Consider the following 55,011-nt stretch of genomic DNA (forward strand, 5'->3'; position numbering starts at 1 on the left):
TGCTCGACCTCGGCATCGAAGACCGACAGATGCACTGCAGCGGCGATGCGGTGAGCCAGTTCGCTCTCCGGCTGCAGCAGATCGCCGATATTGCCGCTCAGGCGGTCGGTCCAGACGACTTGATTGGATCGCTGGGAGCCGTGGGTGCGCGCCTACACAGCGGTCGGGGAGATGCTGCAGGGCATCACCCCCGCCCGCTGCACCGGCGCTTCCGCCCTATACCGGTGCGTATGCCCCCGTTGACTGGGGTGACAATAGGGTGTGGCTGATTGCGGTCGAGCCCACCATCGCGGGAGCCGGCATGGTGCCCGAGCATGGGAATTGGAAGATCAAGGTGGAGGGCATCGAGTTGGGGAGCGAGGTTCATGCCTATGTGGCACGTACCGATCCGAACATGAACATGCGCACGGGTGCGAAGCGTTCGTACTTCATCGACGCCGGATGGGAGGCGGGCCGCGCGGCCGAGGCCGGCTGCACGTATGCCGGTGGGGAATTTGACAAGACCGGCTCGCTTGTTTCTCGCCTGGGCACCCTCAACGGGATCGGTACGGACAGCGTCGCTGGTGTGCAGGTGGCCGGCGGCTACATTCTGTCGGCGCCGAAACGCAAGTCGCCTTATTCGTCGGCGGGCCCCGCACGAACCGGGCCGCTCCCACGGCGAGTTGGTCCCGACTATGCGCTGTTCTGCGACGAGTCAGATGCTCTGCAGGGTGTACGTGCCGGGGGCAATCGAAGCGGCGTGGTGTTTCGGCTCATCGGTACCAGTGCCGCCGCGCCGCAGCTGGCGCGATTGGTTGCGGATCGGCGACCGTTGACGGTGCACGATGCTCCAGCCAGCCCTCCGGACGAGAAGCGAGGTGATGGCGATCTCTATCCGCCGTGATGTGGGCGAAGAGCGCGCCAGCTGGAAGGGCATCCGGTCGGGGCAAGCTTCCGGCCGCCGCCGGCCTCGATGCAGAAGATCGCAGACACGCTCGCAAAGGAGAAGGCGCAGCTCTGGATCAACCACGACAACCGCCCAGCGCGACAGCCAGAGGATGGCGCCGGAGTTTTACCGACTGACCTTTCCCTGAGGCCGCTGCCACAAGGGTGGCAACAGCATCATGCTAGGGCCCGCGAAAGCTCCGTGACAGGAGAAGGTCGTGGGCGAGTGGGGCGGAGTTACGATCGCGCTTGTCTCGAGCAGCTTCGGCGGGACTGCCGCGGCCGTCACCCGCTACCTCGTCGGCGGCGCCGATCCCGTCCTGCTCGCGGCCCTCCGTTGGGGGATCGGTTTTCTCTGCCTGTTGCCTTGCGCGTTTCTGCTCCGCGTGTCGGCGGCGCTGGCGGCTGGCCTCGCGCAAAGCCCACCGGGCGCATGGCGCGGCGAGTGATCATGACCGGTGCGGTGTTCTGCATGGCGTTCTACAACGTGCTGTCGCGACCGCTGATGCAGCGCTCGAGCGCGCTCGGTTTTCTCACCGTCGGCATGGGCGCGGGCGCCGTCGTACTGGTGCTGGCGGGGTTGGCGAAAGGCAGCTTTGCAGCGCTCGAGCACTTCACGGCGGCGCAATGGATTGCCGGCGTGCTGGTCAATCCGGCCGCCGGCCGGCGCGGATCAGGAACAGCGCGGCCAGCGCCGAGAGGCTGAGCGCGGATGAGACGATCAGCACCTTGGCGCCCATGAGGTCGATGAGCAGGCCAAAGGCGAGCGGCGCCACCGCCTGCGCCATCCGTGCCGGCGCGCCGATGATGCCGAGGCGATAGCCGAAATCCTTCGGGCCGAAGATCGACAGCGGCAGGGTGCCGCGGGCGATCGTCAGGATGCCGTTGCCGGAGCCGTGGAACAACGCGAACGCGCTCGCCGCAGCGCCGCCAAAGATTGCGACGGTCACGGCGCCGAGCGGGTGGGTGAGGCTGGCGAGCCGCGTCGACCACAGCGGATGGAAGCGGCTGAGGAAGCCGGCCTCCAGCATGCGGGCACCAACTTGCGCCGGCCCGATCAATGCGCCGGCCGCGATCGCCTCGACTGGCGTTGCCCCCATCGTTTCCAGGATGCGCGGGAAATGCGCGGCCATCGCGCCGGTGACAGTCCAGACCGCCGCGAAGATGAAGGCCAGCAACATCATGGTGCGGTCGAGCGGCACATGCGGCTTCGCGGCCGCGGCTGCCGCCTGCTTGGCGCCCTTGATGACCGGCAGCATGAAGAAATTGAGCGGCAGGCCGATCAGGATATTGGCGGCGGCCCAGGCAAAACAGGTTTCGCGCCAGCCGATATGCGACAGGCCCCAGGCGGTGAGCGGCCAGCCGACGGTGGAGGCGAAGCCCGCCATCAGCGTGATGCCGGTGATCGGCCTGCGCGCCTCGGTGCCGTAGATGCGCCCCAAAGCGGCGAAGGCGGCATCGTAGAGCCCCATTGCCATGCCGATGCCGAGCACCAGCCAGGCGATCGCCATCACCATCACCGACTGCGAGATGCCAAGCAGCACGAGGCCGGCGGCAATGGTCACGTTGGACGCCGACAGCACCTGACGGCCGCCGACGAGATCGATCTGCCGTCCAATGCGCGGGCCCAGCATTGCGGAGATCACCAGCGCGGCCGAAAACGCACCGAAGATCCAGTTGGAGGAGACACCGAGCTCGCGTCCCATTGGGTCGGCGAGCAGCGCCGGCAGATAATAACTGGAGGCCCAGGCGAGGGTCTGCGTGGTGCCGAGCGCCAGGATGATCGGAAGCTGGCGCTGGGTCATGTCCCCGTATTTCTGATCGGCCGTGTCATCGGCGCATTTGCAGCTCGCGGCGAGAGCGCGTCAACCGCGTCTGCGGCATATTCGACCTGCTGCCGGCGGGGAGCCTTTGGGTTGTATGCAGATACCCCGCTTCCGCTCGTCACGAATGCACGCCATAATGGCGCATGCAATTGACCTCGCGCCTTACGCTGATGAACTGGCTGACCGGCCAGGGGCTCACGGGCCTGCCTGAAATTGAACTGCTCCGCGGCTTCTGCGAGCGTTGCTGCGCCGAGGGGCTGGAACTGTCGCGTGGCCTCGTCGTCATCGACACGCTGCATCCGATCTATGAAGGCCGCGGCTTCCGCTGGAGCGATCGTCCCAGCAACGAGAGCGATGCCTTCGAATACGGCTCGACCGCCGACGGCGACGCCGCCAAGAGCTGGCGCCGCTCGGTGTTCTTCCACATGCTCGAGAATGGCCACGACGAGATGGTGATCGATCTCGCCGATGCGCCGTCGATGGATTTCTCGCAGATCGGCGAGCTCGCCGAGAAGGGCCACAAGCACTATCTCGCATTCGTCCACCGCTTCGGCGAGAACGGGGCGCTCGGCCTGATGGATTGCCTCTATTCCTGCTGGACCACCCGCCGCGCGAGCGGGTTCTCCGGACTGGAGCTGGAAGCGCTGCGCGATCTGGTTCCGGTGTTGGGGCTCGCGATCAAGTCGGCGCAGCAGGTCGACATCGCGCGCACGCTCGGCCGGGTCTATCTCGGCCGCGACGCCTCCGAGCAGGTGCTGCGCGGGCGCATCTCGCGCGGCGTCACCGAGCGCATCAATGCCGTGCTTTGGTATTCGGACCTGCGCGGCTCGACCGGCATCAGCGAGAGCATCGGTCCCGACGAGATCATCCCGTTCCTCAACGACTATGCGCAGGCCGTGATCGATCCGATCCACGAAGCCGGCGGCGACGTACTGAAGCTGATCGGCGACGGCGTGCTCGCGATGTTCTGGGGCGAGGACATGGCGGATGCGCGGCGGGCCGCGCTCCGCGCCGAGCACCTGTTCCGCAAGAATGTCGCTGCGCTGAACGAACGGCGGGCGGCGGAGGGCCGTCCGACCACGTCAGCCTATATCGGCCTGCATGTCGGCGAGGTCTTCTACGGCAATATCGGCAGCGAGGACCGGCTTGATTTCACCGTGGTCGGCCCGACCGTCAACGAGGTCAGCCGCATCGCCTCGATGAGCCGCTCGGTGGATCGCGAGCTCTTGGCCTCGTCCGAATTCTACAAGGGCCTAGATGCCGCCGGCCGCCGCTACCTCGTCTCCACCGGCCGCTACGCGCTGCGCGGCATCGGCCGCGCGCAGGATCTCTACACGCTCGATCCGGAAGTCGACGCGAGCGAGCCGGTCAGGGGCAGCTACGAGCGCTATCTGGCGGGTTAGTCTCCGCGGCCTCAACAGGCGCCGTCATTGCGAGCGCAGCGAAGCAATCCAGAGTCCCTCAACGGAGGGACCCTGGATTGCGTCGTCGCTACGCTCCTCGCAATGCACTTGTGGTCAGCACCGCGCCGCCACCTCATCTCCCACCATGTCCGGCTGCCGGTCCAGTCCCACTGCCGGTGACAGCAGGATCACCAGCGCCTGCACGCCGAATATCGCCGCGGCGAGATAGAGGCATGCCTCCGCGCTCCAGAGGCCGCCGACGAGCGCGCCCAGCACTGAACCGAGCGGGCGGGCGCCGTAGCTCATGATGTTGATGGCGGAGACGCGCCCGAGCAGTCTCGGCGGCGTCACGGACTGACGCAGCGTCGTGGTCGAGATCACCCACAGGATCGGGCCGACGCCGAGCAGGAAGAAGCTCAAGCCCGCGAGCCAGGGCGAGGGGACCAGCACCGTCAGCGCCATCACCAAGGCGGCGACGAAGCCCGTGACCGGGCCGAGCCCCACCACGGTGCCAAAGGCGATGCGCTTCATCACGCGCGTGGCGAGGAGCGCGCCGATCACCATGCCGACGCCGTACATCGTCAGCACCGTGCCGACACCGGCGGCGCTCAGACCGAGATGGCGCACGGCGTAGGGCACGAACACCGCGATCTGCAGGAACCAACCGGTGTTGAAGATGAACTGGGTGATGAAGACCGGCCGCAGCAGCGGATGGTGAAACACGAAGGCCGCGCCCTCGCGGATCTCTTGGAGCGGATGCCGCCGGGGCGCCGGCGCACGTGCGGGCTCGTAGATGCCGGAGAGCAGCACGACCGCGATGGCCGAGAGCGCCGCGGCAAAGCCGAACGCCGGGCTCGCGCCCCACCACCCAACCAGCGCACCGCCGAGTGCAGGCCCGCTGGCGAAGGCGATGGTGCGCGCCAGCTCGATGCGCGCATTCGCCGCCGGCAACAAGTTGGAGCTCACCAGCGAGGGCACCAGCGCCGGTGCTGCCACGCTGTAAACGACGGTGCCGCACACGGCGGCGAAGCCGAGCAGGGCCAGCAGCGGCAGGTTGAGGGCTCCCAGCGCGAGCAGCAGCACGACGGCCGCGAGCGCCACCGCCCGCAGCGCCTCGGCGCTCGCCATCAGCCTGCGGCGGGAAATTCGGTCTGCAAGCACGCCGGCGGGGATGGCGAACAGGACGAAGGGCAGGGTGAGCGCGGTCTGCAGCAGGCCGGTCTGGCCTTCGGCCACCCCCAGCGTCAGCACGGCGACGATGGGCGCTGCCGCGAGCGCGATCTGCTCGGCCGACTGCGCTGCGAGATTGGACCAGGCGAGGCGGTTGAAAGTGTCAGGAAGGCGAGGCGGCGTTGACATGGCGCATATCCCGTAGAGGCGAATTTGCGCCAATGTTGGCCCCCGATGACCACCAAACCCACCCGCTTCCCGACAAGAGGCGATTTCCGCGATCGGCGGCGGGAATGCCCGCCGCTAGATGCAGTTGCAAATGAGTTGCAATAAGAATGAACTTGGGTATTCTGCCGATATGGATGCCCGATCACCCCACATAACTCCCGACCTCGCCGGCTGGCGCGCTGATGCGCCCACCACCAAAAGCCTCGCTGAGGTTAATTCCACCGTTGCCATTCCCGCCGCGGGCCGCTGGTGGCGCCGGCTGCTGGCCTTCGTCGGGCCGGGCTACCTCGTCTCGGTCGGCTATATGGACCCCGGCAATTGGGCGACCGATCTCGCCGGCGGGTCGAAGTTCGGCTACACGCTGCTCTCCGTCATCCTGATCTCGAACTTGATGGCGATCCTGCTCCAGTCGCTGGCGGCTCGGCTCGGCATCGTCACCGACCGCGATCTCGCGCAGGCCTGCCGCGCCTCCTATCCCCGGGTGGTGAACTTCCTGCTCTGGCTCGCCTGCGAGGCGGCCATCATCGCCTGCGATCTCGCCGAGGTGATCGGCACGGCGATCGCGCTGAAGCTGCTGTTCGGCATTCCCCTGATTGGCGGCGCATTGATTGCAGCCCTCGACGCCTTCCTGCTGCTGCTGCTGATGAACCGGGGCTTCCGCTTCCTGGAGGCTTTCGTCATCGCGCTGCTGGTGGTGATCGCCGTTTGCTTCGCGGTGCAGATCGCGGCGGCGGCTCCGCCGGTGGCAGAGGTCTTGCGGGGCTTCGTGCCCAAGAGCGAGATCTTCACCAATTCCGACATGCTCTACATCGCGATCGGCATCATCGGCGCCACCGTGATGCCGCACAATCTCTACCTGCACTCCTCGATCGTGCAGACGCGCGCTTATGAACGCAACGACACCGGCCGGCGCGAAGCGATCAAATGGGCGACGACGGACTCGACCATCGCGCTGATGCTGGCGCTGTTCATCAACGCCGCGATCCTCGTCGTCGCTGCTGCGACCTTCCACAAGAGCGGCCATTCCGACGTGGCCGGGATTGAGCAGGCGTTCGAGCTGCTGTCGCCGCTGCTCGGCCTCGGCATCGCCTCGACGCTGTTCGCGGTGGCGCTGCTCGCCTCGGGCCTCAACTCGACGGTCACTGCGACGCTCGCCGGCCAGATCGTGATGGAGGGCTTTCTCGATCTGCGCCTGCCCAGCTGGGCGCGCCGCCTCTTGACCCGCGGCATCGCCATCATTCCCGTGATCATCGTCACCGCGATCTACGGCGAGCGCGGCACTGCGGATTTGCTGGTGTTCAGCCAGGTCGTGCTGTCGATGCAGCTGCCTTTCGCGGTGATTCCGCTGGTCCGCTTCGTCTCCGACCGCCGCAAGATGGGCAAGTTCGCGATCCCGATGTCGGTTGCCGCGGTCGCCTGGATCGTCGCGGGCATCATCGTGATTTTGAATCTGAAGCTGCTGGCAGATACGTTTTTTGGGTGAGTAGCGAATGGCGAGTAGCGAGTGGGGGGTGTCATCCTATTCGCTACTCGCCATTCACTAATCCTGCGGCTCGGACGCCGTGTCGCCCTGCGCGTCAATGCGCAGCCAGCCTGAGGGGGCGAGGCGCTGCTGCGGCAGGAAGCGGGCCTTGTAGTCCATCTTCTTGGAGCCTTCGATCCAGTAGCCGAGATAGACGTAAGGCAGCCCTTGCCGTCGCGCACGGGCGATATGGTCGAGGATCATGAAGGTGCCCATCGAGCGGCTGACCTGGCCAGGCTCGAAGAACGAATAGACCATCGACAGGCCGTCGCTGAGAACGTCGGTGAGCGCCACTGCGATCAGCTCCTCGCCGCGGCCGGTGATGCCGCTGTCGGGGCCGCGCTTGCGGTATTCGATGATGCGGGTCTCGACGTGGCTGTCCTCGACCATCATGGCGTAGTCGAGCACGGTCATGTCGGCCATCCCGCCGTGGCGGTGGCGGGCGTCGAGATAGGCGCGGAACACCGAATATTGCTCGGAGGTCGGCACCGCGCTGCGCTGCTCGCCGATGATGTCGGCGTTGCGGGCCATCACCTTGCGGAAGTTGCGCGAGGGGCGGAACTCGTTGGCGATGACCCGGACCGAGACGCAGGCCCGGCACTGGTCGCAGGCGGGACGGTAGGCGATCGACTGGCTGCGGCGGAAACCGCCATGGGTGAGCAGGTCGTTGAGGTCACCGGCGCGGTCCCCGACCAGATGCGTGAACACCTTGCGCTCATGTCGGCCCGGCAAATACGGGCAGGGTGAGGGCGCCGTGAGGTAAAACTGGGGGGTGTCGCGCGAGTGCTGGGTCAAGGGACGTCGTGGGCCTCCGAAACAGGCATTAGCATCGCGCTCCAAAAGCCCCCGGTCAATCGATTAGCTCACCACGTCCGCGCCGCCTGCGGAGTGGGTATGCGAACCGAATTGTTGATCACGACCGTTCCCAGCACGAAATCGTGCAGCAGGCGACGGCGGCCGTTGAACAGGCCGACCAGCACCACGAACGGCGACAGGAACGAGACCGTCACCCAGAACAGCACGGCATGGGTGGCGCCGAGCACGAAGTAGCCGGGCGCGCCGTACCAGGTGCGCAGCTCCAGGTCCATCAGGCGCATGCCGACCGTGGCGGAGGACGCACCGCCGATGCTGGCGCCGTAATAGACGATAGCCCAGATCACGGAGGCCGGCCAGGCGATCCAGAACAGCGCCCAGCCGATGCCGAGGGTGACCACGCCGAACAAGGCGATGAAGATGTAGCCGAGGATCACCGGCACCGAGATCACGACCATATCGATCAGGAAGGCGAACACCCGCCGCGTCGCGACGCCCCGGAACAGTTCCGGATGCAGGTCAGGGTCGTAGGCATGCGGTCGCATGGCGCCGTCATTGCGCCAGCCGCCTGAATTGCCCGAGTTGTACGACATGGTCCGTTCTCCCAGCGAAGCTCCCCTCGCAGGACATGGGAACAGGCCATGCCCGTGCCAAGGGCGCGCGGGCGGCAGCAAGCCGAAATATTCCGGCGATTCGGGGGCGGTGATCGGGCGGTCCTGTAGGGTGGGCAAAGGCGCGCTTGCGCCGTGCCCACCATTGCCCGCCGACTTACACGATGGATGAATCGGTGGGCCCGCTTCGCTTGGCCCACCCTACGACAGCTTACGTCTGGCCCCGCAGCTTCTCCGCCGCCTTCGGCGCAAAATAGCTCAGCACACCGTCGGCGCCGGCGCGTTTGAAGGCGAGCAGGCTTTCCATCATGGCACGGTCGCCGTCGAGCCAGCCGTTGTTCGCGGCTGCGGCGATCATCGCGTATTCGCCGGAGACCTGATAGGCGAAGGTCGGCATCGCAAACGTGTCCTTCACGCGGCGGACCACGTCGAGATAGGGCATGCCGGGCTTCACCATCACCATGTCGGCGCCCTCGGCGATGTCGAGCTCGACCTCCCGCAGCGCTTCATCGGTGTTGGCGCTATCCATCTGATAGGTGCGCTTGTCGCCGGTGAGCGTCTTGGCCGAGCCGATGGCGTCGCGGAACGGGCCATAGAAGGCGGAGGCGTATTTCGCGGCATAGGCCATGATCTGCACGTCGAGCAGGCCGGCGCGGTCCAGCCCCTCGCGGATCGCGGCGACGCGGCCGTCCATCATGTCGGAGGGCGCGATGATGTCGCAGCCGGCTTCGGCCTGCACCAAGGCCTGACGCACCAGCACGGCGACCGTCTCGTCATTCAGGATCTTGCCGTCGGAGATCAGGCCGTCATGGCCGTGGCTGGTGAAGGGATCGAGCGCGACGTCGCAGAGGATACCGATCTCCGGAAACTCCTTCTTGATCGCGCGCACGGCCTGGCAGACCAGGTTGTTCGGGTTGGTGGCTTCCGAGCCTTCCTCGTCGCGCAGGGACGGATCGGTGTAGGGAAACAGCGCGATGCAGGGGATGGTCAGCTTCATCGCGCGCTCGGCCTCGCGCACGGCCTGGTCGACGCTGAGGCGGTCGACGCCGGGCATCGAGGCGACCTGCTCGCGCTTGTTGGTGCCGTCGATCAGGAACAGCGGCCAGATCAGGTCGTCGGTGGTGAGGACGTTCTCGCGCACCATGCGCCGGGCCCACTCGGCCTTGCGGTTGCGGCGCGGACGGACGGTCAGATCGAGGGCATGCGGCACTGCCGTGCTGTCCCGGCGCGAAACGTCGCGCAATTCGATCGGACGTCCGTATTTGATCGCCATCACTCTTCCTCCGGCTGGAATTATTCTTATACCAGCTCGCATGGTTCCCGTCACCGCGGCTTGACCTGCCGCAAGGCAGATCTGAACCTGACTTGGGCAGCCGATTGATTTTGCGGGCCGAAGCAGCCAGAAGGGGCCATGTCCGAGATCTCCACCCGCGATGCGGCCCCAGGCGGCGCCAATGCCAGGGACGCTGCCCGTGACACTGCCCGAGAGAGCGCGCTCTCAGTGGCGGCGATCTCCTCGGAGCGCTCGGAGTCCGACGACAATGTCTGGACCCGACGGCTGGTGCTGTTCCTGCGGGTGATGGCGCTGCTCTCGATCCTGAAAGGCCTCTATCACTGGGCGCAGGTCACGGGCTTCGTCGGCGGCGAGGACGAGGCGTTCGAGAACCAGTCGATGGCCTGGCAGGCCGCGACGGTCTACTTCGCGGTGATCGAGCTCGTCGCCGCCGTCGGCCTCTGGCTGGCGACGCCCTGGGGCGCGGTGGTGTGGCTGACGACCGTGGTGTCGATGGCCGTGATCGAGCTGATGTTCCCGGGAATCTACGGCGGCAGCCTCGTCGTGGTCGGCGTCGAGGTCTTCATGCTTGCCGCTTATCTTGCGCTCGCCTGGATGGCCGCGCGCGAGCGGCCGCCGTAGCGCGCAGAGATTCACGCTCACGCTCTCGTGCCCCGGACGCAGCACGCCGAAGTTTGCGGCGTGATGCGTTGCAGAGCCGGGGCCCATCTTTCCGATATCTCGCTTTTGGCTTCTGGGATCCCGGGTCTGCGCGCCGCTTGCTGCGCTTGTCCGGGACAGGAGAATGTTGCGTTTGGTTGACCGCTGGTTGCCTAAAATTCGCGGTAAGTTTTCGTTGACCAGCCGGTTCCGCCACAGCTCTTACGCGTGCGTTTCGAAACGGGGCGGGGCTGTTCTGGAATGCGACAACAGCGGCGGACGGAGGGTGAACAGGACCTTGCGAAGGTCAACAGAGGCTTTCAAAAAGTACTTGTGGCACAGGCTTAATGCGCAATTCACTGTCTTAAATTCATGATCTCTTTATTCTCTTATTTAAGCCGATCTTCAAACGCCCCTCTTAAGTTGCACCTATCAGACGGGACACAAGTTTCGTCGAATAAGTGTCGATAAAAACGACAACAGGGGAAGTGTCATGATGAAAGCCGTCGCAACTGCGGCAGATACCGCAGAGCGCGTCTCCGGCCAGCAGGGTTCGGTGCAGTCGCTCTATCTGGAAGCTTTGACTCTGGTGGAGCGGCTGCATCGCCGGCTCCTCGACGTAATCAAGGACGAATTCGATCGCCGCGGCCGTGCGGACATCAACTCGGTCCAGGCGCTCTTGCTCTATAACATCGGCGACAAGGAGCTGACCGCGGGCGAATTGCGCACGCGCGGTTACTATCTCGGCTCCAACGTCTCCTACAATCTGAAGAAGCTCGTCGAGCTCGGCTTCCTCGATCATCAGCGCTCGCGCGTCGATCGCCGCTCGGTGCGCATCCGCCTGACCCCGCAGGGCCAGGAAGTCCGCCGCATCGTCGATGCGCTCTACCAGAAGCACGTCAAGACGGTGGAGCAGGTCGGCGGCATCTCCGGCGACGAGTTTGCGACCCTCAACAAGTCGCTGCACCGCCTGGAGCGGTTCTGGACCGACCAGATCCTCTATCGCCTCTGAGTTCTAAAGGGATCTGGGCGAAGCCGGCCCGCAACAAGACCGGCAGCCCTCCCGAACGTGCCTGACTTCCCCAAGCGCGCTGGTCCGGAGTTGCCCCGGACCGGTGCGTTGATATTTTTTTTGCACCTGCGAAAAAATCCCCCCGGCAGCCAGGAACCAGTTCCGGGCTCGGCGCTTATCTTCTTCGGATCGGAGAAACGGCGATGCTGGTCGAGCGCGGGCTTCGGGTGATGAACGTGGAGCTCGTCAGCGAGGCCTACGCCATCGCCGCGAACTACCTTCGCCGCTCCGGCGCAATCCCGGACACTCTCGTTACCGACGACCGCCTGCTTCACCTGATCGTCAAGCTGCTCCAGCAGGGCGAATTCAACAAGATCAGGCTGGCCAACAGGGCGATCGCCCGGTTCCAGGCGCAGACCGAGGCCAGAGCGGTTGCCTGATCAAAACCCCCAAGATCCCGACCAACCAGAGGATGCCATGGAAGCTGCCATCGACCGCATCATGCAGACCTACGACCTGCTCGCCAATCGCACCGCGGCGGCCAGCGCCGAGGCGCGTGAAAAGGTCACGAACTACCTCAACATCCTGATGGAAGCCGGCGAGACCGACACCCATAGGTTAACGGTCTGCGGCCTGACCTATCTGCGCCAGCTCGACGGCAGCGTCGACCCCGTGAAGGCGGGGTATACCGGGCTGTAAAACGACGCCGGCTGCCCCGGCGGCAGCTGGCAAGAAATAAGGCCCAAAGCGGCCCCACCGCGATATTGATGGGGAGCGGATCTCGCAAGACCGCTCCCGGGCTGAAAACTCCCAATCCCACCATATCTTGCATAAATATCTGGCCCGACCCGCAAATGCTTGGCCGCGGTCGGCCGATGTGGTAGATCGCGCGTGCTTCCGACCGCCACACCAGACCCGCCCGTAGCCCGCCAAAAGGCTGCGGCGGTGGAGATATTCGCAAGATGACCGCACCCAAGTCCGCCTCCGCGCCCGATTCGTTTTTCACCGCCTCGCTCGAGCAGGCCGATCCGGAAATCGCTGCCGCCATCAAGGGTGAGCTCGGTCGGCAGCGCCACGAGGTCGAGCTGATCGCCTCCGAGAACATCGTCAGCCGGGCCGTGCTGGAAGCGCAGGGTTCGGTCATGACCAACAAATACGCGGAAGGTTATCCGGGCGCGCGCTATTACGGCGGTTGTGAGTGGGTCGACGTCGCCGAGAACCTTGCGATCGATCGTGCCAAGAAGCTGTTCGGCGCCAGTTTTGCCAACGTGCAGCCGAACTCCGGCAGCCAGATGAACCAGGCGGTGTTCCTGGCGCTGCTGCAGCCGGGCGACACCTTCATGGGTCTCGATCTCGCCGCCGGCGGCCATCTCACCCATGGCTCGCCCGTGAACATGAGCGGCAAGTGGTTCAAGGCCGCGCACTACACCGTGCGCCGCGAGGACCAGATCATCGACATGGATGCGGTGGCCAAGCAGGCCGAAGAGGTCAAGCCGAAGCTGATCATCGCCGGCGGCTCGGCCTATTCGCGCGCCTGGGACTTCAAGCGTTTCCGCGAGATCGCCGACAGCGTCGGCGCTTACCTGCTGGTCGACATGGCGCATTTCGCTGGGCTCGTCGCCGGCGGCGTGCATGCTTCACCGGTGACGTATGCGCACGTCACCACCACCACGACGCACAAGTCGCTGCGTGGTCCGCGCGGCGGCCTGATGCTGTGGAATGACGAGACGCTGACCAAGAAGCTCAACTCGGCGATCTTCCCGGGTCTGCAGGGCGGTCCTTTGATGCACGTGATTGCGGCGAAGGCGGTCGCCTTCGGCGAGGCGCTGCGTCCGGATTTCAAGGTCTACGCCAAGAACATCGTCGAGAACGCCAAGGCCTTGGCCGAGACGTTGAAGGGCCATGGTCTCGATATCGTCTCCGGCGGCACCGACAATCATCTGATGCTGGTCGATCTCCGGCCGAAGGGCCTGAAGGGCAACGTCTCGGAGAAGGCGCTGGTTCGCGCCGCCATCACCTGCAACAAGAACGGCATTCCGTTCGACCCGGAATCGCCCTTTGTGACCTCGGGCATTCGGCTCGGCACGCCGGCTGCGACCAGCCGCGGCTTCGGCGTGGCCGAATTCCAGCAGGTCGGCGGCATGATCGCCGAGGTCCTCAATGCGATCGCGCAATCCTCCGACGGCAAGGCGCCGCTGGTGGAGGCTGCGATCAAGGAACGGGTCAAGGCGCTCACCGACCGGTTCCCGATCTACCAGTAAAGGCGCCGCATGATCCGGAAAAGTGGGTACCGATTTTCCGAAGAGATCATGCGAAAATAAAGGTCACACGGATGCGCTGCCCGAACTGCAACAGTCTCGATACGCAGGTAAAGGACTCGCGTCCGACCGAGGACTCGTCCGTGATCCGCAGGCGGCGCGTGTGCGTCGCCTGCAATTTCCGCTTCACCACCTTCGAGCGCGTACAGCTGCGCGAGCTCACGGTGATCAAACGCAACGGCCGCCGCGTGCCGTTCGATCGCGACAAGCTGATGCGCTCGGTGCAGATCTCACTTCGCAAGCGGCAGGTCGAGCCGGAGCGCGTCGAGAAGATGGTCTCCACCATCGTGCGCGAGCTCGAGACCGGAGGTGAGGCCGAGATCTCCTCGGAGGTGATCGGCGAGACCGTGATGGAGCATCTGCGCACGCTCGACGACGTCGCCTATGTGCGCTTTGCCTCGGTCTACCGCAATTTCCGCGAGGCCAAGGATTTCGCCGACGTGCTCGGCGAGCTCTCCGGCGAGGAGGAAGCGCGGCTCGCCGCGATCCGCAAATGATCTTCCGCATTCTGGAAGACCAGTTCGCGCAGAAGGCCCGCGAGGCCAAGGATGCTGATCGCCGTTTCATGGAGCTGGCGCTTGCGCTCGGTCGGCGCGGGCAGGGCCGGACCTGGCCCAATCCGGCCGTGGGCGCCGTCATCGTCAAGGACGGCGTCATCGTCGGCCGCGGCTGGACGCAAGCAGGCGGACGTCCGCACGGTGAGCCCGAGGCGTTGCGGCGGGCGGGCGAAGCAGCGCGGGGTGCCACGCTCTACGTCACGCTGGAGCCGTGCTCTCATTTCGGCAAGTCGCCGCCTTGCGCCGATGCTGTGATCGCCGCCGGCATCAAGCGCGTGGTGGCGGCGATCGAGGACCCCAATCCGGAAGTTGCGGGCCAGGGCCATGCGCGCCTGCGCGCCGCCGGCATCAATGTGGACGTCGGTCTGTGCGCGGCGGAGGCCGCGTTCGACCATGCCGGCCATTTCCGCCGCATCCGGGACCAGCGTCCTCATGTGATCCTGAAGCTCGCGGTCTCGCCTGACGGCAAGATCGGTGCGGCCGGCGGCAAGCCCCTTGCGATCACGGGGGAGGCGGCACGCAACCGCGTGCATCTGCTCCGCGCGCAAAGCGATGCCATCCTGGTCGGCATCGGCACGGTGCTGGCGGATGATCCGCAGCTCAACTGCCGCCTGCCGGGCATGGCGGCGCGCTCGCCGGTGCGCGTCGTGCTCGACCGGAGCCTGCGCATTCCCGCATCGAGCCAGCTGGTTCGGTCCGCGCGCGAGACGCCGCTTTGGGTGATCGCGTCCGAGCTTGCGGAAGCGGCCGCCGCGACGCGCCTTGGCGCGGCCGGTGCGCAAATCATGCGCATGCCTCCGGGGAGTGCATCCGGGCTCGATCTTTCGGCCGTGCTGCATGCGCTGGCGGACAAGGGCATCACACGGCTGATGGTCGAGGGCGGCAGCCGCGTTGCGGCATCGTTCGTCGCGGCCGATCTCGTCGACGAGGTCTGGCTGTTCCGCGGAGCGGAAGCGGTCGGCGAAGGCGGCGTCGATGCGCTCGATGCATTGCCCCTGTCGAAAATCACGCAGTCGCCGGCCTACAAGGTTCATGCTAGCGAGACCTGCGGCAAGGATAACCTCACCATCTACGAGCGCGCGTAATGTTCACCGGCATTGTCACCGATATCGGCGAGATCGTCAGCTTCACGCCAACGGCGCCGGGGCAGCTGCACCGGCTGCGGATCGCCTGCCGCTACGATCAGAGCACGATTGCGGACGGCGCCTCGATCGCCTGCAACGGTGTGTGCCTGACCGTGGTTGCCTCGGGCGTTGCGGATGGCAGGGACTCCAAGCAAAGGACCTGGTTCGACGTTGACACCGCGGCCGAGACGCTGGCGCTGACGACGGCCAAGCACTGGAAGGTCGGCACCAGGCTCAACCTCGAGCGCGCGCTGAAGATCGGCGATGAGCTCGGCGGCCATATCGTCGCCGGCCACGCCGATGGCATTGCAACCATCGTCAGCCGGGAGGACTTGCCGGATATGGCGCGGTTCGTGCTCTCGACGACGCGGGAGCTGGCACGGTTCATCGCCACCAAGGGCTCGATCACGCTCGACGGCGTCTCGCTGACGATCAATACGGTTGCAGACGTGACCTTTTCGGTGCTGATCATTCCGCACACGCTCGATGTCACGACGATCGGCAGCTGGAAGGCCGGGGATGAGGTTAATATCGAGGTCGACCTGATGGCCCGCTACGCGGCGCGGCTGACGGAAATGACGGTCTCTTAGAACTTGGCTTACCTGCTTCCGGCGACTACATAGCGCCGACCCCTTTCGAAACGGATTGAACGATGGCAGACGCGCGGCGCGCACCCCTGAAGGACCAGACCGACATTTCCGGCGCGCGCGCGCTGATTGTCGAGGCGCGGTTCTATGACGATCTCCAGGATGCGCTGCTGGACGGCGCGGTGGCCGAGCTGAAGGCGGCCGGCCTGACCCACGACGTCATTACGGTTCCCGGTGCGCTGGAGATCCCCGCGGCAGTCGCCATCGCGGTCGATGCCGCGGCGGCGAACGGCAGGCCCTATGATGCGGTGATCGCGCTCGGCTGCGTGATCCGCGGCGACACCATTCATTTCGAGATCGTCTCGCAGGAATCCTCGCGCGCGCTGATGGACCTCGCCGTGGCGCGGAAGCTGCCGCTCGGCAACGGCATCCTCACCGTCAACACCGAGGCGCAGGCCTGGGCGCGGGCGCGTGCCAGCGAGCTCAACAAGGGCGGCGATGCCGCGCGCGCCGCGCTTGCGATGCTGCGCATTAAACGCCGCCTGGCGCGGGCCTGAAGCCATGGCCGATAACACCAAAAAGCCGACCGGCGTTGTCGAGAAGAAGGCGAACCGGCGCGGTGCGGCACGGCTCGCAGCCGTGCAGGCACTGTACCAGATGGACATCGCCGGTGCGGGCATCAACGACATCTTTGCCGAATTCGAAAGCCATTGGCTCGGCAACGAGGTCGAGGGCGAGACGTATCTGCCGGCGGAAGCCGCCTTTTTCCGCGACGTCGTCTCCGGCGTCGTCCGCGACCAGAAGAAGCTCGATCCTCTGATCGACGAGGCGCTGTCGAAGGGCTGGCCGCTCAAGCGGATCGAGGCGATCCTGCGGGCAGTGCTGCGGGCAGGAGCCTATGAGCTCCAGCATCGCAAGGACGTGCCGGGCCGGGTGGTGGTCTCCGAATATGTCGACGTCGCCAATGCTTTCGTCGACCGCGAGGAGACCGGCATGGTCAACGCCGTGCTCGACCAGATCGGCCGGCAGTTTCGCGGCGACGAGTTCGGGCGGGGGTAGTTTCCCGCGAGGGCGGTGAAGTGATGCGAGACGACTGCCCCATTCTCCGTCGTCATCACCCGCGAAGGCGGGTGATCCAGTACGCCGCGGCCTATCGGGCTAACACGACTGTCTCTCGAATACTGGATCGCCCGGTCAAGCCGGGCGATGACAGCGGTGGATGGGGCTGACGCCGATGGAAACCACACAAAATCCCTCCGGCGAAGACTCCCTCATCGCGCGCTATTTCAAACCGCTGGCGACCGATCCCGGCGCGTTCGGGTTGGTCGACGACGCGGCGGTGCTGTCCTCGTCCGGCGAGGACATCGTCGTCACCACCGACGCGGTGGTGGAGGGCGTGCATTATCTTGCCGGCGATCCGCCTGACAACATCGCGCGCAAGGCGCTGCGGGTGAACCTGTCCGATCTCGCGGCGAAAGGAGCGACGCCGGCAGGCTTCGTGCTGACGCTGGCGCTGCGCAGCAAGGAGGATGCCTGGCTGCGTCCCTTTGCGGACGCGCTGGGCGAGGATGCGAAGACCTTCACTTGTCCTCTGCTCGGTGGCGACACGGTGTCGACGCCGGGCCCGCAGATGATCTCGATCACCGCCTTCGGCCGTGTGCCTCAGGGGCGGATGATCGGCCGCACCGGCGCAAGGCCGGGCGACCGCGTCCTGGTCACGGGCACGATCGGCGATGCCGCGCTCGGCCTCGACGTGCTCAAAGGCGGGGCTGCCGCCAGCGCGCTGACCTCCGATCCCGCGGCACGGGATTTTCTGGTCTCGCGCTATCGGGTGCCGCAGCCACGCAACGTGCTGGCGCCGGCCCTGCGCGATCATGCCACCGCGGCGATGGACGTCTCCGACGGCCTCGCCGGCGATCTGACCAAGCTCTGTGCCGCCTCCGGGGTCGCGGCTTCGGTCGACGTGACGAGCCTGCCACTCTCGGCCGCGGCAGCCGGCCTTCGCGCCCGCAACGTCGCGTCTGTCGAGACGCTGCTTGCCGGGGGCGACGACTACGAGGTGCTCTGCACCGTTCCGCCGGCACAATGCGAGACGCTGATTGCCGCGGGGCAGTCCCTCGGCGTTGCCGTGACTGCAATCGGTACCATCACGGAGGGGCAGAAGCCGCTGCGCTTCCTGGACGGGCAGGGCCAGGATCTGCTTTTGACGCGGCTGTCCTACAGCCACTTCTAGGAATTGCTCCAAACCGGCATCTGAGTTCTCAGCGCTTGGTCCTAAATACCTGCCAAGATCGGCCTTTTCGGGCTGATCCGGCGTTGCACCCTCAATGTGATTTTGGCAAGCTCGCGGCCGACTGGAGCCGTCCCTTAAGGGCAAGGGGGCGGCTTTGTTCAAAATCAAGGCGCTTCACCGCACGACGGACAACAAAAGGCGCCGGGGGTACATCAAGGATCTGAGGCAAACATCACATGACAGCATTATGGTTGATAGTGCTCTGCGGAGCGCTTTCCGTCGCCTACGCGATTTGGGCGACGTCTTCGGTCTTGGGCGCGGATGCGGGGTCGCCGCGCATGCAGGAGATCGCAGGGGCGGTGCGCGAAGGCGCACAAGCCTATCTCCGGCGGCAATACACCACGATCGGTATCGTCGGCATCGTCATCTTCGTGCTGCTTGCCTATTTCCTCGGGCTCTATGTCGCGATCGGTTTCGCCATCGGCGCGATCCTGTCCGGCGCTGCGGGCTTCATCGGCATGAACGTCTCGGTCCGCGCCAATGTGCGCACCGCCCAGGCCGCGACGACGTCGCTGGCCGGCGGCCTGGAGCTCGCCTTCAAGGCGGGCGCCATCACCGGCCTTCTGGTGGCGGGTCTGGCGCTGCTCGGCGTGACGCTCTATTTCGGCTTCCTGGTCCATTCGCTGAAGCTCGCGCCGGATAGCCGCGTCGTCGTCGACGCCCTGGTGGCGCTCGGCTTCGGCGCCTCGCTGATCTCGATCTTCGCCCGTCTCGGCGGCGGCATCTTCACCAAGGGTGCGGACGTCGGCGGCGACCTCGTCGGCAAGGTCGAGGCCGGCATTCCCGAGGATGACCCGCGCAACCCTGCGACCATCGCCGACAACGTCGGCGACAACGTCGGCGACTGCGCCGGCATGGCCGCCGACCTGTTCGAGACCTATGCGGTGACCGCGGTCGCCACCATGGTCCTGGCGGCGATCTTCTTCGCCAAGACGCCGATCCTCGCCAACATGATGACGCTGCCGCTCGCGATCGGCGGCATCTGCATCATCACCTCGATCATCGGCACCTTCTTCGTCAAGCTCGGGCCGAGCCAGTCGATCATGGGCGCGCTCTACAAGGGCCTGATCGCAACGGGCATCCTGTCGCTGATCGGCATCGCCCTGGTGATCTACTACCTGATCGGCTTCGGCAAGCTCGAGGGCGTCAACTACACCGGCCTGGCGCTGTTCGAGTGCGGCGTGGTCGGTCTCGTCGTCACCGCCCTGATCATCTGGATCACCGAATACTACACCGGGACCGACTATCGTCCGGTGAAGTCGATCGCCCAGTCCTCGGTCACCGGCCACGGCACCAACGTGATCCAGGGCCTCGCCATCTCGATGGAAGCGACCGCGTTGCCTGCGATCGTCATCATCGCCGGCATCCTGGTCACCTACAGCCTCGCCGGGCTGTTCGGCATCGCGATCGCGACCGCCACCATGCTGGCGCTGGCCGGCATGATCGTCGCCCTCGACGCCTTCGGCCCCGTCACCGACAATGCCGGCGGTATTGCCGAAATGGCGGGACTGCCGAAGGAGGTGCGCAAGTCGACCGACGCGCTCGACGCGGTCGGCAACACCACCAAGGCGGTCACCAAAGGCTACGCGATCGGCTCCGCTGGTCTCGGCGCCCTGGTACTGTTCGCGGCCTACAACGAGGACCTCAAGTTCTTCGTGGCCCGCTCCGCGCAGCATCCCTACTTCGCCGGCGTCAATCCGGACTTCTCACTGAACAATCCCTACGTCGTGGTGGGCCTGCTGTTCGGCGGTCTGTTGCCGTACCTGTTCGGCGCGATGGGCATGACCGCGGTCGGCCGTGCGGCCGGTGCGATCGTCGAGGAGGTCCGTCGCCAATTCCGCGAGAAGCCGGGCATCATGCAGGGCACCGACAAGCCTGATTACGGCAAGGCGGTCGACTTGCTCACGCGCGCGGCAATCAAGGAGATGATCATCCCCTCGCTGCTGCCGGTGCTGTCGCCGATCGTCGTCTACTTCCTGATCTATGCGATCGCGGGCGGCGGCGCGGCCGGCAAGTCGGCGGCATTCTCGGCCGTCGGCGCCATGCTGCTCGGCGTCATCGTGACGGGCCTGTTCGTCGCGATCTCCATGACCTCGGGCGGCGGCGCCTGGGACAACGCCAAAAAGTACATCGAGGACGGTCATTTCGGCGGCAAGGGCTCTGATGCCCACAAGTCCGCGGTGACCGGCGATACCGTCGGCGATCCCTACAAGGACACGGCGGGACCTGCGGTGAACCCGATGATCAAGATCACCAATATCGTGGCCCTGCTGCTGCTGGCGATCCTGGCGCACTGAGCGGCGCTGACGCGACAAGAGAAAACCCCGCGGCGTGAGCCGCGGGGTTTTTGATTGCGATGCGACGCTCTCCCGACGTCATTGCGAGGAGCTCTTGCGACGAAGCAATCCAGCATCGTTCCGCAGAGACAGCCTGGATTGCTTCGCTTCTCTCGCAATGACGTGAGAGAGACCTACTGCACGTCCATCTGCAGGCCTTCCTTCTGGATGATGCCGGCGAACTTCTTCGTCTCGGCGTCCACGAAGGCGGCGAACTGCTCGGGCGTGCCGTAGTCGGCGCGGGCGCCCATGGCGGCGATCTGCTTCTTGACGTCCTCGCGCTCCAGCATCGCCTTGACCTGGAGATTGAGCGCGCCCAGCACCTCGGGCGAAGCGCCCTTCGGCAGGAAGACCGCGAACCAGGAGGACACGTCGAAATTCGCCAGCTCCGGCGCGCTCTCGCGCATGGTCGGCAGGTCTTTGGCGAGGTCGCTGCGCTCGGGCGTGGTGACGCAGAGACCGTTGAGTGTGCCGCTCTGCACCTGAGGCAGGGTCGGATAGAGATTGTCGAACAGGATCTGGATGTCGCCGGCAAGGGCGGCCTGGAGCGCGGGGCCGGCGCCGCGGAACGGGATGTGCGTCATCTTCAGGCCGGTGAGCTGGAGAAACCAGGCGCCGGTGAGGTGGGGGCTCTGGCCGACGCCGGAGGAGGCGTAGCTGAGCTTGTCCGGATTGGCCTTCAGATACGCGATCAGCTCGGGAATCGTTTTGATGCCGGTCTTCGGATGCGCCGAGACGATGTTCGGAATCCGGATCATGTTCGAGACCGGCTGAAGCTGGTCCGGCTTGTAGCTGAGGTTCTTGAAGATGCTGTAGGCGATCGCGTTCGGGCCGGGGTTGCCGACCAGGATGGTGTGACCATCCGGCTTGGCGCGCACGGCCTCGGCGGTGCCGATCGTGCCGCCGCCGCCGGAGCGGTTTTCCACCACAGTCGACTGACCCCAGGCGGTTTGCAGATGCGCGGCCAGGAGGCGGCCCATCACGTCCGTCGAGCCGCCGGCCGCGGCCGGCACGATGAGACGAACGTTTTCAGTGGGCTTCCAGTCGGCAAGGCTCGATCGCGGTAGAATCGCTGCGGCCGAAAGGCCGGCAGCACCGGCGAGCACACGACGGCGGGACAACAAAGGCTTATGCACGAATCCACTCCTGCTTTTTGCTTTGCGGGAACCGTAGGGAACGGCACGTGCGACCGCAAGTCGCGCGCGACGACAAGTGCCGCGCAGAGAGCGGCACGACGACGCAGGCGTAAGCCCATATACCTTGCGATGGAATTAAGCGGCTTCAGGAGCCTCGTTCGACGCGCATTTTCGACGCGAAGCGACAAGCCGCTTCGATCGAATCCTTCGACGGCCTCAGTTGAAGCTGAGCAGCTTGAACAGCGGGGTAAGGTAGCTCATCTCCTGACCCGACGTCGGCGTGGTGCGGCTGATGAAGTCGAAGATCTTGCCGTCCTGGAGACCGTAATTCGCAAGCCGGCGCACGCGCCGGGTCTTGTCGAAATAGACTGCGATGACACGCTGATCGACCACCTTCTGGTTCATGAAGGCGACCGGGCGCTCCGAGCGCTGCGAGATGTAGTAGAACACTTCACCGTCGAGGGTCGCGACCGTCGAAGGCGTGCCCATCACGATCAGCACCTGATCCTGGCTCGCGCCGATCGGAATCTGCTCGAGCGCGCCGGGCGGCAGGATGTAGCCTTTCTGGAACTGCTCGCCGGTGCAAGCTGCAAGGGCCACGCCGATCACGGCGGTGGCCGCGAGCATGCGCAGGCCGCGCCAACAGGCATGAAGGCCGCGCCGCATGTCCGCGCGCAGGCTGATCTGGTTCGTTGTCGTCATAGCGGAACTGATTCCGTCCCCTTGCGTCGCGCGAGGCGCTGAAGTACCGGGCTGGGCGTCTGAATGCAACTCGCGCGCGCCCGCTTGCGGAAACCACAATGCTTTGGCCGTTCAATCACTTCAGGAAACCCCGGCGAACCCCGCCCGGCACCATTGAGGCCATCTATGGCATGATCGTGACGCAGGCGCGAGAACCCCTGTTTTACCGGGTCTTGGGTGTGCCCGATACGGTTAACGGGCGTTTCGACCTGTTGCTGCTGCATCTCTGGCTGCTGCTGCGCCGTCTGCGCGCGGTTCAGGGCGCCGCGGAGCTGTCGCAGGCGCTGTTCGACCGCTTCTGCGAGGACATGGACGACAATCTGCGCGAGATGGGGGTGGGCGACCAGACCGTGCCGAAGCGGATGCGGGCCTTCGGCGAGGCATTCTACGGCCGCGTCCAGGCCTACGACCAGGCGATGGAAGCCGGCGGCGAGGCGCTGGCAGCGGCGATCTGCAAGAATATCTTGAATGGGACCGGCTTCGACCAGGCGGAGCGGCTCGCGGCCTATGCGAGGGCCAGCGAGGCCGATCTTGGCCGAACCGACGAGGCCGCGCTGCTGCGCGCGTCCTTCAAGTTTCCCCGGGCGCTGTCACAGGATGTCACGCCATGAGCCGACCAGATACCGAGCGCGATCCCTGGCGGGCGCCCGTCATCGTTGCGCAAATCCCGGACGGCGGGTTGCATCGCGAGCTCGAGGCCTCAGTGGCCGAGCGGCAGGCGATGGCGGAGGTCGCGGGCTTGCGCGAGATCCTGTCCGCCCATGCCAGCTTCGATGTCGTGCCGAAAAGCGGCGGGCGGGTCCAGGTCACGGGCCTGGTTCGAGGCCGGATCGGCCAGACCTGCGTCGTCACGCTGGATCCGATCGAGAGCGAGATCGAGGAGGAGGTGGACCTGATGTTCGCCCCCGAGGCCGAGGCGCGCCGCCTGGCCGATCTGATCGAGGAGGGGCAGGACGACGAGGCGCCGCCCGAGGTTGCCGACCCGCCCGAGCCGATCACGGGCGGCATCATCGACCTCGGCCGGCTCGCCACCGACGTCCTGTTCCTGGCGATCGATCCCTATCCACGCAAGGAGGGGGCCGTGTTCGAGGCGGAGGTCACCGCTCCCGACCCCGAAGACCATCCCTTCGCCTTGCTGAAGGCATTGCAGGACAAGAAGAAGGGCCAATGAGGGGCACTTTGGCTCGCGGCTGCCTTGCCAGGGGACGCGAGCCATTTGCCCTGATGGTTTGAGACAGCTGTTTATCTGTCTGATTTCAATGGATTTCTCGCGAAATCCGCGCCCGGCGGCCGGATTGCCCCGAATGCAAAAGGCTGGGGGCAAGAGGTTGTTTCGGGGGTACAAAACGCTATTGTCGCGCCCCGGTCCGGGTGCGGCGTGGCGCTTGGCCGGCCGCCGTACCGGTGGCGAACCCATTTTGCGGCCCCGCTGATCCCAAGACCGCACCAGACCAGGTTTCCAGGACTTACATGCCAAGCAAGGTTCGCATCGCGCTGGACGCCATGGGGGGCGATGTCGGCCCCGCCGTGGTCATTCCGGGCGCCGCCATCTCGCTTGGCCGGCATCGCGACACCGAGTTCCTGCTGGTCGGCGACCGCGCCAGGATCGAGCCCGAGCTCGACCAGCACCCGAAGCTGAAGGCCGCCTCCAAGATCATCCATACCGACGTCGCCGTCAGCATGAAGGACAAGCCGAGCCAGGCGCTGCGGCGCGGCCGCAAGACCTCCTCGATGTGGCTCGCGATCGACGCGGTCAAGAAGGGCGAGGCGGACGTCGCGATCTCCGCCGGCAATACCGGCGCGCTGATGGCGATGGCGCGCTTCCATCTGCGCACCCTGCCGGGCATCGACCGGCCGGCGATCTCGGCGATCTGGCCGACCCTGCGCGGGGAGTCCGTCGTGCTCGACCTCGGCGCCACCCTCGGCGGCGATGCCCACCATCTGGTGTCGATGGCGGTGATGGGCGCGGCCAAGGCGAGCGTGCTGTTCAACAAAACCCGGCCCACGGTCGGGCTGCTCAACATCGGCGCCGAGGAGATCAAGGGCCACGAGGAGATCCGCGAGGCCAGCGAGATCCTGCGGGCGCGGAACCTGCCGGAGCTCGACTATATCGGTTTCGTCGAGGGCGACGGCATTGGCAAGGGGCTCGCCGACGTGATCGTCACCGAAGGCTTCAGCGGCAACATCGCGCTGAAGGCGGCCGAGGGAACCGCACGGCAGATGGCGGAATTGCTTCGTCACGAGATGCAACGGAGCTGGATGTCAAAGCTCGGCTACCTCTTCGCGCGCAGCGCCTTCCAGGCCCTGCGCGACAAAATGGACCCCAACAAGTCCAATGGTGGCGTGCTGCTGGGACTGAACGGGGTGGTGGTCAAGAGCCACGGCGGAACCAACGCCGAAGGCTTTGCCTATGCGATCGATGTTGGCTATGAGATGGCTCACTACGATCTCCTGAACAAGATCAATCAGATGCTCAACCGCGAGGGTGGTGCACTCAAATTCGTGCAGCCCGCGCCGGAGGATGTTTCGTGACTCAGATTCGTTCGGTCGTGCTCGGCTGCGGCTCTTACTTGCCGGAGCAGGTGGTGACCAACGCCCAATTGGCGGCGCGCATCGATACCTCCGACGAGTGGATCGTGCAGCGCACCGGCATTCGCGAGCGGCACATCGCGGCCGAGGGCGAGTTCACCTCGCACCTCGCCATCAAGGCGGCACAGGCGGCGCTCCGCGATGCCGGCGTTGACGCGCAATCGATCGAGCTGATCGTGCTGGCGACCTCGACGCCCGACAACACCTTCCCCGCGACCGCCGTCGCCGTGCAGCACGGCCTCGGCATCAATCATGGCGCGGCCTTCGATCTGCAGGCAGTGTGCTCGGGCTTCGTCTTCGCGCTCGCCACCGCCGACAATTTCCTGCGCACCGGGGCCTACAAGCGCGCGCTGGTGATCGGCGCGGAGACCTTCTCGCGCATCCTCGACTGGAACGATCGCGGCACCTGTGTGCTGTTCGGCGACGGCGCCGGCGCCGTGGTGCTGGAGGCGCAGGAGCAGCCCGGCAATGCCGCGACCGATCGCGGCATCGTCACCACTCACTTACGATCCGACGGCCGCCACAAGGCAAAGCTGTTCGTGGACGGCGGGCCGTCCTCGACCCAGACCGTCGGCCATCTGCGCATGGAGGGCCGCGAGGTCTTCAAGCACGCGGTCGGCATGATCACCGACGTCATCGTCGATGCCTTTGCGGCGACAGGGCTCAATGCCGACGGCATCGACTGGTTCGTGCCGCACCAGGCCAACAAGCGAATCATCGACGCTTCCGCGCACAAGCTGCACATCGCGCCGGAAAAGGTGGTGCTGACGGTGGACCGTCACGGCAACACCTCGGCAGCCTCGATTCCGCTGGCGCTCTCGGTGGCGCGCAGGGACGGCCGCATCAAGAAGGGCGACATGGTCCTTCTGGAGGCCATGGGCGGCGGCTTCACCTGGGGCTCCGCGCTGGTGCGCTGGTAAGCCACACCGATAAAATTTTGCCGGAATCACGGCCGATTATCCCGACGTCTGCATTGATGTGCGGTGTTGACCGCACTATCGTAACCTCATAATTTCAGACAAGAATTGTTCGCCGTGAGGTGGGGCAGGGCGATGAGCGAGACCAGCAAAACCGTAACGCGTGTCGATTTGTGCGAAGCCGTCTACCAGAAGGTGGGCCTGTCGCGCACGGAATCGTCTGCCTTCGTGGAACTCGTGCTGAAGGAGATCACCGACTGCCTGGAGAAGGGCGAGACGGTGAAATTGTCCTCGTTCGGCTCCTTCATGGTGCGCAAGAAGGGTCAGCGCATCGGCCGCAACCCGAAGACCGGCACCGAGGTGCCGATCTCGCCGCGCCGCGTCATGGTGTTCAAGCCGTCGGCGATCCTGAAGCAGCGGATCAACGCCCAGCACCGCACCAACGGCGAAGCCACCCCGGCTCAAGAAGAGGCTTAACCGCCTTTCGGAAAGGACTGGCCTTTGGACAAGGCGCCGGATGCGTTCCGAACCATCAGCGAAGTAGCGCAGGAACTCGACATTCCGCAGCACGTGCTGCGGTTCTGGGAGACCCGCTTCTCCCAGATCAAGCCCATGAAGCGCAGCGGCGGCCGCCGCTACTACCGCCCCGACGACGTCGATCTGCTCAAGGGCATCCGCCGGCTGCTCTATGGCGAGGGCTACACCATCCGCGGGGTGCAGCGGATCCTGAAGGAGCACGGCGTCAAATCGGTGCAGGGTCTCGCCGACAGCGCGGCCGCGGTCTCCTTCGGCGCGATCGAGGACGCCATCGGCGCGAGCCTGATGGAGCCCGAGGACGAGGCCCCCATCAAGGGCGTCACCGACACCGACGATGACGACTTCCAGGGCGATGAGGAGGAAGGCATCGACTTCCGCTTCAGCGAGATCGACGACGAGGAGATCCTCACCACCTTCCGCAAAGGCGCCGCCACCGCGCCCGCCGGCCCCAGCGCGCTGGACCGCGAGCGGCTGGGTCGGGCGCTGGCCGACCTCGTCGCCTGCCGCGAGATGCTGGATCAGGCCCTCAAGGACGGCTAGGGGAGGCCCACCTTTGCGGGCAGTTCCGGCCCCTCTGGGCCGATACACCAAAATGCTGCGGCCTCGCCTTGCGCAAAGCGGCGATCCTAGCTAATGGAACGGCATTCGGAGCGTGGCGCAGCCCGGTTAGCGCACTAGTCTGGGAGACTAGGGGTCGGAGGTTCAAATCCTCTCGCTCCGACCATTTTTTCAACCTCTGTCGGGTGACCGTCGGCGTGGAGCGTGCTCCGGCCGCGACGATGCCTGTGGCCAGAAGCGGGGCCTGCGGTGGGCGGTACATCGAAACGACGAAAACAACCCCATGCACAGTAGCGATGTCATTGAGTCATATTGTTTTTCCGAATCGCCGCGTCGGACAGTGGTAGGAGCTGATCGTCCAGAGGACAATCACGGTCGAGCGGTCGGCTAGAGCCTCAACTCTTCACCATCCTCCTCGCAACTCCGAAACTGTTCGGGTCCGATAAGAGTTTCGATTCGCGGCATCAGGACGCTTCCATTCAGGCGAGGGCAACATGTTTCAGTTATCGTGGAGCGAGATCTTCGTCCCGACGCATTCCATCATGGAAATGATCGTGCGGGGCACCATCATGTATCTCGGCATCTTCACCCTGATGCGGTTCATTTTGAAGCGACAAACCGGCGGACTCAGCATTCCCGATTTGCTTCTCGTCGTCCTGTTGGCGGACGCGGCGCAGAATGGCATGGCGGGCGAATACCACTCGATCACAGAAGGTATCGTGCTCGTTGCCACCATCATTTTCTGGAATCTAGCCATCGACTGGGTCGGGTATCACGTGCCTTTCGTGGAGCGGCTTGCTCGGCCGGCGCCGCTCCTGCTCATCAAAAACGGGCAGGTCCTTCGCCGCCACATGCGGCAGGAGCTGGTGACGATGGATGAGTTGATGAGCAAGCTTCGCGAGGAGGGGATAGCGAGTCCCTCGGACGTCGTAGAGGCATATATCGAGGGCGACGGAAATATCAGCGTGAAGAAGAAGGAAGCCTGACGACCTTCGTCTGCCCGCCGACATGATCGGCGTTGCGGGACTACTTGTTATTCTGCGAGGCTTCCGCCGGCTTCCCCAAAAGGCACAAGCGCTGATACCTCAAATACCCCATCGCCATCCCGTTGAAGGCGGTGAGTACTCGAGGTCATATCCACAAACGCGTCGGGTTTTCAATGTCACGGCCGTTCAAAAGCCGCCCGCTACAACACCTCGGCACGAACCTGAGCTACGCCGCGATTCGTAATCCCCAAGCTGCGCGCGGCAGCGAGCGAGAGATCGAGGACGCGGCCACGAATGAACGGGCCTCTGTCGTTGATGGTGACGATGACGCTGCTTCCTCCATGGGTCACGCGGACCTTGGTGCCGAACGGCAGGCTGCGATGCGCCGCCGTGAGGTGATTCCGATTGAATGTCGAACCGCTCGCTGTCTTGCCTTTGGAATATGAATAATAGGAGGCCTTTCCCGAAAAGACTCGATTGAAAGATCGCATGCCCGAGCGATCAGCCGATGGCTCTTGTGCGGTTGGAGGTGGCGCCTCAATCTGATCCTTCTTCGGCTGTTCGGGTCCAGCAGGCGCCGGCTCTGCCTGAGCCTTCGGAATGATGGACCACCGGTCATGGAAATCCTGTGCTGCAGCGCCGTTCGCGTTCAATCCGATCCAAGCAGGGACTGTCGCAATCGCCGCCATTCTGACGAGAAGATGCATTGTCGACCTCGTGAACGATTGAAGATCAAGCCGACAATGCAAGCTCAGAGGTCGCGTTCCTCAAGACGCGCAAAACGGTGATGACATACCGACATCGCGGAGCAAGAGCGTGCCTGACTGAGATTGACCACGCTCCGGTTCTGCCCGGCCTCAAATAATAATGATTTAATTTGTCAAAATTAAATATGCATAAATATTTAAATTGGCGAGGCGAGTTACCGCGCGACGACTGACGCGGTCGCGTCCCGGCGGAGGATGAGTCGCGCAAATACGATCAGCTTTGGACGCGGGCAGTGCGATCGTCATCAGGCCAGATGCGAAGCTCAAGAAGCATCGTGCGGAGCTAGATCGCAATGCCCTGGCTTGTCGCCCACCCAGCTCAAATACCCCACCACCATCCTTGTCGTCTCGTCCACCAGCACCTTCACCATTTTCTCCGACAGCATCTCGGCTGCGTTCAGCGCCGTGTTGTGCGCGATGGCTTCGATCGTGCTCACGCACATGAACGCTGCGAGCGCGGGGTCGAGCTTGCGCATCTCCTTCCGGTGACGTTCGAGATAGGCGCGCACGAGGGCGTGGATTTCGTGGCTGTAGGCCTCGACCTCGGCGAGGTGGCCGGAGCGGGGGATCTGCTCGGCGAGGACGCGGTGCAGATTCGGGTCGATGGAATGGGCCTCGATCGCGATCTTGACGGCCGGCGCGGTTGTCAAACTTCCCTTAACGGCTGCTGCTGCGTACCCGTCCCGCAAGCGACCTGCGGCACCGTTCCGGCGGCGCGCACTACAAGATGCTCGAGGGGGCCGGTGCTTTCCGGCGCCCTCTTTCCATCCACCGGACTCTCATGTGAAGGTTTCTCTACTCGCTTTGACCAGGATCTGTAGTAGGCAACCGCCGTCATGATCGCGATTCCCGCAGCTCCGACGAGCAGTTGAGCGAGGATGCCGTTCCCTGCCAACTGCAGGATGAAGTACCCGATGAAGGCCAGGAGAATGCCCACACAGAACACTTCGAGGGACTGCTGGCCGCACTTTACCAGGGGTCGCAAGATGGTGGCTTGTAGCCCGCGCGCATCGATCGGTATGAACCGGGCACCAAGGATAATCAGTACCATCAAATGAAGATAGCGGTAGGGCGCCAGATTGGTCTTGTCGTTGGGATTGAAAAGCTCGAACAAGGCAGGCGCAAACAAGGCCCGGAGCTGAGGCTGGTGAGCAGCTAACGTCATGATCGCCGCAAAAATCAAATAGGCAACCGCAACAACCAGCACGAACCTGGACCGCAGCAAGAAATGCAGACGCCCCGCACCGGTCAACGCGAGCCATGCGCCCGTAACAAACAGAAGCTGCCACGCCAGCGGATTGAAGTACCAGCTTCCCGACGGATAGGAAGGCAGGTTCCAATGGAATTGCCGCGCAGCCAGATATAACAGCACCGACCCGATCATGGCGGCGTCGGGAAATCTCAACATCAACCAGAGGATCGGAGGAAACAGGCCCATCAAGACGACGTACAGCGGCAGCACGTCCAAATTCAGAGGCTTGTATCGCAGCAAAAGCCCCTGCGTCATCATCTCGATCGGCGCGCTGGTGACCGGTCCGGCGTTGAACAGATCGATCAGATCAGGCGCGTTGAACCTCTCCGACAGGAAATGGATGAAAGCCAGGTAGATCATGAATAGCACGATATGGGCGGTGTAGATTTGCCATACGCGCCTGAAGAGCCTGCTCGTTCCGAACACAAAGCCTCGCTCCATTTTTCGGGTATAAACGAGCGCCGAGGTGTAGCCGGAGATGAACACGAACAGGTCGGCCCCGTCGCTGAATCCATAATTTCGGAACGAACACCACACCAGCACTGTGCCGGGCACATGGCCGAGAAACATCGCCCAGTTGGCGAGGCCGCGAAACAGGTCGAGACGCAAATCACGTTGCGGTGGTGGCAGCGCAAGCGCGAGCTTCATTCTGCTTTCCGTCGTGTCACGATTCACGATCGATGTCCGCGCCCCGGCACTCCGCCGGGATCGCTCACGCTAGATGGCAGGCAATACAACACCCATACGACAATGTTGGCGCGCTGAGGCCGGCGGGATATTGACCTGAGTCAAGCGGCCCGCCGAGAGCCCCGGTACTATGCATGGTAACTTGGTCCCGAACAAACGCGGTGCGCTTTGTGTCATCGGGCCTGGCGAAGTGGGCGCTTCCTCGATCCGTCGTGTTCGGACATTACGGTGACAGTGCTGGACTGCATTCTGGCGCGCCTCTCAGGGCGCAGGACGCTGCCTCATCCAAATGGGCGCGCTGTCGCCGATTTCCGTAATCTCAGGCTCCGCTACCTCAAATACCCCACCACCATCCGCGTCGTCTCGTCCACCAGCACCTTCACCATCTTCTCCGACAGCATCTCTCCGTTCAGCACGGTGTTGTGCGCGATGGCTTCGATCGCGCTCACGCACATGAATGCTGCGAGCGCGGGATCGATCTTGCGCATCTCCTTGCGGTGGCGTTCGAGATAGGTGCGCACGAGGGCGTGGATTTCGTGGCTGTAGGCTTCGACTTCCGCGAGGTGACCGGAGCGGGGGATCTGCTCGGCGAGGACGCGATGCAGGTTCGGGTCGATGTGATGGGCCTCGATCGCGACGGTGACGAGGCGGTGCACGGCCATCTCGATCGGCAGGTCGGCGACCTCCGCGAAGGCGGCGCGGACGACATTCATGATCGCATCATTGTGGCGATCGATCACGGCGGCGACGAGGGCCTCCTTGCTGGGAAAATATTGGTAGAGCGAGCCGACGCTGACGCCGGCGATCTCGGCGATGCGGTTGGTACTGGCCTTCTCGAAGCCTTCCTTGACCAGAATGCGAGCAGTTGCCTCGACCAGCGCGTCGACGGTGGCACGGGATCGCTCCTGCGAGGCATTTTTCCGGGGTGTTGTGGACGGTTTGCGGGCCACGGACTTGTGATCTGAATGCGAGTAGGAAAAGCGAGTGAATGCTCGCATTATATCGACCAATGGCGGCGGGTCGGCAACCCTCTTCGTCGCCGGGTCGAAACAGCCGGATGGGGATGTGGCGATGAGCGTTGCGAGACTTGTATCGGCCTTCCAATTCTGTCCGGGCGGCTGCGTATTCGGCGCGCGGGCGCCGCGCGATCCAGCACCAAGCCTGCAAAGCCGGGCCCTCAACCTGCTGCTGCGGCAGCTTCCCTACAAGCAGCAGCTTGCATCCGCCGAGGCGGTGCTGGCGCGTGTGCAGAAGCTGGCGCTGGCGCCGGCCTCTCACGAGCCGGTCGGGGTCGGCAACGTCGAGGTGACGCTGACCAAGATGGGCGGCTGGCCGGTCTACTACACCGAGCCGGCGTCAGGCCACGAGGGCTGCAACTACGTCATGTTCCTGCATGGCGGCGGCTACATCAACGAGATCGCGCCGGCGCATTGGCGCTTCATCGGTGAGATGACGCGCAAGGCGCGAATCTGCTGCGTCGTGCCGATCTACCCGCTGGCGCCGCGGGCGACCGCCAAGGACGTCGTGCCGGCGACGGCCGAGCTGCTGCGCATGCTGCTGGAAGACGCTGGCGATGCAAAAGTGACGGTCGTCGGCAATTCGGCCGGCGCTGGGCTTGCGCTCGCCGCCTGCCAATGGCTGCGCGATCGCGGTCATCGGCAGCCGAGCCGGTTGCTGCTGATCTCGCCCGCGGCCGATGCCTCGGTCGGCCGTCCGGAGCAGGTTGCGATCGCGGCGCGCGATCCGATCCAGGATATTCCGGGCATCGTCGAGGCCGCGCGGCTCTATGCCGGCGAGCTCGAAGTCGGCCATCCCTTCGTCAGCCCGCTCAACGGCAGTTTCCGCGGGCTCGCGCCGATGACGATTTTTTCGGGCACGCGCGATCTTCTGTATCCAGACAGCGTCGACCTTGCCGCAAGAGCGAGGGCGGTGGGCGTGCCGATCGAGCTGCATCTATTGCGCGAGCAACCGCACAACTTCGCGCTGATGCCGACGCCGGAAGGACGGCGGGCACGCGCGATCATCTTGCGTGAAGTGGCTTAGAGGGAGGGCGTGATCATTGTCACAGAGCGCCTGCCGTGATCGGTCTGGCGCTGGCAGTGTCCGCACGCAGGGATAAGCGGCCCCCGGGCGTTTCCTCTTGGATCGATCGTTCTGGTATCCGTGGTCTCGGTACCAGTGGTTTTGCGGGGCCTTAGGCGTGGCCCTTGATCTCGTAATGACCCGGCACGCATTTGTAGCGCTCGAGGCGCCAGTTCGCGTGATAGATCGGATGCTCACCCATCCACTTCGCGAGAGGCGCTTGTGCGCCGATCGCGCACTGCATTAGCGAAATCTCGGGTGTCATGTTGCTGTCTGTCACGATTTCCTCGACACAACTGCCTGAGCTGGCTGCGCCAAGCCGGCAAAGCACGGCAACGACGGTCACGAACATTCCTATCACCTCGTTGGTTGTTTCTGACCACGAAGAGGATGCAAGCGGAGTGCCAGAGCCTGTGACACGCAAACAACACGCTGGCCTGGCCGACTCAATCCAGCGTCCACCCCCATTTGGCGATTCGGATTGTAGAAAAATTGCCATTAACCCGAAGCCGGACAAATACGGGGAACCCGCTGGAAAATACTCAGGAATGATCGATTATCCGGGCCGTGTCGCCTATGAGCCACTTCACAAGGCCCGCGCGCAACATCGCGCGTAGTCCGCCCGCCGAAATTACCGAAGGCGAAGAGGGCAGCGCACGGCTTTTACCCGCGGATGTCGCGCTGCTACAGTTTTGCGCGCGCCGCGGTCAGCGGCGCCGTGACCAAGAAACACACCGACAAGGGGAGGGACCGAAGTCCCATGAAGGATTTTGCTGGAAAGATCGCAGTCATCACCGGCGGCGGCACGGGCATGGGGCGCGAGCTCGCGCGGCAGCTCGTGGCCGAGGGCTGCAACGTCGCCATGTGCGACGTCTCGGAGGCCGCGATGGCCGAGACCAAGCGGCTGTGCGAGGCCGAGAAGCTGCCGCAGGGGCTGCGCGTCACGACGCACGTCGCCGACGTCGCGATCGAGGACCATCTGAAGCGTTTTCGCGACGAGCTCGCCGAGCAGCAGCAGACCGACAGGATCCATCTGTTGTTCAACAATGCCGGCATTGGCGGCGGCGGCAGCCTGTTCACCAACACCCGCGAGCAATGGGAGCGCACCTTCAACATCTGCTGGGGCGGCGTCTATCTCGGCGTGCGCACCTTCCTGCCGATGCTGGTGGCCGCGGACGAAGCCCACATCGTCAACACCGCCAGCGTCAACGGCTTCTGGGCCTCGATCGGCATGAACCAGGCGCACACCGCCTACAGTGCGGCCAAATTCGCAGTGAAGGGATTCACCGAAGCGCTGATCAACGATTTGCGCCTGCATGCGCCGCACGTCAAATGCTCGGTGGTGATGCCCGGCCATATCGGCACCTCGATCGTCTCCAACTCGCGCAAGGTGCAGAGCGCCGACGGCTCGGAGCGGCTCAATGCCGATGAGGTCGCGCTGACCCGCAAGCGCATGGTCGCGGCCGGCGTGCCGGATGCCGACGGGATGTCGGACGAGGACATCCAGGCGGCGTTCGCCGAGCGCGCCCGCAGCTTCCTGGAGGATGCGCCGACGACGGCGGCAGAAGCCGCCAAGATCATCCTCGACGGGGTCAAGGCGGAGCGGTGGCGCATTCTGGTCGGCGAGGACGCCAGGCTTCTCGACGAGCGCGTGCGCGCCGCGCCGGAGCAGGCCTATGACCGCGCCTTCTTCGAAAGTTTTACGCAGGAGGTCGGCTGGCGGCTTGGTTGAGGCCGCTGCCGGGGCGCCCACCCATCGCACCCGAGGAGGCACGTCAGCGCCGTCTCGAAGGAGAGGCGTGCGCGCACGCCGCCGCTAGGGGTCATATTCTTTAGCGCGCCCAGCAAGGCGCGCCGATATGGCTATGATGGTCGTCATGGCAAGAGATACTTGGACAATTCTAAGTGCCAGCTCCCGCCAATGTTCGTCGCGCACCATGATCTGTTGCAATGTCACGCATCCGTCATGACGTTGTTCAAGCGATGTTGATCTCACATGCCTGTAATGACGCGCGCGCCGGCTTGGTCGGCGACTTGAAATGGTTTAGTCAATCGGGGTAACGCGACGATTAGAGCGTAGCTCCCAATGATGCCCGCATGCCTCTCCGACGACTGGACCTTTTGCCCGGAGCGAGAGGACATTTCAGCTGAGTTCACGCGGCTGCTCGCGGCGGCCCAGGAGGGCGGCGCCACGATCGCGGAATGCCTGATGATCGCGCGGCAGCTGAAGCGCGGCGACGACCGCTCCTGGCACCGCGAGTGGAAGAAGCTGGCGCAGACCAATCGGCAGCGCGCGGAGACCGCGTTCGCGGAGGGCCACCGCGCCAGTGCGCAGCGCAATTGGCTGCGCGCCATGAACTATTATGGTGCCGCAGCGATGCCGCTCGATCCCGCCGACGAGCGCCGCTGGGTCGCCGTGCTGGCCATGCAGGAATGCGCGCGCCGCTATCTCGCCGCGCGCAGCCCGGCCGGCGAGGTGGTGACGATACCCTGGCTCGACGGGCACTCGCTGCAGGGATACTTCCTGCCCGCGCCATCGGGGAAGGAGCCGGCGCCGACCGTGATCTGCATCGGCGAGCCCGGCCACCGCAAGGAAGAATTTCTGTTCAAGCTCGTGCCGCACGCGCGCGAGCGTGGCTTCTCGATGCTGGCGCTCGACCTGTTCGGCGACCAGCGCGACGATTTTCTCGAGGCGCTATTGCGGCGCCAGGATCTCGAGAGCGCGATCCCCGGCGTCATGGATTATCTGGAGATGCGGCAGGACGTCGATTTCGCGCGGGTCGGGATCATCGCCGATGGCTGGGGCTCGTCCTTCGTGGCGCGCGCGGTGCTGCAGGAGCCGCGGCTTGCCGCCGCCGTCTGCGACGGCGGCCTGTGGGATCTGCACGAGCGGGCCTTTTTCGCCAGCCGATTCGCGATGAGCGACGTCAGCATCGTCCCTGTGCCGCATGCGCCGCTGATGGCCTCCAGCGCCGACTGCCCGGTGCTGATCACGCTCGGGGAGGACGGCTGGCTCAAGGCCGACCGGGCGCGTCAGCTCGTCCGGAATTCCCGGCTCGGCAGCTCGGATGTCACGCTGAAAGTGTTCACCGCGGCGGAGACCGGCGCCGCGCAGGCCCATGCCGACAATCCGAGCCTTGCCAACGAATATATATTCGACTGGCTGGAATCGCGGCTCCGTGGCGCGGGGCGGATCTAGCGGCGAGCCGTCAGAGGTCCAGGCTGAGGCGGACGCAGGCCTTTTCCAGCCGGGTCTTCAGCGTCGCGAGCTTGGTGGTGAATTCGGCGAGCTCGGCCTCGTCGAACTCCTGGAAGACGAATTCCTTGATGGTCTTGTACTGCTCGTTGAGGCTCGCCAGGTGCTTCTGCGTTTTCTCGGTCAGGGATAGCCGGACCACGCGCGCGTCGGTCGGCGAGGGGCGGCGGCGCAAAAGGCCCTTCTTCTCCAGCAGCTTGGACTGGGTGGTGACGAAGGACGGATCGACGTGGAGGAGCTTGGACACGACGTTGACCGGAATGCCGTCGTCCTTGTCGAGGTCCGAGATGGCCATCAGGATCAGCCATTGCGGTCCGCTGATGCCGAGCGTCCTCGCCCAGAACTGACGCAGCTCCTCGAGATACATGTTGATTGACGATATCTCCCAGGTGAATCGCCTGATGATATCCAGGTTGCCGATGGTGCGCAGGCGCGCGCCTTCCTTCCTCGTCGCGGACACAGCGTCACTCCCGCAAGCTGATTCTCTTTCCGGCTCATTTTCGGCGGGCATAGTCCACGCAACTCTGCTCTGACGCAAGTGCAGAGCAGGGTAATGGTGTCACGAAAACTACAAATATGACCCGATCAGGCTTTTTGGCTCAACACCGCTGTTGCGTTGCGGCCACAGGGTTAGTGAAACCACAAAGCTGATCTAATAAACTATTTTGATTAACGGAACGGCGCGGGCATATTGATCCCGACGGTGGGGGGTTCTCGATCGTCCCGTTGCAGGTGGTTCGCTCACGTCCCTCGCGAATGCAGGTACGTCCGAAAACGCGAAGCGGCCGAGCGGATTTGATGAAGAGACGGGGATCTGGGGGGCCTCACGGTCCGGTCTCCGTGAAATGAGCAACTTGGAGGTTTTAAATGAAAGTGGTGAAGAGCCTTTTGCTCGGCACTGCGGCGGGACTGATCGCCGTTGGTGGAGCTCAGGCGGCTGATCTTCCGGTCAAGGCCAAGGCAGTCGAATACGTGAAGATCTGCTCGCTCTACGGCGCGGGTTTCTACTACATGCCGGGCACCGATACCTGCATCAAGTTTGGTGGTTACATCCGCGCTGACATGCTTCTCGGCGGCGGCGGCGACTATGGCTTCAGGAACAGCTCGAGCAGTGTGAACGGCGGGTCCAACAACCGTCTGACCAACTACTACTACAGCCGCGCTCGTCTGGACTTCAACGTCGATACCCGCACGGCGACCGAATACGGCGTTGTTCGCACCTACGCCGACCTGGTCGTCAGCTACGACTCCACGAACGTCACCGGCAGCAACCCGTCGGCGTTCTCGACCAGTTCGGCCTCGCTCGGTCTCTACCATGCGTTCATCCAGTTCGCGGGCTTCACCTTCGGCCGCACGGTCTCGATCTTCGACGCTCCCTGGCAGAGCTATCCGGCCGGCGGCCCCGATACCCTTCCGGGCGGCTCCAACCACGTCAACGGCGTGAACCAGGTTGCCTACACGGCTGACTTCGGCCAGGGCATCACTGCTTCGTTCGCGCTGCAGGACGAGACCTCGGCGAACAATGGTCAGTCGAACCTCTGGAACGTGTCGTCGGGTACGGCGGCGCAGTTCGTGACCGGCGTCTATGGCGCCAGCGCCTGGGGCGGCACGCGCATGCCCGAGGTGATCGGTCAGGTTCGTGTCGACCAGGCCTGGGGTCTGGCGCAGATCTCGGTCGCGGCCCATGAGCTGCATTCAGCCTATTACGGCGCGACTGAAGTCACCGGTCATCCCTCCGACAAGTGGGGCTGGGCCGTGCAGGGCGCCTTGTCGATCAAGAACATCCCGACCGGCGCGGGTGACGTCATCAACCTGCAGGCCGTCTACACCGATGGTGCGACCCGCTACAACTTCCAGAGCCTGTTCCCGCAGAGCTTCTTCATGTTCAGCGGCAGCGGCAACGGCGCGTATCAGAGCACCGGGTTCGCCGGTCTCGCCGACGGCGTGTTCGGAACCGGTACCGGCATCGATACCGTCAAGACCTGGGGCTTCCGTGGCGGCTATACCCACAACTGGAGCCCGAACTGGGCCAGCGCCATCTACGGTGGCTACGCCCAGCTGAAGTACGGCAACACGGGCAAGGCCCTGATCTGCACCAACTTCGCCGCAATCGGGTTGGCCGGTTCGACCTGTAATCCGGACTTCAACTTCGCGGTGGTCGGTGTGAACACCGTGTGGACCCCGGTCAAGGGCCTGGCGTTCACTGCCGACTTGAGCTGGTCGCGTCTGGACCAGAAGTACTCCGGCTTCATCGCGAGCCCGGGCATAGCCAGCGCTGCGAAGCCGGCGGCCGTGTACGAGCTGAAGGACCAAGACTCGGTGAGCATGCTGCTGCGCGCTCAGCGCAACTTCTGATCATCGATCGCGCAAATCGATCGGAGACCCCCGGCGGGAAACTGCCGGGGTTTTTCATGGGCAAGGATTTCGGAAAATCGAATGCCGTTGCGGAACACGAAGGCGAGCCATGCGATTCCGTCGCGTCAAACTTATTTACTTACTTGAGCTACTAAGCTATATCACTGCCAGCCAGATACGAAAGTTGCGGCTCTTAGCTTCATGCTAAGCCTCCAGAAACCTCCGGCGATGCCCCGCCGGAGGTTTTTTGTTGTCCAGATGCCCGCAACGTCAGCCGCGTATCAAGCGGGTGCGCGCCGGCGGCCGGTAGGCGAGGCGGCTGTGGCCGGCGCAATAGGGCTGGCCGTCCGGCGCCGTGTTGCCGCAGAAGCAGAAATCGGCTGCGCCCGGCGTCGAGATCGGCCAGCGGCAGCGATTCTCCGACAGCTCCAGCAACGAGCAGCGGTTGGCCTCGTCGATTGGGCCGGCAAACACCGGCGCATCGGTCTCGCCATAGATCGTGGCGAGCATCTCGTATTGCAGCCGCGGCACGGCCTTGCGCATCCGCGCCGGCGCCAGGCCTTTGTCCTGGACCTTTCGGTCGTCGACCGTCCGGCCGCGCGTTAGATTGAGCCGCGACAATTTGCCGATCACCGCGTTGCGGCTGACGCCGATGTCGGCGGCGATCTCGCGACAGGAGAGGCCGGCCTCGAAGTGCTGCTTCAGGAGTTCGATTCGTTCGTCGGTCCAGGTCGGTGAGAGAACAGGCATTTGTCGGCGATCCCAGGTTGCAGATGTCGGCCATCCGCGGTCTCGAGATCCGCCCGCCTCACGTACCGGGTGCGCTCACGTCCTGCCATTGTCGCGGATCGACAGAAGACCGTCCTTGATGGCGAGACGGATGCCTTCCTCGATCAATGTCCGTGCGACGCCGGGAACGCTGGTGCCGTGGGTGCCCTGTCTCACCAGCTTCTCCAGATACGCGATGGTCGAGAGCGCCAAGGTTACGGGAATGCGGTCAGTCTCGGCTTTTTCGGTGGCCATGGCCCGAACGCTAGCCTCTTACTCGGGTACATAAAAGTAACGATTAAGACTCTATTTAGGTTCGGGGGTGGAAGTCAAATCAGCGCTGGGGCGGAAGCTCACGTGATTGGAATCGCTTGAGAATCGGACACATCACGACGGGCCGCCGGGAAGACCGGGCGGCGGCGTGATGTCGGCAGGTCAGGAAAGGGCGCGCCGGCTCAGCCGTGCACGATCGCCTTTTCGATCATGCAATGGATGCCTTTGGCGCCGTTGACGGTCTGGGTCACCCGGAGATCGGCGGCGAGGCTGCACAGCGTGTAGGCATCCTCGCGCGACAGATTTCGCGTTTCGCCGAGCAGCGCGATCATGTCGCGGAGCGCGCGCACCACGCATTGGTCGAGATCGGGGTCCATCGCCATGGTCATGTAGTGCGTCGGCGTCTCGGCGCGGGGGTAATCGAGCTTCAGGTCCTTGCGCAGCGTCAGGCGGAAGCGGCCCTGCAGCGCGGTCTCGATCGCGGTGACGCAGACCTCGCCGTCGCCCTGCACGCCATGGCCGTCGCCGCAGGAGAACATTGCCCCCGGCACGAACACCGGCAGATACAGCGTCGCACCGGCTCCTAGCTCCTTGTTGTCGAGATTGCCGCCCATCGCGCGCGGGATCAGCGAGGAGATGCGGCCCCAGGCTGGCGGCGGCGATACGCCCATCACGCCGAAGAACGGCTTCAGCGGCAGGTCGAGGCCCCACGGCATGCGACCGACCATCCTGGTACGGTCGAGCGGAATGTTCAGGATCCGCGTCTCGTGGAAATCGTCGGGCAGGGTGCCGGACAGCGGCTTGATCATGTTCCAGCCCCAATCCTGCCGGAGCTGCACGTCGAGGATCTCGACCGCGAGCACGTCGCCGGGCTCGGCCCCTTCGACCGCGATCGGACCGGTGAGGATGTGGCCCGGCAGCATGCGCTCGTTTTTGGCATGAACCTGGTGCATCTCGGGCGGAATGTGAAACCTGTCGCGATCAGGCAGCATGTCGGGACCGCCGCTGATGGTGTCGACCGTCACCTCGTCGCCGCTGGCCACGGTGAGGACGGGCTCGAGTGCGGCTTCGAAGAAGCCCCAATGGCAGGTTTCGGGGCTGGAATGCAGGTGATGATGGGTCATTTGCCGCGTCCGGTTGGTTTGATCGGTCCGGGCTTGACCCGGCGATCGATCCTCTTTCAAGAAGGATTTCCGAACAAGGCCGTGCCGGCCAAGCCCGCGCATGGCAGGCACGATCATTCCAGCGAGGCTCCTCTGTTTTTCGCTCTCTCCAAGACCATTGGCGTCGCGCTGCTGCCGATCAATCTTCTGGTCGAGCTCGGAATTGTATCTGTCGTGCTGATGGCGACGCGCTTTGCCGCGTTTGGCCGCCGGCTTGCCGTGACCACGCTGGTGCTGCTGGCGCTCGCAGCGTTCTCGCCGCTCGGCAATCTCCTGATCTACCCGCTGGAGTCGCGCTTCCCGGCGTGGGACGCCTCGCGCGGCGCGCCCGACGGCATCATCGTGCTCGGCGGCTCGGTCGACACCGATCTGTCGGCGGCGCATCGCACGCCGGTCGTCGCGCACGCGGCCGATCGTCTGTTTGCGCCGGCCGAGCTTGCGCGCCGCTACCCCAATGCGCGCATCGTCTTCACCGGAGGCTCCGCGAACCTGGTGTCGAGCGAGGCCAGGGAGGCCGACTATTCCGCGCCGATCCTGGAGAATCTCGGCATCGCGAAGGACCGCCTGATCCTCGAGCGTAACTCCCGCAACACCTGGGAGAATGCGATCTTCACCAAGCAATTGGTATCGCCAAAGCCCGGCGAGCGCTGGCTCCTGGTGACGTCGGCCTTCCATATGCCGCGCTCGATGGGAATCTTCCGCAAGGCCGGATTTGACGTCGAGGCCTATCCGGTGGACTGGCGGATGGGGGGACGTGAGGATCTATTCTCCTTCACCAACATGGGCGCGGACGGCTTGAGACGAACCGAAGTTGCGGTGCGCGAGTGGATCGGTCTTACCGCTTACCGTCTGATGGGCAGGATCTCCGAGTTGCTTCCGGGACCGGGCAGGGACTAGAACAAAGCCGCAAAACAAGAATACGCGGCGCACCATCGCCGGCGCGGAGGAAGCCATGCAACAGCAGAGTACGGGCAGGATCGACCTTGCCGGCCTCGTCGCCGATCTCAACAGCCTGCTGCGGCTGAAGACGAACGTGATCGGCATGAAGCTGTTCGCGAGCGTCGCAGAAATGGAGGCGATCCCGAAGATCCGCCGCCCGAACGCAATTCACACCACCGATCAGATTGTCAGCATGGCCGCGCGCCTGGGCTGGACCGTCGGCATCACCGCCGACGATCTCGTAGGCGCCCAATGCCGCGCGGTGATCGGTCTTGCGCCGCAGGACGAGAAATGGCTCGCCGGCGAAAACTATGTCGGGGTCTGGCACGGCACGGCGGAGGACGCGCGCAACCGCCAGGCGGCGCTGGACGTGGTTCCGTTCGGGCACTATCAGGCGCTCGCCGTCAGCCCGCTCGCGAGCGGCCGGCTCGATCCTCCCGATATCTGCCTCGTCTATGCGACGCCGGGGCAGATGATCATCCTGATCAACGGGCTGCAATATACCGGCTACAAGAAGTTCGAATGGGGCGTGGTCGGCGAGACCGCCTGCGCGGATTCCTGGGGGCGGGCGCTCAAGACCGGGGAGCCCAGCCTGTCCTTGCCATGCTATGCCGAACGGCGCTATGGCGGCGTGCCGGACGAGGAGATGCTGATGGCATTGAAGCCCTCGCATCTCGCCAAGGCAATCGAGGGCATGAAGGCGCTGGCGAAGAACGGCCTGCGCTACCCGATCCCGCCCTATGGCATTCAAAGCGACGTCCGTGCCGGCATGGGCGTGAGCTACGCGAAGAAGTAAAGGCCGATCATGAGCTCTGGGAAATTCGACATCGTCGTCTACGGCGCGACCGGCTTCACCGGCCAGCTCGTCGCCGAATATCTGGCGGCGCATTACAAGGACGACAAGGCGCTGAAATGGACGATGGCGGGCCGCAGCCTCGACAAGCTGAAATCGGTGCGCGATGCGATCGGCGCGCCGGCCGACACGCCGCTGATCGTGGCGGATGCGTCGGATGCGGCGTCGCTGAAGGCGATGGTGGCGCAAACCAAATCGGTGATCACGACGGTCGGCCCCTACCAGTTCTACGGCGAGGACCTGTTAGCTGCCTGCGTCGCTGCGGGTGTCGATTATTTCGATCTCTGCGGCGAGCCGGTCTGGATGCGGCAGATGATCGACAAGTACGATGCGGCGGCCAAGGCGAGCGGCGCGCGCATCGTGTTCTCCTGCGGCTATGATTCCGTGCCGTTCGAGCTCGGCACCTTCTTCGTGCAGGAGGAAGCCAGGCGCGTGTTCGGCGCGCCGGCACCGCGCGTGAAGGGCCGCGTGCGCGACATGCGCGGCACGTTGTCAGGCGGCACGGCGGCGAGCGCGAAGGCGACCTTCGACGCCGTCGCCAAGGATCTCAGCCTCGTCGCCATCCTCAACGACCACTTCGCGCTGACGCCTGATTTCACCGGCCCGAAGCAGCCCAAGGGCAACAGGGCGGTCTTCGAGGAGGACCTGCAATCCTGGGCCGCGCCGTTCATGATGGCGCTGATCAACACCCGCAACGTCCATCGCTCCAACATGCTGATGGGCTTTCCCTACGGGAAGGACTTCGTCTACGACGAGATGGTGCTGACTGGCCCCGGCGAGAAGGGTGAGGCCAACGCCAAGCGCGTGATGGCGGCCAATGCCGAGAAGACCGGCCCGAACGCGCCGAAGCCGGGCGAGGGGCCGTCGAAGGAGGAGCGGGAGAACGGCCTGTTCAACCTGCTCTATGTCGCGATCGCCCCCGACGGCCGCATGGTCCGCGCCGGCGTCACCGGCGACCGCGATCCCGGCTACGGCTCGACCTCGAAGATGATCTCCGAATGCGCCATCTGCCTGCTGCGCGATGCGAGCGACGTTCCCGCCGGCTTCTGGACGCCGGGCGCAGCGATGCAGCACAAGCTGATCAAGCGGCTGCAGGACAATGCCGGGCTGACGTTCAAAGTGGAGAGCTAGGTTGGCTCTCGTAGGGTGGGCAAAGGCGCAACGCGCCGTGCCCACCATCTCTCGGTGGTGGGCACGCTGCGCTTTGCCCACCCTACGGCACCGTCTCTGTCACGCCGCCCGCGCATCGTACGCGTACATGAAGTCCATGCCCTTGGCGCCCAGCGGCAGCAGCCATTTCAGCATCTGATTGCGCATCCAGGCGCCGGTGGCGCTGAACTCGCGCTTGTTGTTGCCGTTGCGGCGGGCGATCGCGACGATCTTCTCGGTGCGCGGGCGGCGCTCGGTCTCGAAGGCCTGGAAAGTGGCGCCGAGCTCCTGGCCCTCCTGCATCAGCCGAGCAAATCGCATCGCGTCCTCCAGCGCCAGCGAGGCGCCCTGGCCGGCGTGAGGGCTGGTCGCGTGCGCGGCATCGCCGATCAGAAGCGAACGCTTGCGCGACCAGGTCGGCAGGGTCGCGACGTCGAGCGTGTCGGTGACCACGATGTTCTCGGCCGTTTCGATGATGGCGGGGATCGGATCATGCCAGCCGTGATGGAAGCTGTGCAGATGCTGCTTCAGCGTCGCATGGTCGAGCGCGCGGAACGTCGCCGCGTCCATGCCGTGCGCCGGCTGCGTGCTCCACCACATCACGCCGTCTTTCGGATCGGAGCTGCAATAGCCGTAGCCGAAGAAGCCGCTCTGGCCGAAGGTCGTTTCGACGTGCTGGCCGCTGGATCTGCCGTCGAGCACGGCATGCGGCACGAAGCCGCCGAAGCCGATCAGGCCGGTGTCGAACGGCTGCGGGCCGTCAGGCACCACCTGGCGGCGCACGACCGAGTGCACGCCGTCGGCGCCGATCAGGAAGTCGCCTTCGGCGGTGGTGCCGTCGGCGAAGTAGGCGATAATCGGCTGGTCGCCGCGATCCTCGATCTTGATCAGGCGCTTCTCGAAATAGAGCGAGACAGAGGCGCACCAGGCCTTGTCGATCAGGATCTCGTTCAGCGTGGCGCGCGCGATGTTGACGGCCGGCTGGCCGAAGCGCCGCGCCAGGTCGCGGTTGATTGAGCCGAGCTTCTCGCCGCCCTGCGAATAGAAGTTGAAGGCTTCCGCGACCGAGCCGCGGTCGATCAGCTGCTTCGCCAGCCCGATCTCGTCCAGGACATGCATGCCGTTCGGTGCGATCTGCAGGCCGCCGCCGGTCCCTTTCGAATAGGGCCAGGCCTCGTAGATCGCGGATTCGATGCCGGCGCGGCGCAGCAGGATCGCGGCGACGGGGCCGGCGATGCCGGCGCCGATGATCAGCGCCTTGCGGGGACGGTGGGCCATGGCTTGCTCCCGACGTTTCCGTGGTGCTAGGAGAAATTACGATCACTAAATATCTTAGTGACTAAGATATATATTGCCTAAGAGATGAGGTGGGCCTTGTCAAGGACGAAGGCGCGCGCTGCGCTGCTGCAGGAACTCGAGGACGCCATGCGCAGGTCCTCCGCGCAGGGCGTGCTCTACGGACAGACCGTTGCCAACGTTGCCGGAATTGCCAATTCCGATCTCGAATGCATGGACATCCTGTATCTCGAAGGCCGCGTCACGGCAGGGCGGCTCGCCGAGGTCACCGGCCTGACCACCGGTGCCATCACCGGTGTTGTCGACCGGCTCGAAAAGGCGGGCCTGGTGCGGCGCGAAAGAGACGAGAAGGATCGTCGCAAGGTCTTCATCACGGTCGTGCCGGAGGCGATCGCCGGCCTCGGCCAGTATTACGTGCCGATGCAGCAGGCGATGGAGAACGTCTGCAACGGCTATTCCGACGAGGAATTGCGGCTGCTGCTTCGCTTCTCCAATGAAGCATACAAGGGCACGCTCGCGGCGACCGAGGCCCTGAAAGGTCTGCTCGACACGCCGCCGGAAAAGCGGCCGGATCTCAAGCTGAAGAAGCGTCCTCGCCGGACCTGAGCTTGTAGGCTTGCGCGGCTGCGATCATCCCCCACACTGCGCCCAGCATCATCCAGAAGTGCCGCCAGTGGTCGGTATCGATCACGAAGCTTTCGCCGACGGTGCCGAGGAAGGCGGAAAAGACCGCGAGGTAGGCGCGCTGCCACGGCACACGGATGAAGACGTGGCGGAAACCCATGATGACGGTGGTGAAGACCAGCGCGGGATAGCACACGCCGGAGAGCCAGCCGCCGGACATGAAGGCGTTGAGGTAGGAGTTGTGGGTGTCCTCGGGGAAGTAGCGGTTGAATTGCAGTGGACCGATGCCGAACGGCAGATCGAGCGCCATCTCCGCACCCAGGATGTGCCGGCCGAACCGGCCAAAGCGGCCTTCGTCATAGCTCTGGCCGAAGCTCGCGCGCTGCTTGAACATCTCCGCCGTGGAATCGAGCGACAGCAGCACGGCGATCAGCGCGAGGCCGAGCACCGCGGCGACGATCGCCATGATGACGATGCGCGAGCGTTGCGCATTGGTGCGGCTGGTCAGCACCATCAGCGCCAGCATGAAGGCGGAGGTCAGCACCAGGCCGCCCCAGGCCGCACGCGAGAAGGCGAGCAGGATCGCCAGAGACATGATGCCGAAGGCGATGACGTTGCGGAATGCCTTGGCCAATTTATCGGAGACCACGCTCTGAAGCGCGAACAGCGCCGGCAGGATCAAGTAGGCGCCGAGCACGTTCGGGTCCTTGAAGGTGCCGCGCGCGCGGCCGTAGAGCGTCAAGAGGTCGTTGCCGCCGGGAATCAGGTGGAAGTAGCCGGCAATTGCCAGCAGCGAGGCAATCATCGCGCCGACCACGAGGCCGCGTCGCAGCATGTCGAGCCGGGCCTCGGTGTCCTCGGAGATGACCATGGCGAAGAACACCACGGTCACCGCCATGTACCAGGAGGTCGCGATCCAGCTCACCACCTCCGCCCGCTCGTACAGCGGAATCGCGCTGATGGTGTAGCCGACATTGAGCAGGATCAGTATCAACAGCAGCGGCATCAGCACGAGACGCAGGCGCAGGCCGGTGGCGAAAAAGGTGACGGTCGCGAGCAGCGTCGCGATCTCGTAAGGGCTCGGCTCGATGAAGACGATGGCGCCAGAGGCGCCGACCAGCCACACCAGCGCGCGCTGCAACGCCAGCACGCCGGGCGCGGCCGTTGCGGCTGCGTTCACTCCACCGGCTGTCGCCGCATACGCCATCACACGCTCATACGCTTACGCAACTCATGCGCCACAACACAGCCGTCATCGCCCGGCTTGACCGGGCGATCCAGTACTCCGCGGCGCCTATCGTGGAAACCACTAGCGCTACGGAGTACTGGATGCCCCGCCTACGCGGGGCATGACAGAGAAACTCAATACGCGTTCTCGTTCTTGGTCAGCAGCGAGATCGGCGTCTTCAGGAGAATGACGAGGTCGAACAGCACCGACCAGTTCTCGATGTAATAGAGGTCGAACTCAACGCGCTTCTGGATCTTCTCTTCGTTGTCGATCTCGCCGCGCCAGCCGTTGATCTGGGCCCAACCGGTGATGCCCGGCTTGACGCGGTGGCGGGCGAAATAGCCGTCCACGGCTTCGTCGAACAGCCGGCTCTGCAGCTTGCCCTGCACCGCATGCGGGCGCGGGCCGACCAGCGACAGATTGCCTGAAAACACCACGTTGAAGAGCTGCGGCAGCTCGTCCAGGCTGGTCTTGCGGATGAAGCGGCCGACGCGGGTGACGCGCGGATCGTTCTTGGTCACCACCTTCGAGGCGGTCGGGTCGGCCTGATGGTGGTACATCGAGCGGAACTTGTAGACGTCGATGCGCTCGTTGTTGAAGCCGAACCGCTTCTGTCGGAACAGCACCGGGCCGGGGCTGTCGAGCTTCACGGCGAGCGCAACCAACGCCATCACCGGCAGGGCTGCGAGCAGCGCAAGGCTGCCGACAATACGGTCGAACAGCCATTTCATCACCAGGTCCCAATCGGTGATCGGCGCCTCGAACACGTCGAGCGTCGGCACCTCGCCGAGATAGGAATAGGAGCGGGGCCGGAAGCGCAGCTTGTTGGTGTGCGCGGAGAGGCGGATATCGACCGGAAGCACCCAGAGCTTCTTCAGCATCTCCAGGATGCGGGTCTCCGCCGAGATCGGCAGCGCGAACAGCACGAGGTCGACGCGGGTGCGGCGGGCGAACTCGACGATGTCGTCGACCTTGCCGAGCTTGCGCGCGCCGGCGCAGGTGTCGAGCGCGCGGCTGTCGTTGCGGTCGTCGAACACGCCGAGCACGTGGATGTCGGAATCCTCCTGCGCCTTCAGCGCCTCGACCAGCTGCTCGCCGTTGCTGTCGGAGCCGACGATGATGGTGCGGCGGTCGAGCCGGCCCTGGCGCGCCCAGGCGCGGACCAGCGCGCGCAGCACCAGGCGCTCGGCAATCAACGCGGCGAGTCCGAGGAAGTAGAAGGCGGCGAGCCACAGCCGCGAGATTTCGCTGCCGAACTTGGCGAAGAAGGAGATGCCGATGAAGAGCAGGAAGACGAACGACCAGGACGAGATCATCCGCGTCATCTGCCGGAGCTGACCACGGAACAGCTGCACCTGGTAGATGTCGGCGGCCTGGAAGCAGACCACGGCGGCGATGGCGACGGCGATGACCTCGGCTGGATAGATCCAGCTGAACGCCCCCGCGAGCGGCATGACGTAGCCGAGATAGATTGCGATGCCGACGAGGCTCAGCAGCGCGAAATCGGCAAGGCGCACGAAGCCGGCGATCACGATCGGCGAATAGGCGCGGGCGACCTTCTGGTTGACGACATCGAGCGCGGCAGGCGAGAGCCGGCGACGGCGCTCCACGAAGGGCTGGTCAGCAGGCTTTGCCGCAGTGCTGGCCGCGGCATCGAGCATCGAGCGTGCGTTGAGCGGTTCCACGGGCGTTCACGTCCATTCCAGAACCCGCGGCACGGCATTGCGCGCCCGGGCAAGCATACCCTGGCGCTTCGATTATCGAACAAATCGGAAGATTCTCTAAAGCTGGACTTAAGGATGGTTAATGATTGGCAAATGCGTCGCGATAGCCGGCGAGCACGCCCTCGACCATCGCGGCTTGCGAGAAGTGCGCCGAGATGCGCTCGCGCAAGGAAAGTGCGCGTTGCGCGGTGGTTTGCGGATCGTCCAGCGCTGCGGCGATCGCCTCCGCCATGGCCTCGGGATCGCTCGGGCCGAACAGTGCGGGGCTGTCGACGCCCAGGATCTCGGGAATGCCGCCGATCTTGGATGCGATCATCGGAATGCCCGCGGCCCCGGCCTCGATCACGACATAAGGCATGGAATCGCCGCGCGAGGGGACGACGAGCAGCCGCCCCTTGGAGAAGCCGTAGCGCGCCTTGACGTGACCGATGAAGCGGATGGCGTTCGCGAGGCCAAGCCGCTCGACCTGCGCCTTCAGCGCGGCCGTCTCCTCGCCGTCGCCGCCGAGCGTGAGCGTGACCTTCTTGCCGCCCTCGTGCAGGCGCGCCACGGCATCGACCAGCAGGTCGGCGCCCTTGATGTGCCTGAACTCGCCGACATAGCACAGGTCGGTCGCATCCTCGGCGGTGATGACCGGCTCGAATTCCTCCGGCGTCACGCCGTTGAAGACGCAATGCACCACGCCCTTGGGCGTGCCGACGATACGCTGATAGGTGTCGCGCGCAAAGGCACTCTCGAACAGGAACAGGTCCGTGGAGTCCATCAGCGCGCGTTCGAGCCGCGCGTAGAACTCGCCCTTGAAGGTGTTGAGCGGATAATGCAGCGAGCCGCCATGCGGGGTGTAGATCCGGATCGTGTCGTCCGAGCGCCGCCGCATGCGGATGAAGGCACCGGCCTTGGCGCCGTGGCCGTGCAGCACGTCGGGCTTGAGCGTGGCGATGAGCCGCCGCATGCGGAGCCATACCAGGACGTCATCGGGCGACGGCTCGCGGCGGATTGCCATGCGGTGGACGCCGAGCTTCAGGCGCGGCGCAAGCTCGGTCAGCGCCTTGTCGGCGCGCTCGCCGCCGGTGAGGCTGTCGGCGAGGATGCCGACATGATGGCCGCGGTCGACCTGGCCGTTGGCGACGTCGAGGATGTGGCGGAAGATGCCGCCGACCGGAGCGCGCACGGCGTGAAGGATGCGAAGCGGCCGGTCGGGAGAGGGGGGCATGATCAAAACCAGCTCGACGGCGACTTGCCGAACAATTCTCGTGAAAAATCGAGATGGATTAAGGGGCCTCGTGGTTAACAAACGGTGACGGGTCGACGTGCACAAGGCGCGGGTCGTCACGATTAACCCAGCGGCAACCTTAATGGAGTGTAATCGCCCCGGTTGAGGTAGAGTCGCAGTGTTGCCCTGCGGGAGTGTTCGATGCGTTTAGCGTTCTGGCGTGCCGGCAAGGACAAGGCTGTGATCGCGCGGGCCGTCGCGAAGTCCAAAGGCGAAGCTGCGCCCAAGAGCGAAACGAGGGCCGAAAAGCACGAAGCGGAAGCCGAAAAGATCGAAGCCAAGGTTGAGGCCAAGATCGAAGCGAAGCCCGAAGCGAAGCCCGCGCCCGTCATCGCCAAGCCTGGGCAGGTCGAATCCGGCGACATCGACCTGCACGCGCTCGGTGCGGCCCTGGCGCGCAAGCGCGGCTGGGTCATCGTGCCGACGGTGCTGGCGCTCGTTGCCTCGCTCGCCATCGTCAATCTCGTCACGCCGCGCTACAAATCTGAAACCCGGATTCTGATCGACGGCCGCGAGAACGTGTTCCTGCGTCCGAACAGCGACCGCACCGAGGAGCGGCAGGCGCTCGATGCCGAGGCCGTCACCAGCCAGGTGCAACTGGTGCTGTCGCGCGATCTGGCGCGCGAGATCATCAAGAAGAACAAGCTCGCCGAGCGCCCCGAATTCGACCCGGTGCTGCAGGGCATCTCGCCGCTGAAATCGCTTGCCGCGCTCGTCGGCATCGTCCGCGATCCGTTCGCGATGACGCCGGAAGAGCGCGTGCTCGATTCCTATTACGAGCGACTTTCGGCCTACGCCGTCGACAAGTCGCGCGTGATCGTGGTCGAATTCCAGTCCGCCGATCCCGAGCTCGCCGCGCGCGTCGCCAACTCGATCGCCGACGGCTATCTCGTGCTGCAGCAGGCCGCGCGCCAGGAGCAGGCCAAGAACGCCAGCCAATGGCTGGCCGGCGAGATCGAGAGTTTGCGCAAGAAGGTCTCGGACGCCGAAGCCAGGGTCGAGGACTTCCGTTCCAAGTCCAGCCTGTTCGTCGGAACCAACAACACCACGCTGTCGAACCAGCAGATGGGCGAGGTCAATACCCAGCTCAACAATGCGCGCTCGATGAAAGCGGATGCGGAATCCAAGGCACGGCTGATCAAGGAGATGCTCCAGAGCGGCAAGCCGATCGAGGCGTCCGAGGTCGTGAACTCCGAATTGATGCGCCGGCTGTCGGAGCAGAGGGTGACGCTGCGGGCGCAGCTCGCTGAGCAATCGTCGACGCTGCTCGGCAATCATCCCCGCATCAAGGAGCTGAAGGCTCAGCTCGGCGACCTCGACAATCAGATCCGCGATGAAGCCGCCAAGATCTCGCGCTCGCTCGAGAACGACGCCCGCATCGCCAGCGGTCGGGTCGATGGCCTCACCGTGAGCCTCGAGCAGCTCAAGAAGCAGGCGGCCTCCACCAACGGCCAGGACGTCCAGCTCCGCGCGCTGGAGCGCGAGGCCAAGGCGCAGCGTGATCTGCTCGAGACCTATCTTGCCAAGTACCGCGAGGCCAACACCCGCGAGACCATCGACACCGCGCCGACTGACGGCCGCATCATCTCGCGCGCCATCGTCTCGAACACGCCGGCCTATCCGAAGAAGCTGCCGATCGTGCTGATCGCAACGATCGCAACGCTGCTGCTCTCGTCCGGCGTCGTCGTCACCGGCGAGCTGCTGCGCCAGACCGCGCCGGGCGCGGCAATGGGCTCCGCGCAGACGCCGGTGCGCCAGGAGCCGCTGGTCGTTCAGCGGGCCATCGAGCCCGTGGTCGACAGGGGCGGCGAACCAATGCTCGATCCGGTGTTGGCGGAGCCCGCGCCGCTGCAGCCGGAGATGGCGGCCGATTTGGATACGAGTGAATTCGCCGAGATCGAGCGTCTGGCCGACGATCTGCGTGCCGCGGGCGCTGCGGCCAAGAAGGTTACGGTGCTCGGCACGGCGCCGGGCGACGCCATCACGCTGTCGACGCTGACGCTGGCGCGGAACCTGGCGCGCGATGCACGCGTCGTCGTGGTCGATCTCGCCGTGTCCTCGCCGACCATTGCCGCAGTCTCCGCCGATGCGCAGGCTCCCGGCCTTGCCGAGCTGATGCAGGGCGAGGCCTCGTTCGCGCAAGTCATCACCCGGGACAAGCTGTCGCGGCTGCATCTGGTGATGGCCGGCCGTCCCGGTTTCGACCGCAGCCTGCTGCAGTCGCCGCGCGTCGCACTCGCGATCGACGCGCTGCTGCGCGCCTACGATCACGTGCTGATCGATGCCGGCAGCGCCTCGGACCTGCCGGCCGACCTGTTGACGGCCCATGCCCGCGCCGTCGTGGTGCCCGATGCGTCGATGGCGGCGGATGCGCGCGCGCAGATGTGCGAGCAGCTTAGAGCCGTCGGCTTCAGCGCGGTGGCGATGCTGAGCAAGCCGGTGCAGCCGTCCGATGCCGTCGAGACGCCGCGCGTGGTGGCGGCGTAGGCTTTCTTACCCTCTCCCCTTGTGGGAGAGGGTGGCTCGCCGCGTTAGCGGCGAGACGGGTGAGGGGTATCTCTCCGCGAGTTCACCTTTCCATTCGAGCTCGCGGAGGCATACCCCTCATCCGGCGCTTCGCGCCACCTTCTCCCACAAGGGGAGAAGGGAAGACAGCCGTGCAAGTGGAAAGAGCTACCCGAACGCCTGCCGTAGCCGGCGGGCCATGTCGAACAGCATCTGGTTCTGCTTCACCAGCCGCTTGCCGTGGCTGAGCGAGGACATCGCCATGGCCGCGAGCTTGCCGCGCGAGGTCAGGGGGACGAAGCTGTCGAAGATCGCCTCGTCGTCCTTGCAGAACATCCGCTTGTAATCGTCCGAGCCGATGCCGAGGTCGAGCGAGCGGTAGCCGCGTTCGCCGTAGCGGTCGATGATGTAGCGCATCAGGATCAGGCCGGGGCTGTAGCGGGCGTGCTCGGACATCGTGTAGGTGTTGAACATCATCGAGAAGCGCTCGCCGTCGGCGACGCCGGCGAAGATCGCGATCACCTCCTCGTCGCATTCCAGCGCATGGATGTCGATGACATGACCTTCGCCGCGCGGTGCGAGGCAGGCGCTGCGGACGAACTGCTCGACGCCGGGTTCGGCGAAGACGTTCGGCAGCTTCTGCTCCGCCATCCGCGCCGGCTTGACACGGAAGAACCAGTCGAGCAGGCGGATGATGTCTGCGTCCGACGTCGCCACGTGATAGCGGTAGCCGGCCAGGGACTGAAGCTTCTTCTCCTTGCTCTTGAGGCGGCGGCGGAGGGAATTGCTGATCCGCGAGGCCGGCGGGCCGCCCGGCTCCATCACCAGTCGCGGGCAACCGTTGATCGGGCGCTGCTGCGGCAGGGCTGCAAACGGGTTTTGCTGGTCGTGCCAGCGCTCGGGCTGCTGTGTCAGTGCGAGCACGTCGGCGTGCTCGCCGAGCGGCGCAAGCAGTGCATCGAGATCGGCGCTGGCGGCCTCGGCTGCGAACTCGGCGTTCCACAGGCCCATGTTGAAGGTTGTGTGCTTGCCGCCCATGAAGCCGGCGGTGCGCACGCCGTGGCCCTGCCGCAGCGAGAGCGGCAGCAGCAGGAGCGGGCGCCGATCGGCGTCGCGGGCGATCACAATGAACGGCCGGGCACCTTCACGGGCGCCGACCAGCCGCTGCCACGGATCGAGCAGGTCGAAGCGTTGGTAGGGCGTGAAGAGATGGCCGCTCGCCTCGAAGCCGCGCCAGACCGCCTCGGCCTCGGCGAGATCCGTGACGATCTCCACTCGCGCGATACGGCTCGCTCTCGACCGCGCTGGCGCTTCTGCCGTCCGGCTTTGCATCGCCGCAGCCATGGTCATTCGCGAAACCTGTCGAGAAATCGAAAATACGTATTTCGGCCCGTGGCCGACCTTTGCAAACAAAGGTCAACAAAGGGTAATGACTGGGGCGAGGGAACTGACCGCCGGCGCGGGCGAAGGGTGGGATTTTGGCTTCCGACGACAGATGGTTGGAACGGCTGCGCCTCGAGCTGGCCTGGTTCACCGGCCAGGCCATGCTGCGCAGTCGCGGTGCCGGCGCCATCCTGCGTTTCCGCTACGTGCGGCCTCGGCGGCGCGGATTTCAGCCGTTGCGCGAGCACGAGATTACGCCGCAATTCCTCGATCGCGCCATCCGCGCGCTGAAGCGGTGGAACTACGATTTTCTCGGCATGGACGAGGTCTGCCGGCGCGCGGTGATGCTGCCGGAGAAGCGTCGCTTCGTGGCGCTGACCTTCGATGGCGCCGGCAAGGATCTCATCACCTTCGCCTATCCGGTGCTGGCGCGTCACGCCGTGCCTTTTACGATCTATGTGCCGACCGCTTTTCCCGACGGCGTCGGCGAGGCCTGGTGGCTCGCCCTGGAGCAGGTGATCGCGCGCGAGAGCCGCATCGACCTGATGATGGGCGACAAGGAGCAGCGCTTCACGGTCGCCGACAAGGCCGGGAAGCAGGCGCTGTTCTCGCATCTGGAGAGCTGGCTGCGCTCGCTGCCGCCGGCGGATCTGTCGGCCGCGATCGCCGATCTCTGTACGCGCTACCGGATCGACCTCGCCGCGCTCTCGCGCGAGGCGTCGATGGATTGGGAGGACCTCGCCAGGCTCGCCGGCGATCCGCTCGTGACGATCGGCAGCGCAACGGTGAACTATCCGATGCTGGCCAACATGAAGGACGCGGCCGCACTGCGCGAGATGACGATGGGCAAGGCCGTGGCGGAATCGGCTTTCAACCGCGAGATCAGGCATTTCGCCTATCCGTTCGGCGACCGCGCTTCGTTCCGGCGCAGCCACGTCGTGATGGCGGAGCAGGCGGGCTTCGCCAGCGCGGCCTCGACGATCCCGGGCATCGTGGAGGCGGAGGGACGGACGAACTTGCGCGCGCTGCCGCGGATCTCCTGGGACGGGCGGGTGCGCTCGCTGCGGATGCTGCGCGTGCTGGTGTCGGGCGCCGCTTTTGCGCCGGTGCGGCCGACCGGGAGCGCTACGAGCCAGACCTGAGGCGATCGGGCCGCTGCATCCAGCTCACGATCGGCATCGCCGGCAGCACCCAGCCCATGCCGACCACGACGTAGTAGATCGCCTGCCGCCAGCCGGATTCGGCGATCCACGGCATCTGCGCCGCCGCCATGCCGAGCAGGGCCCAAACGGTGGCCAGCACCAGGAGCAGGA

The 55,011-nt window shown here is 64.9% G+C and carries 57 protein-coding genes and 1 tRNA gene (1 of these 58 only partly in view); 36 read left to right on the forward strand and 22 right to left on the reverse strand.

All coding sequences use genetic code 11. From position 1 onward, the window contains the following. The 4 genes from I6F21_RS16865 to I6F21_RS16880 all read left to right on the forward strand — a co-directional run. Positions 1–269, forward strand: a 269-nt coding sequence (locus I6F21_RS16865) for a hypothetical protein (protein ID WP_225183346.1), incomplete at its 5' end; no start/stop codon positions are given. Continuing rightward, complete coding sequence (locus I6F21_RS16870; protein ID WP_225183347.1) at positions 260–883, forward strand: hypothetical protein; 624 nt, start codon at positions 260–262, stop codon at positions 881–883. The genes I6F21_RS16865 and I6F21_RS16870, both read left to right, overlap by 10 nt. Positions 884–1,142: 259 nt before the next feature. Beyond that, positions 1,143–1,373 carry a hypothetical protein gene (locus I6F21_RS16875; RefSeq protein WP_225140099.1) on the forward strand — a complete coding sequence of 77 codons (231 nt, stop codon included), beginning with the start codon at positions 1,143–1,145 and terminating at the stop codon, positions 1,371–1,373. Between the two features lie 2 nt (positions 1,374–1,375). After that, a complete protein-coding gene (locus tag I6F21_RS16880) occupies positions 1,376–1,630 on the forward strand; it encodes a hypothetical protein (RefSeq protein WP_225140098.1) in 255 nt (84 codons plus the stop codon). Here the strand turns inward: I6F21_RS16880 and I6F21_RS16885 are convergent. Continuing rightward, positions 1,572–2,729, reverse strand: coding sequence for an MFS transporter (locus tag I6F21_RS16885; protein WP_225140097.1), 1,158 nt, complete (start codon positions 2,727–2,729; stop codon positions 1,572–1,574). The genes I6F21_RS16880 and I6F21_RS16885 overlap by 59 nt on opposite strands. A 164-nt stretch (positions 2,730–2,893) precedes the next feature. Here I6F21_RS16885 and I6F21_RS16890 point away from each other — a divergent pair, with 164 nt between their 5' ends. Continuing rightward, positions 2,894–4,153 carry an adenylate/guanylate cyclase domain-containing protein gene (locus I6F21_RS16890; RefSeq protein WP_036014983.1) on the forward strand — a complete coding sequence of 420 codons (1,260 nt, stop codon included), beginning with the start codon at positions 2,894–2,896 and terminating at the stop codon, positions 4,151–4,153. A gap of 114 nt (positions 4,154–4,267) precedes the next feature. Here the strand turns inward: I6F21_RS16890 and I6F21_RS16895 are convergent, their stop codons facing one another. Further along, positions 4,268–5,512 (reverse strand): MFS transporter, encoded by a 1,245-nt coding sequence (locus I6F21_RS16895; RefSeq protein WP_225140096.1) that lies wholly within the window; start codon positions 5,510–5,512, stop codon positions 4,268–4,270. Positions 5,513–5,681: 169 nt separating this feature from the next. On the opposite strand from I6F21_RS16895, the gene I6F21_RS16900 reads away from it, so the two are divergent. Further along, positions 5,682–7,034: an Nramp family divalent metal transporter gene (locus I6F21_RS16900; RefSeq protein WP_036014980.1), complete on the forward strand. Its 1,353-nt coding sequence runs from the start codon at positions 5,682–5,684 to the stop codon at positions 7,032–7,034. A gap of 57 nt (positions 7,035–7,091) precedes the next feature. Here I6F21_RS16900 and I6F21_RS16905 read toward each other — a convergent pair whose 3' ends face one another. The 3 genes from I6F21_RS16905 to hemB all read right to left on the reverse strand — a co-directional run bounded on the left by I6F21_RS16905 (position 7,092) and on the right by hemB (position 9,770). Continuing rightward, on the reverse strand, positions 7,092–7,868 hold the full coding sequence (locus I6F21_RS16905) for an arginyltransferase (RefSeq protein ID WP_036014979.1): 777 nt from the start codon (positions 7,866–7,868) through the stop codon (positions 7,092–7,094). A gap of 68 nt (positions 7,869–7,936) precedes the next feature. After that, entirely contained in the window at positions 7,937–8,479 is a 543-nt protein-coding gene (locus tag I6F21_RS16910) for an RDD family protein (RefSeq protein WP_225140095.1), read from the reverse strand. Positions 8,480–8,708: 229 nt separating this feature from the next. Further along, positions 8,709–9,770 carry a porphobilinogen synthase gene (gene hemB / locus I6F21_RS16915; protein ID WP_036025484.1) on the reverse strand — a complete coding sequence of 354 codons (1,062 nt, stop codon included), beginning with the start codon at positions 9,768–9,770 and terminating at the stop codon, positions 8,709–8,711. A 138-nt stretch (positions 9,771–9,908) separates the two neighbouring features. Here hemB and I6F21_RS16920 point away from each other — a divergent pair, with 138 nt between their 5' ends. The 12 genes from I6F21_RS16920 (at position 9,909) to I6F21_RS16975 (ending at position 20,618) form a co-directional block, all read left to right on the forward strand. Then, positions 9,909–10,412: a DUF6163 family protein gene (locus I6F21_RS16920; RefSeq protein ID WP_225140094.1), complete on the forward strand. Its 504-nt coding sequence runs from the start codon at positions 9,909–9,911 to the stop codon at positions 10,410–10,412. A 511-nt stretch (positions 10,413–10,923) separates the two neighbouring features. Next, positions 10,924–11,442: a MarR family winged helix-turn-helix transcriptional regulator gene (locus tag I6F21_RS16925; protein WP_025036696.1), complete on the forward strand. Its 519-nt coding sequence runs from the start codon at positions 10,924–10,926 to the stop codon at positions 11,440–11,442. A 203-nt stretch (positions 11,443–11,645) separates the two neighbouring features. Continuing rightward, positions 11,646–11,882, forward strand: coding sequence for a hypothetical protein (locus I6F21_RS16930; RefSeq protein ID WP_036010478.1), 237 nt, complete (start codon positions 11,646–11,648; stop codon positions 11,880–11,882). 37 nt (positions 11,883–11,919) lie between these two features. Further along, positions 11,920–12,141: a hypothetical protein gene (locus I6F21_RS16935; protein ID WP_025036694.1), complete on the forward strand. Its 222-nt coding sequence runs from the start codon at positions 11,920–11,922 to the stop codon at positions 12,139–12,141. Between the two features lie 263 nt (positions 12,142–12,404). After that, positions 12,405–13,703, forward strand: coding sequence for a serine hydroxymethyltransferase (glyA, locus tag I6F21_RS16940; RefSeq protein WP_225140093.1), 1,299 nt, complete (start codon positions 12,405–12,407; stop codon positions 13,701–13,703). Between the two features lie 71 nt (positions 13,704–13,774). Then, complete coding sequence (nrdR, locus tag I6F21_RS16945) at positions 13,775–14,257, forward strand: transcriptional regulator NrdR (RefSeq protein WP_011087793.1); 483 nt, start codon at positions 13,775–13,777, stop codon at positions 14,255–14,257. After that, on the forward strand, positions 14,254–15,402 hold the full coding sequence (gene ribD / locus I6F21_RS16950; RefSeq protein ID WP_036010471.1) for a bifunctional diaminohydroxyphosphoribosylaminopyrimidine deaminase/5-amino-6-(5-phosphoribosylamino)uracil reductase RibD: 1,149 nt from the start codon (positions 14,254–14,256) through the stop codon (positions 15,400–15,402). Before nrdR ends, ribD begins: the two co-directional genes overlap by 4 nt. Further along, positions 15,402–16,031: a riboflavin synthase gene (locus I6F21_RS16955; protein ID WP_057029743.1), complete on the forward strand. Its 630-nt coding sequence runs from the start codon at positions 15,402–15,404 to the stop codon at positions 16,029–16,031. The genes ribD and I6F21_RS16955 overlap by 1 nt, the downstream gene beginning before the upstream one ends. A gap of 62 nt (positions 16,032–16,093) precedes the next feature. Beyond that, entirely contained in the window at positions 16,094–16,585 is a 492-nt protein-coding gene (ribH, locus tag I6F21_RS16960; protein ID WP_036010456.1) for a 6,7-dimethyl-8-ribityllumazine synthase, read from the forward strand. A 4-nt stretch (positions 16,586–16,589) separates the two neighbouring features. Then, positions 16,590–17,087 (forward strand): transcription antitermination factor NusB, encoded by a 498-nt coding sequence (nusB, locus tag I6F21_RS16965; RefSeq protein WP_036010453.1) that lies wholly within the window; start codon positions 16,590–16,592, stop codon positions 17,085–17,087. 175 nt (positions 17,088–17,262) lie between these two features. Further along, entirely contained in the window at positions 17,263–18,261 is a 999-nt protein-coding gene (thiL, locus tag I6F21_RS16970) for a thiamine-phosphate kinase (RefSeq protein ID WP_225140092.1), read from the forward strand. 236 nt (positions 18,262–18,497) lie between these two features. Next, positions 18,498–20,618: a sodium-translocating pyrophosphatase gene (locus tag I6F21_RS16975; protein WP_109143543.1), complete on the forward strand. Its 2,121-nt coding sequence runs from the start codon at positions 18,498–18,500 to the stop codon at positions 20,616–20,618. Positions 20,619–20,791: 173 nt separating this feature from the next. Here the strand turns inward: I6F21_RS16975 and I6F21_RS16980 are convergent, their stop codons facing one another. Further along, on the reverse strand, positions 20,792–21,793 hold the full coding sequence (locus I6F21_RS16980) for a tripartite tricarboxylate transporter substrate binding protein (protein WP_036010447.1): 1,002 nt from the start codon (positions 21,791–21,793) through the stop codon (positions 20,792–20,794). Between the two features lie 216 nt (positions 21,794–22,009). Beyond that, positions 22,010–22,495, reverse strand: a complete 486-nt coding sequence (locus tag I6F21_RS16985; RefSeq protein ID WP_036010444.1) for an outer membrane protein assembly factor BamE — start codon at positions 22,493–22,495, stop codon at positions 22,010–22,012. Positions 22,496–22,593: 98 nt separating this feature from the next. On the opposite strand from I6F21_RS16985, the gene I6F21_RS16990 reads away from it, so the two are divergent. The 8 genes from I6F21_RS16990 to I6F21_RS17025 all read left to right on the forward strand — a co-directional run bounded on the left by I6F21_RS16990 (position 22,594) and on the right by I6F21_RS17025 (position 28,121). Then, positions 22,594–23,145 carry a ubiquinol-cytochrome C chaperone family protein gene (locus I6F21_RS16990; protein WP_109143544.1) on the forward strand — a complete coding sequence of 184 codons (552 nt, stop codon included), beginning with the start codon at positions 22,594–22,596 and terminating at the stop codon, positions 23,143–23,145. Continuing rightward, positions 23,142–23,705 carry a DUF177 domain-containing protein gene (locus I6F21_RS16995; RefSeq protein ID WP_036010439.1) on the forward strand — a complete coding sequence of 188 codons (564 nt, stop codon included), beginning with the start codon at positions 23,142–23,144 and terminating at the stop codon, positions 23,703–23,705. Before I6F21_RS16990 ends, I6F21_RS16995 begins: the two co-directional genes overlap by 4 nt. A gap of 299 nt (positions 23,706–24,004) precedes the next feature. Then, a complete protein-coding gene (plsX, locus tag I6F21_RS17000; protein ID WP_036010436.1) occupies positions 24,005–25,066 on the forward strand; it encodes a phosphate acyltransferase PlsX in 1,062 nt (353 codons plus the stop codon). Next, positions 25,063–26,043: a beta-ketoacyl-ACP synthase III gene (locus tag I6F21_RS17005; protein WP_225140091.1), complete on the forward strand. Its 981-nt coding sequence runs from the start codon at positions 25,063–25,065 to the stop codon at positions 26,041–26,043. The genes plsX and I6F21_RS17005 overlap by 4 nt, the downstream gene beginning before the upstream one ends. 132 nt (positions 26,044–26,175) lie before the next feature. Further along, a complete protein-coding gene (locus I6F21_RS17010; RefSeq protein ID WP_225183348.1) occupies positions 26,176–26,517 on the forward strand; it encodes an integration host factor subunit alpha in 342 nt (113 codons plus the stop codon). Between the two features lie 24 nt (positions 26,518–26,541). After that, positions 26,542–27,117, forward strand: coding sequence for a MerR family transcriptional regulator (locus I6F21_RS17015; protein ID WP_225113067.1), 576 nt, complete (start codon positions 26,542–26,544; stop codon positions 27,115–27,117). A gap of 106 nt (positions 27,118–27,223) precedes the next feature. Then, positions 27,224–27,301 (forward strand) — tRNA-Pro (locus I6F21_RS17020). A gap of 328 nt (positions 27,302–27,629) precedes the next feature. Continuing rightward, complete coding sequence (locus tag I6F21_RS17025; RefSeq protein ID WP_036010407.1) at positions 27,630–28,121, forward strand: YetF domain-containing protein; 492 nt, start codon at positions 27,630–27,632, stop codon at positions 28,119–28,121. Between the two features lie 200 nt (positions 28,122–28,321). Here the strand turns inward: I6F21_RS17025 and I6F21_RS17030 are convergent, their stop codons facing one another. From I6F21_RS17030 to I6F21_RS17045, 4 genes are all read right to left on the reverse strand, one after another. Further along, the gene (locus I6F21_RS17030; RefSeq protein WP_036010404.1) at positions 28,322–28,828 is read right to left on the reverse strand and encodes a septal ring lytic transglycosylase RlpA family protein; all 507 of its coding nucleotides are present in this window, start codon (positions 28,826–28,828) and stop codon (positions 28,322–28,324) included. A gap of 323 nt (positions 28,829–29,151) precedes the next feature. After that, positions 29,152–29,538, reverse strand: coding sequence for a hypothetical protein (locus tag I6F21_RS17035; protein WP_225140089.1), 387 nt, complete (start codon positions 29,536–29,538; stop codon positions 29,152–29,154). Beyond that, positions 29,535–30,788, reverse strand: coding sequence for an OpgC domain-containing protein (locus I6F21_RS17040; RefSeq protein WP_063822468.1), 1,254 nt, complete (start codon positions 30,786–30,788; stop codon positions 29,535–29,537). The genes I6F21_RS17035 and I6F21_RS17040 overlap by 4 nt, the downstream gene beginning before the upstream one ends. A gap of 368 nt (positions 30,789–31,156) precedes the next feature. After that, on the reverse strand, positions 31,157–31,777 hold the full coding sequence (locus tag I6F21_RS17045; protein WP_036010401.1) for a TetR/AcrR family transcriptional regulator: 621 nt from the start codon (positions 31,775–31,777) through the stop codon (positions 31,157–31,159). Positions 31,778–31,898: 121 nt separating this feature from the next. On the opposite strand from I6F21_RS17045, the gene I6F21_RS17050 reads away from it, so the two are divergent. Continuing rightward, complete coding sequence (locus I6F21_RS17050; RefSeq protein ID WP_083235130.1) at positions 31,899–32,870, forward strand: alpha/beta fold hydrolase; 972 nt, start codon at positions 31,899–31,901, stop codon at positions 32,868–32,870. Positions 32,871–33,021: 151 nt separating this feature from the next. Here the strand turns inward: I6F21_RS17050 and I6F21_RS17055 are convergent, their stop codons facing one another. Then, on the reverse strand, positions 33,022–33,261 hold the full coding sequence (locus I6F21_RS17055; protein WP_025036674.1) for a hypothetical protein: 240 nt from the start codon (positions 33,259–33,261) through the stop codon (positions 33,022–33,024). Positions 33,262–33,669: 408 nt separating this feature from the next. On the opposite strand from I6F21_RS17055, the gene I6F21_RS17060 reads away from it, so the two are divergent. Continuing rightward, positions 33,670–34,641 carry an SDR family NAD(P)-dependent oxidoreductase gene (locus I6F21_RS17060; RefSeq protein ID WP_225140088.1) on the forward strand — a complete coding sequence of 324 codons (972 nt, stop codon included), beginning with the start codon at positions 33,670–33,672 and terminating at the stop codon, positions 34,639–34,641. A gap of 354 nt (positions 34,642–34,995) precedes the next feature. Beyond that, positions 34,996–36,108 (forward strand): alpha/beta hydrolase, encoded by a 1,113-nt coding sequence (locus tag I6F21_RS17065; protein ID WP_036010398.1) that lies wholly within the window; start codon positions 34,996–34,998, stop codon positions 36,106–36,108. A gap of 10 nt (positions 36,109–36,118) precedes the next feature. Here I6F21_RS17065 and I6F21_RS17070 read toward each other — a convergent pair whose 3' ends face one another. After that, positions 36,119–36,625, reverse strand: coding sequence for a MarR family transcriptional regulator (locus I6F21_RS17070; RefSeq protein ID WP_036010395.1), 507 nt, complete (start codon positions 36,623–36,625; stop codon positions 36,119–36,121). 407 nt (positions 36,626–37,032) lie between these two features. Between I6F21_RS17070 and I6F21_RS17075 the strand changes: the two genes are divergently transcribed. Then, entirely contained in the window at positions 37,033–38,520 is a 1,488-nt protein-coding gene (locus tag I6F21_RS17075; protein ID WP_109143549.1) for a porin, read from the forward strand. 270 nt (positions 38,521–38,790) lie between these two features. Here I6F21_RS17075 and I6F21_RS17080 read toward each other — a convergent pair whose 3' ends face one another. From I6F21_RS17080 to I6F21_RS17090, 3 genes are all read right to left on the reverse strand, one after another. After that, a complete protein-coding gene (locus I6F21_RS17080; protein ID WP_225140087.1) occupies positions 38,791–39,270 on the reverse strand; it encodes a GcrA family cell cycle regulator in 480 nt (159 codons plus the stop codon). 75 nt (positions 39,271–39,345) lie between these two features. Beyond that, positions 39,346–39,543 carry a hypothetical protein gene (locus tag I6F21_RS17085; protein WP_024341172.1) on the reverse strand — a complete coding sequence of 66 codons (198 nt, stop codon included), beginning with the start codon at positions 39,541–39,543 and terminating at the stop codon, positions 39,346–39,348. Positions 39,544–39,743: 200 nt separating this feature from the next. After that, positions 39,744–40,685: an acetamidase/formamidase family protein gene (locus tag I6F21_RS17090; RefSeq protein WP_225140086.1), complete on the reverse strand. Its 942-nt coding sequence runs from the start codon at positions 40,683–40,685 to the stop codon at positions 39,744–39,746. Positions 40,686–40,853: 168 nt separating this feature from the next. Between I6F21_RS17090 and I6F21_RS17095 the strand changes: the two genes are divergently transcribed. Genes I6F21_RS17095 through I6F21_RS17105 form a run of 3 tightly spaced genes read left to right on the forward strand, consistent with a single transcriptional unit; the run spans position 40,854 to position 43,647 of the window. Beyond that, complete coding sequence (locus I6F21_RS17095) at positions 40,854–41,621, forward strand: YdcF family protein (protein WP_036010382.1); 768 nt, start codon at positions 40,854–40,856, stop codon at positions 41,619–41,621. A gap of 55 nt (positions 41,622–41,676) precedes the next feature. Continuing rightward, entirely contained in the window at positions 41,677–42,459 is a 783-nt protein-coding gene (locus I6F21_RS17100; RefSeq protein WP_225140085.1) for a DUF169 domain-containing protein, read from the forward strand. A 9-nt stretch (positions 42,460–42,468) separates the two neighbouring features. Beyond that, the gene (locus I6F21_RS17105) at positions 42,469–43,647 is read left to right on the forward strand and encodes a saccharopine dehydrogenase NADP-binding domain-containing protein (protein WP_225140084.1); all 1,179 of its coding nucleotides are present in this window, start codon (positions 42,469–42,471) and stop codon (positions 43,645–43,647) included. A gap of 99 nt (positions 43,648–43,746) precedes the next feature. On the opposite strand, the gene I6F21_RS17110 is transcribed toward I6F21_RS17105, so the two are convergent. Beyond that, complete coding sequence (locus I6F21_RS17110) at positions 43,747–44,943, reverse strand: FAD-dependent monooxygenase (protein ID WP_225140083.1); 1,197 nt, start codon at positions 44,941–44,943, stop codon at positions 43,747–43,749. A gap of 147 nt (positions 44,944–45,090) precedes the next feature. On the opposite strand from I6F21_RS17110, the gene I6F21_RS17115 reads away from it, so the two are divergent. Next, positions 45,091–45,567 (forward strand): MarR family transcriptional regulator, encoded by a 477-nt coding sequence (locus I6F21_RS17115; protein WP_050995948.1) that lies wholly within the window; start codon positions 45,091–45,093, stop codon positions 45,565–45,567. Here the strand turns inward: I6F21_RS17115 and I6F21_RS17120 are convergent. The 3 genes from I6F21_RS17120 to I6F21_RS17130 all read right to left on the reverse strand — a co-directional run bounded on the left by I6F21_RS17120 (position 45,536) and on the right by I6F21_RS17130 (position 49,750). Further along, positions 45,536–46,792 (reverse strand): O-antigen ligase family protein, encoded by a 1,257-nt coding sequence (locus I6F21_RS17120; protein WP_225140082.1) that lies wholly within the window; start codon positions 46,790–46,792, stop codon positions 45,536–45,538. The genes I6F21_RS17115 and I6F21_RS17120 overlap by 32 nt on opposite strands. A 155-nt stretch (positions 46,793–46,947) precedes the next feature. Beyond that, positions 46,948–48,498, reverse strand: coding sequence for an undecaprenyl-phosphate glucose phosphotransferase (locus I6F21_RS17125; protein ID WP_225140081.1), 1,551 nt, complete (start codon positions 48,496–48,498; stop codon positions 46,948–46,950). 118 nt (positions 48,499–48,616) lie between these two features. Then, on the reverse strand, positions 48,617–49,750 hold the full coding sequence (locus tag I6F21_RS17130; protein ID WP_225140080.1) for a glycosyltransferase family 4 protein: 1,134 nt from the start codon (positions 49,748–49,750) through the stop codon (positions 48,617–48,619). 201 nt (positions 49,751–49,951) lie between these two features. On the opposite strand from I6F21_RS17130, the gene I6F21_RS17135 reads away from it, so the two are divergent. Continuing rightward, complete coding sequence (locus I6F21_RS17135; protein ID WP_225140079.1) at positions 49,952–52,297, forward strand: exopolysaccharide transport family protein; 2,346 nt, start codon at positions 49,952–49,954, stop codon at positions 52,295–52,297. Positions 52,298–52,483: 186 nt separating this feature from the next. Here the strand turns inward: I6F21_RS17135 and I6F21_RS17140 are convergent, their stop codons facing one another. Continuing rightward, positions 52,484–53,665 carry a GNAT family N-acetyltransferase gene (locus tag I6F21_RS17140; protein WP_225140078.1) on the reverse strand — a complete coding sequence of 394 codons (1,182 nt, stop codon included), beginning with the start codon at positions 53,663–53,665 and terminating at the stop codon, positions 52,484–52,486. Positions 53,666–53,793: 128 nt separating this feature from the next. Between I6F21_RS17140 and I6F21_RS17145 the strand changes: the two genes are divergently transcribed. Next, on the forward strand, positions 53,794–54,840 hold the full coding sequence (locus I6F21_RS17145) for a polysaccharide deacetylase family protein (RefSeq protein WP_225113083.1): 1,047 nt from the start codon (positions 53,794–53,796) through the stop codon (positions 54,838–54,840). Here I6F21_RS17145 and I6F21_RS17150 read toward each other — a convergent pair. Next, positions 54,824–55,011 carry the 3' portion of a DUF2842 domain-containing protein gene (locus I6F21_RS17150; protein WP_036010340.1) on the reverse strand. It continues 34 nt past the right edge of the window, so 188 of the gene's 222 nt are visible here — the last part of the coding sequence; its start codon lies beyond the right edge, outside the window; the stop codon is at positions 54,824–54,826. The genes I6F21_RS17145 and I6F21_RS17150 overlap by 17 nt on opposite strands.

Origin of the sequence: Bradyrhizobium sp. NBAIM03 (assembly GCF_020194055.1) — a bacterium.
In the GTDB taxonomy this organism is placed as follows: domain Bacteria; phylum Pseudomonadota; class Alphaproteobacteria; order Rhizobiales; family Xanthobacteraceae; genus Bradyrhizobium; species Bradyrhizobium yuanmingense.

What these genes read in the sequence shown, in the direction of transcription:
- I6F21_RS17140 (WP_225140078.1), bottom strand. Translation starts at nt 53,665, where the DNA reads ATGACCATGGCTGCGGCGATGCAAAGCCGGACGGCAGAAGCGCCAGCG.
- I6F21_RS17085 (WP_024341172.1), bottom strand. Translation starts at nt 39,543, where the DNA reads ATGGCCACCGAAAAAGCCGAGACTGACCGCATTCCCGTAACCTTGGCG.
- I6F21_RS17055 (WP_025036674.1), bottom strand. Translation starts at nt 33,261, where the DNA reads ATGTTCGTGACCGTCGTTGCCGTGCTTTGCCGGCTTGGCGCAGCCAGC.
- I6F21_RS16955 (WP_057029743.1), top strand. Translation starts at nt 15,402, where the DNA reads ATGTTCACCGGCATTGTCACCGATATCGGCGAGATCGTCAGCTTCACG.
- I6F21_RS16975 (WP_109143543.1), top strand. Translation starts at nt 18,498, where the DNA reads ATGACAGCATTATGGTTGATAGTGCTCTGCGGAGCGCTTTCCGTCGCC.
- glyA (WP_225140093.1), top strand. Translation starts at nt 12,405, where the DNA reads ATGACCGCACCCAAGTCCGCCTCCGCGCCCGATTCGTTTTTCACCGCC.
- I6F21_RS16890 (WP_036014983.1), top strand. Translation starts at nt 2,894, where the DNA reads ATGCAATTGACCTCGCGCCTTACGCTGATGAACTGGCTGACCGGCCAG.
- I6F21_RS16925 (WP_025036696.1), top strand. Translation starts at nt 10,924, where the DNA reads ATGATGAAAGCCGTCGCAACTGCGGCAGATACCGCAGAGCGCGTCTCC.
- I6F21_RS16900 (WP_036014980.1), top strand. Translation starts at nt 5,682, where the DNA reads ATGGATGCCCGATCACCCCACATAACTCCCGACCTCGCCGGCTGGCGC.
- I6F21_RS17105 (WP_225140084.1), top strand. Translation starts at nt 42,469, where the DNA reads ATGAGCTCTGGGAAATTCGACATCGTCGTCTACGGCGCGACCGGCTTC.
- I6F21_RS16930 (WP_036010478.1), top strand. Translation starts at nt 11,646, where the DNA reads ATGCTGGTCGAGCGCGGGCTTCGGGTGATGAACGTGGAGCTCGTCAGC.
- I6F21_RS16910 (WP_225140095.1), bottom strand. Translation starts at nt 8,479, where the DNA reads ATGTCGTACAACTCGGGCAATTCAGGCGGCTGGCGCAATGACGGCGCC.
- I6F21_RS17010 (WP_225183348.1), top strand. Translation starts at nt 26,176, where the DNA reads ATGAGCGAGACCAGCAAAACCGTAACGCGTGTCGATTTGTGCGAAGCC.
- I6F21_RS17120 (WP_225140082.1), bottom strand. Translation starts at nt 46,792, where the DNA reads ATGGCGTATGCGGCGACAGCCGGTGGAGTGAACGCAGCCGCAACGGCC.
- I6F21_RS16885 (WP_225140097.1), bottom strand. Translation starts at nt 2,729, where the DNA reads ATGACCCAGCGCCAGCTTCCGATCATCCTGGCGCTCGGCACCACGCAG.
- thiL (WP_225140092.1), top strand. Translation starts at nt 17,263, where the DNA reads ATGGAAACCACACAAAATCCCTCCGGCGAAGACTCCCTCATCGCGCGC.
- I6F21_RS16995 (WP_036010439.1), top strand. Translation starts at nt 23,142, where the DNA reads ATGAGCCGACCAGATACCGAGCGCGATCCCTGGCGGGCGCCCGTCATC.
- I6F21_RS17135 (WP_225140079.1), top strand. Translation starts at nt 49,952, where the DNA reads ATGCGTTTAGCGTTCTGGCGTGCCGGCAAGGACAAGGCTGTGATCGCG.
- I6F21_RS16990 (WP_109143544.1), top strand. Translation starts at nt 22,594, where the DNA reads ATGCTTTGGCCGTTCAATCACTTCAGGAAACCCCGGCGAACCCCGCCC.
- I6F21_RS16920 (WP_225140094.1), top strand. Translation starts at nt 9,909, where the DNA reads ATGTCCGAGATCTCCACCCGCGATGCGGCCCCAGGCGGCGCCAATGCC.
- I6F21_RS17060 (WP_225140088.1), top strand. Translation starts at nt 33,670, where the DNA reads ATGAAGGATTTTGCTGGAAAGATCGCAGTCATCACCGGCGGCGGCACG.
- ribD (WP_036010471.1), top strand. Translation starts at nt 14,254, where the DNA reads ATGATCTTCCGCATTCTGGAAGACCAGTTCGCGCAGAAGGCCCGCGAG.
- I6F21_RS17065 (WP_036010398.1), top strand. Translation starts at nt 34,996, where the DNA reads ATGATGCCCGCATGCCTCTCCGACGACTGGACCTTTTGCCCGGAGCGA.
- I6F21_RS17110 (WP_225140083.1), bottom strand. Translation starts at nt 44,943, where the DNA reads ATGGCCCACCGTCCCCGCAAGGCGCTGATCATCGGCGCCGGCATCGCC.
- I6F21_RS16985 (WP_036010444.1), bottom strand. Translation starts at nt 22,495, where the DNA reads ATGACGACAACGAACCAGATCAGCCTGCGCGCGGACATGCGGCGCGGC.
- I6F21_RS17130 (WP_225140080.1), bottom strand. Translation starts at nt 49,750, where the DNA reads ATGCCCCCCTCTCCCGACCGGCCGCTTCGCATCCTTCACGCCGTGCGC.
- I6F21_RS17025 (WP_036010407.1), top strand. Translation starts at nt 27,630, where the DNA reads ATGTTTCAGTTATCGTGGAGCGAGATCTTCGTCCCGACGCATTCCATC.
- I6F21_RS16880 (WP_225140098.1), top strand. Translation starts at nt 1,376, where the DNA reads ATGACCGGTGCGGTGTTCTGCATGGCGTTCTACAACGTGCTGTCGCGA.
- nusB (WP_036010453.1), top strand. Translation starts at nt 16,590, where the DNA reads ATGGCCGATAACACCAAAAAGCCGACCGGCGTTGTCGAGAAGAAGGCG.
- I6F21_RS17040 (WP_063822468.1), bottom strand. Translation starts at nt 30,788, where the DNA reads ATGAAGCTCGCGCTTGCGCTGCCACCACCGCAACGTGATTTGCGTCTC.
- I6F21_RS17075 (WP_109143549.1), top strand. Translation starts at nt 37,033, where the DNA reads ATGAAAGTGGTGAAGAGCCTTTTGCTCGGCACTGCGGCGGGACTGATC.
- I6F21_RS17115 (WP_050995948.1), top strand. Translation starts at nt 45,091, where the DNA reads ATGCGCAGGTCCTCCGCGCAGGGCGTGCTCTACGGACAGACCGTTGCC.
- hemB (WP_036025484.1), bottom strand. Translation starts at nt 9,770, where the DNA reads ATGGCGATCAAATACGGACGTCCGATCGAATTGCGCGACGTTTCGCGC.
- I6F21_RS17080 (WP_225140087.1), bottom strand. Translation starts at nt 39,270, where the DNA reads ATGCCTGTTCTCTCACCGACCTGGACCGACGAACGAATCGAACTCCTG.
- I6F21_RS16895 (WP_225140096.1), bottom strand. Translation starts at nt 5,512, where the DNA reads ATGTCAACGCCGCCTCGCCTTCCTGACACTTTCAACCGCCTCGCCTGG.
- I6F21_RS17100 (WP_225140085.1), top strand. Translation starts at nt 41,677, where the DNA reads ATGCAACAGCAGAGTACGGGCAGGATCGACCTTGCCGGCCTCGTCGCC.
- I6F21_RS17090 (WP_225140086.1), bottom strand. Translation starts at nt 40,685, where the DNA reads ATGACCCATCATCACCTGCATTCCAGCCCCGAAACCTGCCATTGGGGC.
- I6F21_RS17030 (WP_036010404.1), bottom strand. Translation starts at nt 28,828, where the DNA reads ATGCATCTTCTCGTCAGAATGGCGGCGATTGCGACAGTCCCTGCTTGG.
- ribH (WP_036010456.1), top strand. Translation starts at nt 16,094, where the DNA reads ATGGCAGACGCGCGGCGCGCACCCCTGAAGGACCAGACCGACATTTCC.
- plsX (WP_036010436.1), top strand. Translation starts at nt 24,005, where the DNA reads ATGCCAAGCAAGGTTCGCATCGCGCTGGACGCCATGGGGGGCGATGTC.
- I6F21_RS17050 (WP_083235130.1), top strand. Translation starts at nt 31,899, where the DNA reads ATGAGCGTTGCGAGACTTGTATCGGCCTTCCAATTCTGTCCGGGCGGC.
- I6F21_RS16935 (WP_025036694.1), top strand. Translation starts at nt 11,920, where the DNA reads ATGGAAGCTGCCATCGACCGCATCATGCAGACCTACGACCTGCTCGCC.
- nrdR (WP_011087793.1), top strand. Translation starts at nt 13,775, where the DNA reads ATGCGCTGCCCGAACTGCAACAGTCTCGATACGCAGGTAAAGGACTCG.